Below are 52,626 nucleotides of genomic sequence, written 5' to 3'. Positions count from 1 at the left end.
ATCGGGCAAATCACCGAGAGCCTGGGGCTGGGGCGATTGCCCTTTACCTTCGCCGGGCTGGTGGTGGGCTCGGTGTTCTATTCGCTGCCCTTCGTGGTGCAGCCGTTGCAGAACGCCTTCGAGGCGATCGGCGACAAACCGCTGGAGGCCGCCGCGACGTTGCGGGCGAGCCCTCTGGATACTTTCTTCTCCGTGGTCCTGCCGCTGGCGCGGCCGGGTTTTGTCACCGCCAGCATCCTCGGCTTTGCCCATACGGTGGGTGAGTTCGGCGTGGTGCTGATGATCGGCGGCAATATTCCGGGCAAGACCCGCGTGGTGTCGGTGCAGATCTTCGATCACGTCGAGGCCATGGAGTACGCCCAGGCGCACTGGCTGGCCGGTGGCATGGTGGTGTTCTCCTTCCTGGTCCTGCTGGCGCTCCATGCGAGCCGCCGCAGTCGTGCGGCCTGGGCGTGAGGTGGGGATGAACGACAGCGTCGGTGTGCGCGCCATCGAGGCGCGATTCCAGATCGCCTATTCGGGTTTCCGCCTGGAGGTGGACCTGCAATTGCCGGGGCGCGGCGTCACCGCGCTGTTCGGCCATTCCGGCTCGGGCAAGACCACCTGCCTGCGCTGCGTGGCGGGCCTTGAGCGCGCGCCGCTCGGCCGCCTGGTGGTAAACGGGGAGGTCTGGCAGGACAGCGCCACGGGCCTGTTCCTGCCGCCGCACCAGCGCGCGCTGGGCTACGTATTCCAGGACGCCAATCTCTTCGAGCACCTGTCGGTGCGGCGCAATCTCACCTATGGCATGAAGCGTGTACCGCGCGACCAGCATCGCGTGGCGCTGGAGCAGGCCACCGAGCTGCTGGGCATCGGCCATCTGCTGGAGCGCATGCCGGCGAATCTCTCCGGCGGCGAGCGGCAGCGCGTGGGCATGGCCCGCGCGCTGCTGACCAGCCCGCGCCTGCTGCTGATGGACGAGCCGCTGGCGGCGCTGGACCTGAAGCGCAAGGCGGAAATCCTGCCGTACCTGGAGCGCCTGCACGACGAGCTGGATATTCCGATCCTCTACGTCAGCCACTCGCCGGACGAAGTGGCGCGGCTGGCCGATCACCTGGTGCTGCTCGACCAGGGCAAGGCGATTGCCAGCGGGCCGGTGGTCCAGACCCTGGCGCGGACCGATCTGCCGATCTCGCATCTGGAAGATGCTGGTGTGGTGATCGACGGGCAGGTGCTGGGGCACGACGCCGAATACGGTTTGCTGAGCGTGGCGCTGCCGCATTGCGAGCAACGCATCCGCCTGGCCCACGCGCCGATGGAAAAGGGCAGGGCGCTACGCATCAAGGTGCAGGCGCGGGACGTCAGCCTGAGCCTGGAGCCGGCGGCGCACAGCAGCATCCTAAACGTGCTGCCGGCGACGGTGGTGGAGATGGTGCCGACGGACAATCCCGCGCACCTGCTGGTGAAGCTGGACGTGGCCGGCACGCCGCTGCTGGCGCGGATCACCCGCTACTCGCACGACCAGCTCGGCCTGCGTACCGGGCAGGCGGTGTGGGCGCAGATCAAGTCGGTGGCGTTGCTGGCCTGATCGCCTTCTGCAGGAGCGTGCTCCGCTCCGAAAGGAGAAGGTAGGGTGGAGATGGCCGCCCCAGCGCAGATATTTCCCTGTAGGAGCGGGCCATGCCCGCGATCGCGCGCATGGCGCGCTCCTACAGGTTGGCGCTATGCCAGACCGGTTAACTGCCGGCTGTCCTTGACCGAGGGGATGGCCACCAGACTGAGCAGGCGATCGTCGAACAGACTGAATTGCCCGGCGATCTCCTTGCCGTGGTGCCACTCCTCCGACAGGTCGGTGAGCAACCGCAGGCGGGCATGGCCGCCGGCCGACCACTGGATCAGTTCAGCGTGCTGGAAATAGAAGCGCTGGCGCACCAGTGGGAAGAGCGCCTTGAACAGGCTCTCCTTGAGCGAAAAGGTCAGGGTGACCTGCAGCGCCACTTGTTCGGGGTCGAGCCGCGCCAGTTCGTCCGGGGTGAGGAGTTCACCGGCCAGGCGTTGGGCGCGGGCGCTGTCGAGGCGGCTTTCCACGTCCAGGCCCAGTCCGCGCCAGGCGTTGGTACGGGCGACCACGGCCGCCGCCCAGCCGTCGCCGTGGGTGATCGAGCCACAGAAGCCGTGCGGCCAGACCGGCGCGCGCTCTTCATCGGTGCCGGGCACCACGGCGTCGCCACCGCTGGCCTGCAGAGCCGCGCGGGCGCAGAGGCGGCCGGCGAGGTATTCGGCCTGACGCTTGGCGACGGCGCGCTGGACGTTCGCCGGGGCCGGCACCTGGCTGGCCTGGAAATCATCCGGCAACAGGCGCTGGCGGTCGAAATGGGTGCTGCGCAGCTGGCAGCCGGCCAGGGGGGTGGGCAGCGGCCAGTCGGCGGAGAGCGGGGTGCAAAAGGCGGGGAGGGTGGTCATGGGGAGCATTCTGCCGCGCCGGAACGTGGCCCACCAGTCACGCGGCGATTACATTCCTTTGCAAACCTTCACCAAAGGCGTACGGATTCGTCCGACAAGCTTTGTCACACTTCCGACCGCGTTTCCCAATGGGGACGCAGGTGAGGTTGTTGTTGGGGCGCCGCCAATGCGGGTTCCGACCTTTACACTTGATTGAGTGCGGGAGCCCCAAGGGGCTCCCGTTTTTTTTGTGCCGCGTTTTTGTAGGCAGAAAGTGCATCAGGACTTCTCGTCGAAGATGCGCTTGAAGAACGCCTGCAGGTCCGCCCAGGACTTCTGGTCGGCGGTCTTGTCGTAGCCGACGTCGAGGCCGTGGCCCTTGTGCATGTCGGCGTCCGGGTTGGTGAAGCTGTGCTTGGCGCCGGGCTGCACGACGAGCTTGTAGTCGGCCTTGGCGTTGTCCATTTCGCTCTTGAAGGCGGTCACGCTCTCGGCCGTCACCAGGGTGTCGGCACCGCCATGCTCGACCAGTATCTTCGCCTTGACCGCACCCGGTTGTGCCGGGGTGTCGGTGGCCAGCACGCCGTGGAAGCTCGCCACGCCGGCCAGCGGCAGGCCGGCGCGGGCCATGTTCAGCACCACGCCGCCGCCGAAGCAGTAACCGATGGCGGCGATCTTGCTCGGGTCGGTCTGCGGCTGCTGCTTCAGCAGGTCGAGGCCGGCCTGGAAGCGCGCCTTGGCGGCGTCGGCGTTCTTCGTCGCCTCGGCCATGAAGGCCTTGGCGTCGTTGGGGTGCTCGGTGTGCTTGCCGCCGCCGTACATGTCGATGGCCAGCGCGCTGTAGCCCAGCGCGGCGAGGTCGCGGGCACGGCGTTTGGCGTAGTCGTTGAGCCCCCACCATTCGTGCACCACCAACACGCCGGGGCGAATGCCGGACTTGGCGTCGTCGTAGGCGAAGTAGCCGATCATCTTGGTGCCATCGGCGGACTGGTAGGGGATTTCCTGGGTCTTGATCGCGGCGCCGGCGCTGGCGGCGAACACGAACAGCAGCAGGGCGGTGAACAGGCGCATGAGGACTCTCCGAGGCGGTGGCCAAAGGCGACCCTGAGAAGATAGCCGCTTCTGCGACATGTGCCCGCCGAGGCGGGTCCAGCCCCTCAAGCACGCGGCTATGGGTGAAATGTAAGACGGCCTCGACTACCCTTGGCGCCATTCCCCGACCCCGGAAAGCGATTGGCCGATGCTGGACCTCAGTACCTGGAACCTGACCACCCCCCAGCGCGGCCCGGCCGCGACCGTTTCCACCGCTGTGCTCAATCGCGATTACCAGAGCCCCTACTTCCAGCGCAGCGTCAACGGCGTGGAATTCTGGGTGCCGGTCAATGGCGCGCACACCAGCGGCAGCGAGTACCCGCGGACCGAGCTGCGGGAAACTGCACGCAACGGCGCGCTGTCGTTCTGGCGCTACTCGAAGGCCGACAATAACCTGCTGGTGGCCACCCTGCGGGTCGACGCGGTGCCGTCCAGCCGGCGCATGGTGATCGGGCAGATCCACAGCAATGGCAGCGGCAGCGCCGAGGCGCTTCCGCTGGTGAAGCTGGTCTACCAGCAGCGCCTGAACCTGGGGCGCGTGCAGGCGCTGGTGCGCGAGCACCCCGACGACATCTCCACGCGCACCTACACCGTGTACGAAGGGCTCGCGCTCGGCGAGGCGTTCAGCTACCGGCTGGGTATCTCGCGCAGCGGCCTGCTGAGCGTCCAGGTCAAGGACGGCCTCGTGACCCAGCAACTGGACCCGCAGTGGGCCTTCCAGGGGCTGTACTTCAAGGCCGGGCTCTATCTGCAGGACAATCGCGGACCGGCGAGCGAGGGTGGCCGGGCCACCTTCAGCAACCTGACCGTTTACCACCAATGAGGATGTTTTCCATGGCGTTGCGCAATTCCCTGGCCCTTTCCCTGCTGCTGTCGGCGGCGCTGGCGCAGGCCGCGCCGGGCGACGACTTCGGCGCCTGCCTGGATCGCCTGCAGGGCAAGGCTCAGGCCGGCGGCGTCAGCGCTACCAGCTACGCGCGCTTCACCCAGGGCCTGCAGGCGGACATGAGTGTGCTGCCGCTGCTCGATGCGCAGCCGGAGTTCACCACGCCGATCTGGGACTACCTGTCCGGCCTTGTGGACGAGCAGCGCGTGGCCGACGGCAAGGCGATGATGACCGAGCACGCCGATCTGCTGCGCAAGGTCGCCGCGCGCTACCAGGTCGACCCGGCCGCCGTGGTCGCGGTGTGGGGCGTGGAGAGCGATTACGGGCGCATCACCGGCAAGCGGCCGCTGCTGGTGTCGTTGTCCACCCTGTCGTGCTACGGGCGCCGGCAGGCGTTCTTCCAGGGCGAGTTCATCGCCACCCTCAAGCTGCTGCAGGCGGGCGATATCCGCGACAGCGGCATCACCGGTTCGTGGGCCGGCGCCTTTGGCCAGACGCAATTCATGCCGTCGACCTACGCGCGCATCGCCGAGGATTTCGACGGCGACGGCCACCGCGACCTGGTGGGCAGTACCGCCGATGCGCTGGCGTCCACCGCCAACTACTTGCGCAAGGCGGGCTGGCGCGAGGGCCAGCCCTGGGGCTACGAGGTGAAGCTGCCGGCCGGCTTCGATGCTTCGCTGGCCGGGCGCACCAAGCGCCGGGCGATTTCCGACTGGACCGCGCGCGGCGTGCAGCGCATCGATGGCAAGCCGATTCCGAACCTGGATTCGAAGGCCGCCATCCTGCTACCGGCCGGGGCGAACGGGCCGGCCTTCCTGGTGCTGCGCAACTACGATGCGATCTACTCCTACAACGCGGCGGAGAGCTATGCGCTGGCGATTTCCCTGTTGTCCGACCGCCTGCGCGGCGAGCCGGGATTGCGCACGCCGTGGCCGACCGACGATCCGGGGCTGAGCCGGGTGCAGCGCAAGGAGCTGCAGGAGCTGCTGCTGCAGCGTGGCTATGACATCGGCAAGGCCGACGGCATGATCGGCGACGTGACGCGCCGGGCGATCCAGGAAGAGCAGCGCAAGCGCGGCATCACCCCGGCGGATGGGCGGGCGGGGCAGAAGATTCTCAAGGCATTGCAGGGCGGCTAATAAGCGCCGCTGTTGCGTAGGGCGTACAACCGTTCACGGTTGTACGCCGATTCTCCAATGTCATCGCCAGCGCTGGGGTTTGGCCTGGCCGATTCTTCCTGGTCGACCCCGCACGGCGGCACGACCAAGGCCAATCGGCGTATAACGCGGAGCGCTATAAGCCCTACGGTGATGCTTTCGTAGGAGCGGACTCTGTCCGCGATCAACTCCGCTCAGGAGCCCATCGCGGACGGAGTCCGCTCCTACGAGATCAAAAGCCCCTCACCCTAACCCTCTCCCAAAGGGAGAGGGGACCGTTCGGTGCAGGATGAAACCATGGTGTCAGCCGGTACGATCTGCCCCCTCTCCCTGAGGGAGAGGGCTGGGGTGAGGGGGAGGCGCAGGCAAGGATTAACCCGGTAGGCTCCTACGAGAGCGACTCTGAGCCTCCCGACAACCTCACTCCCACCCCTTTACTCCACTCATGTCCGGCAGGTGGTGGGCGATGCCCTTGTGGCAGTCGATGCAGGTGGCCCCGCCGGAAGCCAGTGCCGTGGAGTGCATCTGCCGGGCGCGCTGGCTCTGGCGGGTGAAGTCCATGGACTCGAAGTTGTGGCAGTTGCGGCACTCCAGCGAGTCGTTGGCCTTGAGCCGCGCCCATTCGTGCTCCGCCAGCTCGCGGCGGTGGTCGAGGAATTTCTCCCGCGTGTTGATGGTGCCGAAGATCTTGCCCCAGACCTCCTTGGAGGCCTGCATCTTGCGCGCGATCTTGTCGGTCCACTTGTGCGGCACGTGGCAGTCCGGGCAGGTGGCGCGCACGCCGGAGCGGTTGCTGTAATGGATGGTGTCCTTGAGTTCGACGAAGACGTTGTCGCGCATCTCGTGGCAGGAGGTGCAGAAGGCTTCGGTGTTGGTCGCCTCCAGCGCGGTGTTGAAGCCGCCCCAGAAGATGATCCCGGCGATGAACCCGACCAGCGTCAGGAAGCCCAGGCTGTAGTGCACGCTGGGTCGGCGCAGGACGGTCCAGTACCCCGTGAGCCAGGCGAACAATGCTTTCATGGCGCCTCCTCAGGGTTTGCCGTTCGCAGCGGCGTCGCGCTGGAGGATGGTGTCGATGTCTTCGAAGGTGTTGCCCACCAGCGGCTTGGCGTCCGTCTGCGGGACGTGGCACTGCACGCAGAAGTAGCGCCGTGGCGCGACGGCGGCCAGCGGCTGGCCGTCGCGGTCCATGTAGTGGGTGATGCTGATCATCGGCGCCTGGGTGCGCGCACTGTTGGAGCGGCTGTGGCAGGACAGGCACTTGTTGCTGTTGGTGTCGATGCGGTAGCCGGTGATGGTGTGCGGGATGGTCGGCGGTTGCTCGGGGTAGTTGCGCTCGCGGCGGATGTCCTTGTTCTCCTCGTTGGCCAGCGGCGGCGCGGGGCGGTCCTGGCTGATCGTGCCGCCGGGGCGGCGACCATCGGGCGCGGGAGCGTCCAGCGGGTAGTTCACCTCGGCGGCCAGTGCGGGCAGGCCGAGTAGCAGCAGGAAAAGAGCAGGCAGTATCGATTTCATCGCGCGTTCCTCAGGCCAGGCTGACCAGTTCGATGCGCACCGCGCATTTCTTGTAGTCGGTCTGCTTGGAGATCGGGTCGGTGGCATCCAGCGTGACCTTGTTGATCAGCTTGTTGGCATCGAAGAAGGGCACGAACACCAGCCCCTGCGGTGGCTTGTTGCGCCCGCGCGTTTCGATGCGCGCGCGGATTTCGCCGCGCCGGCTGATCACCTTCACCTCGCTGCCGCGCCGTATCTTCAGGTCGCGGGCGTCGTCGGGGTGCATGTACACCACGGCGTCGGGCACGGCCTTGTACAGCTCCGGCACGCGCTGGGTCATGGAGCCCGTGTGCCAGTGTTCGAGCACGCGGCCGGTGGCGAGCCAGAACGGGTATTCCTTGTCGGGCGCTTCCGCCGGCGGCTCGTAGGGCAGGGCGAAGATGATCGCCTTCTTGTCCGGGTAGCCGTAGAACTGCAGGCCGCTGCCCTTGGCCACGTAGGGGTCGTAGCCCTCGCGGTAGCGCCAGCGGGTTTCCTTGCCGTCCACCACCGGCCAGCGCAGGCCGCGTGCTTCGTGGTAGGCGTCGAAGGGCGCGAGGTCGTGGCCGTGGCCACGGCCGAAGCTGGCGTATTCCTCGAACAGGCCCTTCTGGATGTAGAAGCCGAAGGCCTTGGCCTCGTCGTTCTCGAAGCCCTTGGCGATCTGGTCGCTGCCAAAGGCGTCCACCTGGCCGTTCTTGAAGAGCACCTCATAGAGCGTCTTGCCCTTGAGCTCCGGCGCCTTGGCCAGCAGATCGGCAGGCCATACCTCGTCGGTGGTGAAGCGCTTGGAGAATTCCACCAGTTGCCAGAGGTCGGATTTCGCCTCGCCCGGCGCCTTCACCAACTGGTGCCAGAACTGCGTGCGGCGCTCGGCGTTGCCGTAGGCGCCTTCCTTTTCCACCCACATGGCGCTGGGCAGGATGAGGTCGGCGGCCTGGGCCGAGACGGTGGGGTAGACGTCGGAGACGATCACGAAGTTTTCCGGGTTGCGCCAGCCCGGCAGGACCTCCTGCATGATGTTCGGCCCGGCGTGCATGTTGTTGCTGACCTGGGTCCAGTACACGTTGAGCACGCCGTCCTTGAGCATCCGGCTCTGCTGCACGGCGTGGAAACCGATCTTTTCCTGGATGGTGCCGGCGGGCAGCTTCCAGATTTTCTCGGCCGTCTCGCGGTGTTTCGGGTTGGTCACCACCAGGTCGGCCGGCAGGCGGTGGGCGAAGGTGCCCACCTCGCGCGCGGTGCCGCAGGCCGAGGGCTGGCCGGTGAGGGAGAAGGGGCTGTTGCCCGGCTCGCTGATCTTCCCGGTGAGCAGGTGGATGTTGTAGATCAGGTTGTTCGCCCAGACCCCGCGGGTGTGCTGGTTGAAGCCCATGGTCCAGAACGACATCACCTTGCGTTTGGGGTCGGCATACATCTCGGCCAGGGCCTTGAGGCGCTCGGCCGGCACCCCGCTTTCCTTGGCGGTGCGTTCCAGGGTGTAGGGTTTGACGAAGGCGGCGAACTCGTCGAAGCCGATGTCGCTCCAGGTATTGGCCTTGTCCGCGTTCTTCGCCTGCTTCTCCAGCGGGTTGTCCGGCCGCAGGCCGTAGCCGATGTCCTCGGCGCCGTGGGCGAAGCGGGTGTGCTTGTCGACGAAGTCGCGGTTCACCGCGCCGCTTTCGATGATGTGGTTGGCGATGTAGTTGAGGATGTAGAGGTCGGTCTGCGGCTTGAACACCATGGGAATGTCGGCCAGCTCGAAGCTGCGGTGCTCGAAGGTGGACAGCACCGCGACCTTCACCTGCGGCGCGCTCAGCCGGCGGTCGGTGACCCGCGACCAGAGCACCGGGTGCATCTCGGCCATGTTCGAGCCCCAGAGCACGAAGGTGTCGGTGGCCTCGATGTCGTCGTAGCAGCCCATGGGTTCGTCCATGCCGAAGCTGCGCATGAAGCCCATCACCGCCGAGGCCATGCAGTGCCGGGCGTTGGGGTCGATGTTGTTGCTGCGCAGGCCGGCCTTGAACAGCTTGTTGGCGGCGTAGCCTTCCCACACCGTCCACTGCCCGGAGCCGAACATGCCCACCGAGCCCGGGCCCTTGGCCTTGATCGCGGCCTTGAACTTCTCGGCCATGATGTCGAAGGCGGCATCCCAGCTGATCGGCTGGAACTCGCCCTGCTTGTCGAACTTGCCGTCCTTCATGCGCAGCAGCGGGCGGGTCAGGCGGTCGCTGCCGTACATGATCTTCGACAGGAAGTAGCCCTTCACGCAGTTGATCCCGCGGTTGACCTCGGCCTTGATGTCGCCGTGGGTGGCGACCACCTTGCCGTCGCGGGTGGCGACCATCACGCTGCAGCCGGTGCCGCAGAAGCGGCAGGGCGCCTTGTTCCAGTCCAGGCGGGTCATGTCCGCCTCGGTGACCAGGTTGCTGGCGGAGCTCAGGATCGGCAGGCCGGCGGCGGCCGCGGCGATGGCGGCGGCGTTGGCCTTGGCGAACTGGCGGCGGGTCAGGTTCATCGGGCACCTCCGGCCTGGGCGGGAACGGGTTCGGATTCGATCTGCGGGTGTTCGGGCGACTCGACGATCTCGTGGTAGATCAGCACCGCGTTGAGCACGCCGGGCAGGTTCTGGATGGCATTTAGGTTGTCGAGGATGCTCTGTTCATGCTCGGCTTCGAGCACCACCACCAGCTTGCCCTGCGGGCTTTGCTGGTGGACTTCCAGGTGCGGCAGGCGCAGCAGATTGGACTTCACCGCGTCCAGCAGTTCGGGGCGCGTGTGCACGATCAGGCTGGCGATCTGGATGCTCTCGGGCATCGTGTTCTCAGGCATGGATGGCCTCACGGTTCAGGTGAATGGCATTGCCGGGGCAGGGCGCCAGGCAGGCGCCGCAGCCAGTGCAGAGTGCGGGGTCGAGGATGGGCAGGGACGGGCCGCCGAGTTGCGGCTGGAAGCGGATGGCGCGCGGTTCGCAGGCGTCGTCGCAGCTACGGCAATGGATACCGGCCTGGGCCAGGCAGTGTTCGTCGATCCGGGCGCGCCAGGGCAGGGCTTCGCGGTTCAGATCGAATACATCGGCTTCGCAGGCACGCGCGCAGTCGCCGCACAGGCTGCAGCCGGCGTGGCTGAAGTCCAGCTGCGGATAACCGCCGTCGCCTACGCGCAGCACCTGCTCCGGGCAGGCGTCGACGCAGGCGTTGCAGCGTGTGCAGCCGTCAAGGAAATCGCTGGCGGTCCACGGCGGGCGACGTACATCCGGCGCACCACCCAGGCGCCGCAGCAGGGCGCGGCGGGCGAGCACGACGGTGCTCCTACGATGGTGGGCCGGGTGGCCCCGCCACCAGCTGGAACATCCATACGATGAACCCGTAGCCACCGACGATGGCCACCGACAGCAAGGGGAACAGGCAGATCACGAGGAACAGGAACAGCCGGGTTTCCTTGCCTTTCTCCGCATCGGCTCCGGTCTTATCGGTCATGAGGGTCAGCCTCCCGCCAACAATTGGGAGTCAGACTAGACCCTGCTTTATGTGTGGGCAAAGTCGTACAGTCGCTATTCTTTTTTCCTATAGCGATTTTCGTTCAGCAGCGGTTCAGCAGCCGGACAGGTTGCGTTCAGTGGCCCGCCCTTAACCTGCTCCCCGTCAACCAATTACTGAAGCTCTGACGGGAGAGTCCCCATGAAAACCATGAAGAAGATCGCCCTCGCCGCCGCCATCCTCGGTGCCAGTGCCGCCGTCTCCACGGCCAATGCAGCCGACACCTTCGTCGGCATGACCTGGGGCGAAACCAGCAACAACATCCAGAAGTCCGCTGCGCTGAACCGCAACCTCGACAACCCGAAGTTCGACAGCGTGATCAACAACAGCGGCACCTGGGGCATTCGCGCCGGCCAGCAGATGGAGCAGGGCCGCTACTACGTCACCTATGAAAACGTCTCCGACACTGACAGCGGCCTGAAGCTGCGCCAGCAGAACCTGCTCGGCAGCTACGACGCCTTCCTGCCGATCAATGACAGCGGTACCAAGCTGTTCGGAGGTGGCACCGCCGGCCTGGTCAAGCTGGAGCAGGACTCCAAAGGCTACAGCCGCGACAGCGACGTCGGTTATGCCATCGGCGCCCAGGCCGGTATCCTTCAGGAGATCGGCAGGAATACCTCGGTCGAAGGTGGCTACCGTTACCTGCGCACTAACGCCAGTACCGAGATGAGCCCGCATGGCGGCGGCAAGGTCGGATCGCTGGACCTGCACAGCAGCTCGCAGGTTTACCTGGGCGCCAACTACAAGTTCTGACCGATACTGCAACCGGGCCATGCGGGCCCGGTTGTCCGATTCAGGGAGCACGCGCATGAAATTGCTGGTGGTGGAAGACGAGGCGCTGTTGCGCCATCACCTGTACACCCGGCTCGGCGAGCAGGGCCATGTGGTCGACGCCGTCGCCGATGCCGAAGAGGCGCTGTACCGCGCCAGCGAATACCACCATGACCTGGCGATGATCGACCTCGGGTTGCCGGGCATGAGCGGCCTGGACCTGATCCGCGAGTTCCGCAGCCAGGGCAAGACCTTTCCGATCCTCATCCTCACCGCGCGCGGCAACTGGCAGGACAAGGTCGAAGGCCTGGCCGCCGGCGCCGACGACTACGTGGTCAAACCCTTCCAGTTCGAGGAGCTGGAGGCGCGCCTGAATGCCTTGCTGCGCCGCTCCAGCGGCTTCTCGCAGTCGACCATCGAGGCCGGCCCGCTGGTGCTGGACACCCATCGCAAGCAGGCGCTGGTCAGTGGCGAGTCGCTGCAGCTGACCGCCTTCGAGTACCGCATCCTCGAATACCTCATGCGTCATCACCAGCAGGTGGTGGCCAAGGAGCGCCTGATCGAGCAGCTCTACCCGGATGACGACGAGCGCGATCCGAACGTGATCGAAGTGCTGGTCGGGCGCCTGCGTCGCAAGCTGGAGGCGGCTTCCGGCTTCAAGCCCATCGATACGGTGCGCGGCCAGGGCTACATCTTCACCGAGTTGTGCAAATGATCCGTTCGCTGCGCCTGCGTCTGATGATCGGCGCGGCGCTTCTCGCGATCCTGTTCATGGCCGCCCTGCTGCCGGCCTTGCAGCGGGCTTTCAGCATCGCCCTGGAAGACGCCATCCAGCAGCGCCTGGCGGCCGATGTGGCGACGCTGGTGTCGGCCGCGCGGATCGAAGGCGGGCAGTTGAGCATGCCAGACCACCTGCCGGTGGAGGACTTCAACCTCCCCGAATCCAGGCTGCTGGGCTACATCTTCGACCAGAAGGGCCAGCTGGTGTGGCGCTCCACCTCGGCGCAGGACGAGAGCATCGAGTACTCGCCCAAGTACGATGGCCTGGTCGACGAGTTCACCCGCATCCGAGATCGCTCCGGCCAGGAGTTCTTCGTCTATGACGTGGAGATCGACCTGGTGGGCGGCAAGCAGGCGGCCTACAGCATCGTCACCATGCAGCCGGAAAGCGACTTCCGCGAACTGGTGCGCGGCTTCCGCGAGCAGCTCTATGTATGGCTGGGCGGCGCACTGCTGGTGTTGTTGGGGATGCTCTGGCTGGGCCTGGGCTGGGGCTTTCGCTCGATGCGCGGCCTGCGCGCCGAACTCGACCAGATCGAGGCGGGCGAGCGCGAGCGCCTGAGCGACGAGCACCCGGACGAAATGCTGCGCCTGACCGGTTCGCTGAACCGCCTGCTCGACAGCGAGCGCGCCCAGCGCGAGCGCTACCGCAATTCCCTCGGCGACCTCGCCCACAGCCTGAAGACGCCGCTGGCGGTGCTGCAGGGCGTCAGCGAAAACCTCGCCGCGCAGCCGCAGAACCGCGAGCAGGTGCAGGTGCTGCAGACCCAGATCGAACGCATGAGTCAGCAGATCGGCTACCAGCTGCAGCGCGCCAGCCTGCGCAAGAGCGGCCTGATCCGCCACCAGGCGGCCCTCGAACCTCTGCTCGACACCCTCAGCGGTGCGCTGGACAAGGTCTACCGCGACAAGCGCGTGCTGCTCGAGCGCGATATCCCGCCAGACTTCGCCTTGCCGCTGGAGCGCGGCGCGCTGTTGGAAATGCTTGGCAACCTGCTGGAGAACGCCTACCGGCTGTGCCTGACGACGGTGAAGGTCAGCGCCCGCAGGCAGGGGCGCTTCGTCGAACTCATCGTCGAGGACGACGGCCCCGGCGTACCGGCCGGCCAGCGCGAACGCATCCTCAAGCGCGGCGAACGCCTGGACACCCAGCACCCGGGCCAGGGCATCGGCACGGCGGTGGTGAAGGACATCATCGACAGCTACGACGGCGAGCTGTCGCTGGAGGATTCCGCGCTGGGCGGGGCATGTTTCAGGGTTCGGTTGCCGGGGTAGGGGTTGGCGTAGGGCGTATAACCGTTCGCGGTTATACGCCGATACACCGCGCTTATCGTCGGTGCCACGGCCAAACCCGGAGCGCCTAGCAACCCTGGTGAGGCGGCGTATAACGTCGAACGTTATACGCCCTTGTTCCTGGGGCTGCTGAACACCGTATTTGCGCCGCCCCCTCACCCCAACCCTCTCCCGAGGGAGAGGGGGCAGTCCGAGCCGACTGACACGTCGATTTCATACTGCGCCGAACGGTTCCCTCTCCCGCTTGCGGGAGAGGGTTAGGGTGAGGGGCTCTTGTAGGAGCGGACTCCGTCCGCGATAGGCGTCGCAGCGGGGCTGATCGCGGACGGAGTCCGCTCCTACGAATGCGTCGTCCGGCATTGGCGGCGGCGTTGTCTGGGTAATTGGAGGGGTGGCGTATAACCGCGAACGGTCATACGCCCTGCGTCATTCCCCCTGCTGCGCCCGGTACGCCCCCGGCGTCAGCCCGGTCCACTTCTTGAACGCCCGGTGGAAGGCCGAAGGCTCGGAGAAACCGAGCTGGTCGGCGATGTCCTGGATCGACAGCTCGTCGCGGCCCAGGTAGTAGATCGCCAGGTCGCGGCGCAACTGGTCCTTGAGTTCCTGGAAGTTCGGCCCTTCCTCGCGCAGGTGGCGGCGCAGGGTTTGCGGGCTCATGTGCAGTTGCGCGGCGACCTGCTCCAGGTCCGGCCAGTTGCGGCAGTCGCGGCCGAGCAGGCGGCGGATCTGGCTGGTCAGGCTGTCGCCGCCGTCGGGACGGGCCAGCAGGTCGGCAGGAGAATCCTTGAGGAAGTGCTTGAGCGTGCGCTCGTCCTGCAGCAGCGGCATGTCCAGGTAGCGCGCGGGCAGCAGCAGGCTGGTGCTGCCGGCGGCGAAGCGGCGTGGGCAGGGGAACAGCAGGTCGTATTCGGCCTGGTGCTCCGGCGTGGGGTAGCTGAAGGTGGCTTCCTCCAGGCGGATGCGCTGGCCGATCAGCCAACTGGCCAGGCGGTGCCAGATCAGTAGCAGGCTTTCGGTGAGGAAGTGGTCGGGGTCGCGCAGGTGGCTTTCATCCAGGGTCAGGCGCGCCCAGTCGCCCTCGCGCACCAGGCGGATCGCCGGAGCCTCGGGGAACAGGGCGTAGAACAGCGAGCCGCGGCTCAGGGCCTTTTCCAGCGTACGGCAGTGGATGATGGCGTTGCACATCATGGCGAAGGTGCCGCGCTTGCTGGGGCTGTTGCCGAAGCCCATGTACTCGTCGTCCAGCGCCTCCCACAGGCGCTGCATCAGCCGCGTGAACTGGCCGGGATCGATGCGCGCGCGGGGTTCGTCGAGCACCGCGGGGGCGATGCCGGCGTCGCGCAGCAGGGCCGCGACATCCAGTCCCTGACGTTGCGCGCCCTGTACGGCGGCGCGGACGAAATGGCTGGCGATGGTGCGTTCTCGCATGGGATGTCCTTGTTGTTCCGTCCACGCGTCATTCGTGCGCGCGGTGTATCCGGCTGCGTTGGGACGTCGGTGCCGGGGTCTACAATCTACGGTACGAGGGGCCTGGCGGATACCCGCCAGAGGGCGGGAAATCCGCCAGCCAGGAGGCGGGTTTCCGCCATTTCTGGTCGCTCACGTGCCGTGCCTTTGCGTTCAAGTTGTTGAAAATAAAGGATTTAATGGATTTATAAAGGTCTGGCACAGCACTTGCCATAAGCGTTCAAGGCCTGCCCTCGGGCATGCCCTGAAAACAAATTCTCCCATTGCAGGGAGATAACGCGTTCGGTCTTGCGTTTCCTCACGGAAGCGCGCGCCCGTGAGGACATAGCTGCCATGACCAAGCAACCCTTCTACAAGAGCCTGTACGTGCAGGTGCTGATCGCCATCGCTATCGGTATCGCGCTCGGCCACTTCTACCCCGACACCGCCAAACTGATGAAGCCGCTGGGCGATGGCTTCGTCAAACTGATCAAGATGGCCATCGCGCCGATCATCTTCTGTACCGTGGTCACCGGCATCGCCGGCATGCAGAACATGAAGGCCGTGGGCAAGACGGGCGGCATGGCGCTGCTGTACTTCGAAATCGTTTCCACCATCGCGCTGCTCATAGGCCTGTTCGTCGTCAACGTCGTACAGCCGGGTGCCGGCATGCACGCCGACGTCGCCAGCCTCACTGCGGAAATGAGCAAGAACGCCACGCTGACGGCCTACGTGGCGTCCGGCGAGAAGCAGAGCACCATCGAGTTCTTCATGAACGTGATCCCGAACACCGTGGTCGGTGCCTTCGCCAACGGCGACATCCTGCAGGTGCTGTTCTTCTCGGTGCTGTTCGGTTACGCGCTGCACCGCCTGGGCGACTACGGCAAGCCGCTGTTCGAGTTCATCGAGCGCATCACCCACGTGATGTTCAACATCATCAACGTGATCATGAAGGTCGCCCCCATCGGTGCCTTCGGCGCCATGGCCTTCACCATCGGCGCCTACGGCCTGGGTTCGCTGGTGCAGCTCGGCCAACTGATGCTGTGCTTCTACATCACCTGCATCCTCTTCGTGCTGATCGTGCTCGGCGGCATCGCCCGTTATCACGGCTTCAGCATCCTGCGCTTCATCTCCTACATCCGTGAGGAACTGCTGATCGTGCTGGGCACTTCGTCCTCCGAGTCGGCGCTGCCGCGCATGATCGCCAAGATGGAGAAGCTGGGCGCCGACAAGAGCGTGGTTGGTCTGGTGATTCCCACCGGCTACTCGTTCAACCTGGACGGCACCTCGATCTACCTGACCATGGCCGCCGTGTTCATTGCCCAGGCTACTGACACGCCGATGGACATCAGCCATCAGATCACCCTGCTGGTGGTGCTGCTGATCGCCTCCAAGGGCGCTGCCGGCGTCACCGGTTCGGGCTTCATCGTACTGGCCGCGACCCTGTCCGCCGTGGGCCACCTGCCGGTTGCTGGCTTGGCGCTGATCCTGGGTATCGACCGCTTCATGTCCGAAGCCCGCGCCCTGACCAACCTGGTGGGCAACGGCGTGGCCACTATTGTGGTCGCCAAGTGGTGCAAGCAGCTCAACGAGAAGACCCTGCACGACGAACTGGCCGCCGGCCCGGGCAACTCGGCGGAAGTGCAGCCTTCCCACTGAGTTCGCTTGTGAAAGATTCGGCCCGGTGAACGTGAAGCATCGGAGCCTTTCCAGCCCGCTCTCTTGAGCGGGCTTTTTTATGGGTGGATGGTTGGGGGCGTTGCAGGAGCGAGCTTGCTCGCGAACGGATTTCCCGGATGCATCGGTGTTGGGTGGTTCGCTACAGGTTCTGGCGTCATGCCGAGGTGTTTTTCCGGTGGGCGCACATTCCGCCGCGATAGATTTCGCGAACAAGGGCTAGGCGCCCCCGTCTCTCCTACGGGGAATGCCGTGCCGTGCGGTTCGCGAGCAAGCTCGCTCCTACGAAGAGCCCATATCTCCGGCTTTGGGTTTTGCTCTGAAGACTTCCAGAGAAATCTCCGCGCGCGCCGGAGCGCCCCTTCAGGAGGCCGAGCGGAATCGTTGTGGAAGGGGTTGAGCGACATGGATGTCGCGAGAGCCGCGATGGGCCAGGGATGGCCCTTCGCGGCGGGCCCCTGGAGCAATGATGCAGGGAGGGAACCCCGGCGAAGCCGGGGCCGGATGATGGGGCAGAGACTTTTGCCTACTTTGCGTCGTTTGGCAAAGTAGGTCGCCCGAGGGGGCGAAACAAAATCTCTCACCCCACGCCGAAGCGGCGCAGAAATGCCTAAACCCAGAAACGGCGGATAACGCTTGAGGCGTTATGCGCCCTACGAAAAGAAAGAGCATCGCGGACGGAGTCCGCTCCTACGGGTGTGAGAGTGCGGGCTTACAAGGATCAGAGAATGATCTTGTCCTTGAGCTTCTCGGCAGCCTGCTGCAACGCCTCGATGACCCGCTCCTTGTCGTAGTTCTGCACGTTGTTGGTGTCCAGGTACATGGAGAACCCCGGCACTTCGTGCTCGATGAAGCTGGGGTTGGAGCCCAGGTCGCGGCGGAAGTCGACCACCTGGTAGATCTGCACCGGCTTGCTGAAGCCCTTCACCGTGATCTGGCCCTTGTCGCGGCACATCAGGATGTCCTTCACCAGCGAGTAGGTCTCGTGGCTGATGAGGATTTCGCCGGCTTCGGCGGCGTTTTCCAGGCGGCTGGCGAGGTTCACTTCGCGGCCGATGATGGTGTAGTCCATGCGCGTGTCGGCGCCGAAGTTACCCACGGTGCAGTAGCCGGTGTTCAGGCCCATGCGCACTTCCAGCGGCTTGGTGATGCCCTGGGCGCGCCACTGCTGGCGCATGACCTTCATGTGCTTGCGCATGGCCACCGCCATGGATACCGCGGCGGCGGCGTCCTTGCGTGCGCCCTGGGTGGAGGGGTCGCCGAAGAACACCATCACGCAGTCGCCGACGAACTTGTCGATGGTGCCGCCGTACTTGAGGGCGATCTTCGACATTTCGTTGAGGTAGTTGTTGAGCATGTCGGTGAGGGCTTCGGCTTCCAGTTCCTCGGACAGCTCGGTGAAGCCCTTGATGTCGGAGAAGAACACGGTGAGCTTCTTGCGCTGGGTTTCCAGGCGCACGCTCTTCTTGCCGCTGAAGATCGACTCCCACACCTGTGGCGACAGGTACTTGGCCAGGTTGCTGGCCAGCCGCGCGGCCTTCTCCTGTTCCCGGGTGATTTCCGCGCGGGCCACGGCCAGGCGCAGGCCCTGCTGGTGAACGAAGAAGGCGGTGATGCAGATGTACAGCGTGGAGAACAGCACGCTGACCAGCGCCACGAGGGTCGGGGTGGCGCCCTTGTAGGCCGGGGTGAGCAGCGCCGCGGTGAATACCGAGGCGCTGAGCATGACCAGCAGGCCAAGGCCCAGGGAACGCAGGCCGCCGATGATCAGCGAGGAGAAGGCCAGCACCAGTACCAGCATGAGGCTCGGCACTTCCGAGAAGCCCATCAGCGCGGTGGCGGAGCCGGCATGCAGGGCATCGATGAACATCAGCACCAGGCGTGTGCGCTGCGGGTGGTCGTGCTTGAAGCGCCGGCTCAGCTGCTGGGCGAGATGCGGGTAGAGCAGGGCATAGGGGACCATCCAGAGGATGTCGTAGCCGAAGTACTGGCTGAAGGTGCCGGCGGTGATGGTCGCTGCCGTCGCGACATAGGCCAGCACGCGGGAATGGTATTCGCGCAGGGGGGCGGCGGTGAGCGGCCCGGCGGGGCGCTCGGTGACGATAGGCTTCATGCGCAGGAAAAGTCCCTGGTTAGTGTCGGCGCAATCCACATTGACGCCTTCCGCGCGATTGCGGTTGTAGGAATCTTATTCCATGCGCTACCTGCTGGGCCAGCGGCGGCGCGCGACGGCGCGTCGCGGGCCTCCGGGCCGTCTAACTCAGGCCATGCTGCCGTCAGGCCGCTGGTAGATCGAGCGGCGCGGCTGGGCGAAGACCCGGCGCAACATCGGCTCGAAGAATTCCAGCGGCAGGGTTTCCGCCTCCGGATCGAAGGCGGCGGCATCGTAGCGGGCGCAGAACTCGATGGTCCGGGCGTACTGCGGGTGATCCTTGAACTGCTCGCGCAGGTGCCGGTCTAGGCCCAGGTGGTGGAAGAAGTAGTAACCCTGGAAGATCGCGTGTTTCTCCACCATCCACAGATTCTCCTCGCTGACGAAGGGCTTGAGGATGGCCGCGGCGATGTCGGCGTGGTTGAACGAGCCTAGGGTGTCGCCGATGTCGTGGAGCAGGGCGCAGACCACGTATTCCTCGTCGCGACCGTCGCGGTGGGCCAGGGTGGCGGTCTGCAGCGAGTGGGTCAGGCGGTCCACCGGGAAGCCGCCGAAGTCGCCGTCGAGCAGGCGCAGGTGGGTGAGGATGCGGTCGGGCAGCAGGGCGGCGTACTGGACGAAGTCCTTGGCGATGATCGCCCAGTCCTCGGCGCTGCCGTCTTCCATGTGGGTGAAGTGGGCGCGTGCGTTCATCGGGCTGTCCTCTTGTGATTGTTGGAGGGGGACCGCTCCAGTCTAGAAGCGCACGGCGTGGGCGGTAGTGTCCGTGCAGCGCCAGCGGGGTGTCCCGCCGGGCGCGAATGGCGCGGCATCAGTCGCGCCGATGGCGGCTGCTCCGGCCTGAAGAGATGCTCAGGGGTTCTCCGGGTCATGCCCCAGCGACTGCAGGAACAGCGAGAACAGCTCCGGCTGCGAGGAGATGTCGAGCTTGTTGTACAGGTGGCGGCGGTGGACCTTGATGGTCTCCGGGGAGATCGCCAGGCGCTCGGCCATGGCCTTGGAGGAGTAACCCCGCAGGATCAGCCGGGCGATTTCCAGCTCGCGCTCGGAGAGCACTCCGGCGCCGAAGTGGCTCAGGGCGTCGCGCACCTGCACCGCCACGCCATCGCTGGCGCCTGGCAGCAGGCGCTGGCTGCGCTGTTGCCAGTGCTGCTGCATTAGCGCCAGTACCCAGGGGCAGAGCATCGCCAGCAGGCCGGTCTGCTGGGCGTCGAACAGCCGGCGCATGCCCAGTGACAGCGACAGTGCGCCCTGGCCGGGCAGCTGCAGGATGAACTGCACCTCGTCTTCCAGCACGTTGTCGTGGAAGTAGCTCAGGAAGTACTCGCTCTGGCGGAACTGGTCGGGGGAGATTTCCTCCAGCCGGTACAACCCGCTGGGCACGCCCTCGCGGCAGGCCTGGTAGAACGGGTCGAGCTGGTACAGGCCGTCGAGGTAGATGGCCATCGCCGCCGGCCCGGCATTGGGCTCGGCGTCGTATTCCTCCAGCGCCACCGGCGTTGCATTGGCGGGGTAGTACATCGCCAGGGCGTTATCGAACGGCAGCCACTGGTGCAGCAGCAGGATCAGTTGCTTCCAGAAACGTGGCTGGCCGATCTGCTCGATGGCGCGGCCGAGGTTGGCGTGCATGCCGACCTCGCGGAACAGGTTGTGCATCCGTTGGCTCCCCGTGGATTCGGCCCACGGTTTCCTCCTTTTACCGGCCCGCCGTCAAGGGGCGTAACCCCAAATGGTGATTGGCCGCCACTCGCGCCATGCCCAGACTGCACACCACCCAGCGCCCCACACAGAGGGCGCGACAAGGTCTTCGTTCCTGCCTCAGCCACCAATAACAACACGAGGAAACAACGATATGAGCGCTTCCCCTGCGCCAGAAAGCGCGCTCAAGCCCAGCCTGGGCGTGCTCGATGTGGTCGCCATCACCGTTTCGGCGGTCACCCCCGCCAGCTCCGTCTTCGTCATCGCGCCCTTTGCCATCCAGCAGGCCGGCAGTGGCGCCTTCATGGCCTTCGTCATCGCCGGCTTCCTGGCCCTGATGTTCGCCTGGTGCTACGCCGAACTCGGCCGCGCCCACAGCTCCGCCGGTGGCGAGTATGTCTATGCCAAGCGCGTGTTCGGCGGCCTAGCCGGTTACGCCACCTTCCTTACCGTGCTGGTCTCGCTGCTGTTCATTCCGCCGGTCCTGGCTACCGGTGCGGCGACCTATCTCAACAGCGCCCTGGGCACGAACTTCGATACCCAGACGGTCGCGCTGGTGATAGTCGCCGCCAGCTACGTGCTGGGTATCCTCAATATCCGGGTGAACGCCTGGATCACCGGCGTCTTCCTGCTCTGCGAAGTGGCGGCGCTGCTGGTGATAGTCGTGCTCGGCTTCGGCCACGTCAGCCAGCCGATGAGCGTGCTGGTACAGCCGCAGCACATCGACGGCGGGGTACTGGCCGCCGCGCCCTGGGCGCTGGTGATCGGCGCTGTGGGCACTGCACTGTTCTCCTACAACGGCTTCGGCGGCGCCGTGCTGCTGGCCGAGGACATGAAGTGCGGCGGGCGCAACGTGCACCGCGCGGTGATCTGGTCGCTGGCGCTGGTGGTGGCGATCGAGATCGTCCCGCTGACCGCTCTGCTGCTGGGCGCGCCCTCGTTGCAGGACATGATCGCCAGCCCCGACCCGGTCGGCTACCTGCTTACCGCCCACGGCAACGAGACGCTGTCGCGGCTGGTCAGCGCCGGTATCTTCCTCTCGGTGTTCAACGCCATCGTCGCCATCGTCATCCAGGTCGGTCGGGTGATCTTCAGCAGCGGCCGCGACGAGCTGTGGACGCCGCTGATGAACCGCGCCTTCACCCGCATCCACCCGCGCTGGGAGTCGCCCTGGATCGCCACACTGTTCCTCGGCATCCCCTCGGCGGCGCTCAGCTTCAGCTCGAACCTGGAGGAGCTGACTTCCTTCACCGTGTTGCTGCTGGTCATGGTCTACCTGGTGGTGGCGCTCTGCGCGCTGTTCAGCCGCGTGCTGCGCCGCGACCGCGAACACCCCTACCGCATGCCGCTGTGGCCGCTGCCGGCGATGCTGGCGGTGATCGGTGCCGGCTACCTGTTGCTCAATCTGCTACTGGACGCCTCCTCGCGGGACGTCATGATTATTGTCGGAATACTGGCCGTGTCGGTGATTCTCTACAGCACCTACGGCAAGTTGAGCCCGGCCTTCCAGAAGTTATAAAACGAAGGAGACAGCATGCGCGCTCGTCAACTCGGCATCACCCTTGGCCTGGGCACGCCCGGCCCGTTCAACGCCATCACCGACGTTCCCGGCATCCGGGTCGGCCACAGCACCCTCATCGAGCAGCGCGACGGCCGTGCCGTGCGCACCGGGGTCACCATCGTCCAGCCGCGCGCTGGCGCAGCGCGGCAGCAGCCCTGTTTCGCCGGCTGCCACGTGCTCAACGGCAACGGCGATGCCACCGGCCTGGAGTGGATTCGCGAGGCGGGATTGCTGACCACGCCGATTGCCATCACCAACACCCACAGCGTCGGCGTGGTGCGCGACGCGCTGATCGCCGCCGAGCACGCCGAGCTGGCGGAGCCGGCCATCTACTGGTGCATGCCGGTGGTAATGGAGACTTTCGACGGCCTGCTCAACGACATCTGGGGCCAGCACGTTGGCGCCGAGCAGGTGCGGGAAGCGCTGGCCGCTGCCGAATCCGGCCCGGTGCGGGAAGGCCCGGTGGGCGGCGGTACGGGGATGATCTGCCATGAGTTCAAGGGTGGCATCGGCACCGCCTCGCGCCGGCTGCCGGCGGAGCAGGGCGGCTGGACGGTGGGCGCGCTGGTGCAGGCCAACCACGGCCAGCGTCGCGAGCTGCGGGTGGATGGCTATCCGGTGGGACGCCTGCTGGGCGAGATTCCGTCGCCTTTCGCGGATCGCGGCGAGCCGGGCATGGGCTCCATCGTGGTGATCCTCGCCACCGATGCGCCGCTGCTGCCGCACCAGTGCCAGCGCCTGGCGCAGCGTGCTTCGGTGGGTATCGCCCGCACGGGGGGCGGTACCGAGGACTCTAGCGGGGATATCTTCCTCGCCTTCGCCACCGGCAACCGCGACTTGCCGCCCGCGGACTACGGACGCAAGGGCCTGCCGTTCTCCACGCCGTTGGAAATGGTCAACAACGATCACATCTCGCCGCTGTTCGCGGCGGCGGCGGAGGCGGTGGAAGAGGCCATCGTCAATGTGCTGCTGGCTGGCAAGGACATGCGCACCGATGACGGCGTGCTGGTGCCGGCGTTGACCGGAGAACGCCTGCTGGCGGCATTGCGCGAGGTGGGCTGGAAGGGGGAGCGCTAACCGGGGGCGCTCGATGGGGGGATGTCCCCTGTAGGAGCGAGCTTGCTCGCGAACGGATTTCCCGGCGGCTCCGAAACTGGGCGGGTTCGCGAGCAAGCTCGCTCCTACGAAAAGCGGCTGGCGACGGCGTACCCCTGCAGGAGCGGGCCATGCCCGCGATCGCGCGCATGGCGCGCTCCTACAAAGGAATGCCGTGCCATGAAAAAAGCCGGAGCTGCCCAGCAGCTCCGGCTTCATCGTTTGTGTAGGAGCGGACTCTGTCCGCGATAGGTCGGCATCGCGCCGGAAACCATCGCGGACGGAGTCCGCTCCTACGCCGTACCTTGGAATCAGTTCGGGGTATAGATCTGATCGAACACGCCACCGTCGGCGAAGTGGGTCTTCTGTACGGTGCGCCAGTCGCCGAAGGTCTTCTCCACCGAGAAGAAGTCCACTTTCGGGAAGCGGTCGGAGAACTTGGCGAGGATTTCCGGGTTGCGCGGACGCAGGTAGTTGTTCGCCGCGATGGTCTGGCCTTCGTCGGACCACAGGTACTTCAGGTAGGCCTCGGCCTCGGCGCGGGTGCCTTTCTTGTCGACGACCTTGTCCACCACGGCCACCGGCGGCTCGGCTTCGGCAGAGACGCTCGGGTAGACCACTTCGAAGCCGCCACGGCCGAACTCGCGGGCGATCATCTCGGCTTCGTTCTCGAAGGTGACCAGTACGTCGCCGATCTGGTTCTGCATGAAGGTGGTGGTCGCTGCGCGGCCACCGGTGTCCAGCACCGGTACGTGCTTGAACAGCTGGCCGACGAATTCCTTGGCCTTGGTTTCATCCGCGCCGTGCTTCTGCGCGTAACCCCAGGCGGAGAGGTAGGTGTAGCGGCCGTTGCCGGAGGTCTTGGGGTTCGGCACCACCACCTGTACGCCATCCTTGAGCAGGTCCGGCCAGTCCTTCAGGCCCTTGGGGTTGCCCTTGCGCACGATGAACACGGTGGCAGAAGTGAAAGGTGCGCTGTTGTTGGGCAGGCGCGCGGCCCAGTCCTTGGGCACCAGGCCGCCGTTGTCGGCCAGGGCATTGATGTCGGTGGCCTGGTTCATGGTGATGACGTCGGCCGGCAGGCCGTCGATTACCGCGCGGGCCTGTTTGCTGGAGCCGCCGTGGGACATCTGAATGACGATGTTCTGGCCTTTCTCGGCCTGCCAGTGCTTCTGGAAGGCAGCGTTGTAGTCCTTGTAGAAGTCACGCATCACGTCGTAGGAGACGTTGAGCAGGGGCTGGGCGGCCTGGGCTGCGGAGGCCAGGGCGAGGCCGGCGGCGAGCAGCGAGGCGCTGAACAGTCGTTTCACAATCCGATCCTTTTGGCAGTGTTGAATCCCGTGGATTATGCCTTCGGGTTATATAGCCTTTAAATACTTAAAGGCTATTTACTTATTCATCCGTGCACGCGGGTAGCTGCGGGATCGAGCTGCGGCAGGAGGAAAGGAAGGGAAAGGGACGGCGGAGCCAGGCCGCCGTCCCGGCCGAGGTCAGGCGCGTTCGCCGGCCTCGGCGCTGTCACCGTCGTCTTCGGCCAGGCAGGCCGCGGCGGTGAACAGCACGTCGGTGGAGGAGTTCAGCGCGGTCTCGGCCGAATCCTGGAGGATGCCGATGATGAAGCCGACCGCCACCACCTGCATCGCCACTTCGCTGGAGATGCCGAACAGGCCGCAGGCCAGCGGGATCAGCAGCAGCGAGCCGCCGGCCACGCCGGAAGCGCCGCAGGCGCAGATCGAGGCGACCACGCTGAGCAGGATGGCAGTGGGCAGGTCCACGGCGATACCCAGGGTATGCACCGCCGCCAGGGTCAGCACGCTGATGGTGATGGCGGCGCCGGCCATGTTGATGGTGGCGCCCAGCGGGATGGACACCGAGTAGGTGTCCTCGTGCAGGCCCAGGCGCTCGCACAGCTGCAGGTTGACCGGGATGTTGGCCGCCGAGCTGCGGGTGAAGAAGGCGGTGATGCCGCTCTCGCGCAGGCAGGTGAAGACCAGCGGGTAGGGGTTGCGGCGAATCTTGCTGAAGACGATCAGCGGGTTCACCACCAGCGCCACGAACAGCATGCAGCCCAGCAATACGGCCAGCAGGTGCAGGTAGCCCAGCAGCGCGTCGAAGCCGGATTCGGCGAGCGTATTGGCCACCAGGCCGAAGATGCCCAGCGGGGCGAAGGCGATCACCACGCGGACGATCAGGGTCACACCGTTGGCGACGTCATCGAGCAGGTCGCGGGTGGTCTGCCGCGCGTGGCGCAGGGCGATGCCAAGGCCGATGGCCCAGGCCAGGATGGCGATGAAATCCGCCTCCAGCAGGGCTTTCACCGGGTTGGTGGTGACACTGAACAGCAGCGAGCGCAGGACTTCGCCGATGCCGCCGGGCGGCGTCAGCTCGCTGGTGGGCGCGTGCAGGACCAGGGTGGACGGGAAGGCGAAGCTGGCCATCACCGCGACCACGGCTGCCGAGAAGGTACCGATCAGGTACAGCAGCAGGATCGGCCGGATGTGCGTGCGCTGGCCCTGCTTGTGGTTGGCGATGGAGGACATCACCAGTACCAGCACGAGTACCGGGGCGACGGCCTTCAGGGCCGAGATGAAGAGTTTGCCGAGCAGGCCGACGGCCAGCGCGCCTTGCGGCCAGAGCAGGGCAAGGGCGATGCCGCAGAGCATGCCGATGAAGATCCGCAGGACCAGGCTGGTGCCCTTGAGTCGCTGCAGGAGGGTGGGAGTTGGAAGCGTCATGACATCGTTCGCTGCGTTAATGAGGGAACGCACCGGCGGACCGGATGCGCGAGGGCGCGGATTATGCCGTCTGATGCCGGGAAATGCGCGGTTACCTGTCGATTGAACGGTCAGGTTCCGCTTCGGCGGGCATCCGGTGGCAGTCTGGACGGGCGCGCGTGGGCCGGCATTGATCCATGCCGGTCGCGACGGAATTAGCGGCAGGGCTCAGCCGAGATCGGCGAAGGCTTCCGGATCGAGATCGATGGCGGCGACCCGCTGCACGGCGCCGCGCATGGTCACCTGGAAGTCGTGCCCGACATGGATGTTCAGCAGGCCACCGGCCAGGTGCAGGTCGATGCGCTCTTCGCACATCCCCAGCCGGCGTGCCACGGCGGCGGCCGCGCAACTGCTGGTGCCGGAGGAGAGGGTGTAGCCGGCGCCGCGCTCCCAGATTTCCACGCGCAGGGCATTGCAGCCCAGCCACTCCACGAACTGCACGTTGGTGCGCCGCGGGAACAGCGGGTGGCGCTCCAGCAGCGGGCCGAGCCGGCAGGCCAGTTCGCGGCTGGTCCGCTCGACGAACACCACGCAATGCGGGTTGCCCATGGAGACGGCATTGATCTTCAACGATTCGCCATCGATTTCCAGCGGGTAGCCCAGGGCCTCCGGCGCGTCGATGAGCACCGGGATGGCCGCGCAGGCGAACTCGGCGCGGCCCATGGCGACCTCGACGCTGTGGCCTTCGTCGAACACCTGGCTGGTGACGGTGCCGCCGGCGGTGACGATGTCGAACGGCTGCCCGGCGACCAGCCCGCTGTCCCACAGGTAGCGGGAGAAGATGCGCAGGCCGTTGCCGCTCTTCTCCGCCTCGGAACCGTCCGGGTTGAGGATGCGCAGGCCGAAGGCGCTGTCCGTGTGCTGCGCCAGGAGGATGCCGTCGGAGCCGATGCCGTAGTGACGGTCACAGACGCAGCCGATCTGCGCCGGCGTCAGCGCGAACGGCTCGGGGCCGGCATGGACCAGATAGTCGTTACCCAGGGCCTGGTATTTCACGAAGTGCATGCTGCGATCCGTCGCTGATGAAGGTACCGACTGACTATAGACGCGGTCAGGCCTTTTCCGCGTGCAGGTTGCGCAGCAGCACCGACAGCAGGCGCTGGCCCAGGATCACTAGCCAGCAGGCGAAGATGAAGGGCGCGGTGAAGGCCGGCAGGCCGACCAGCGCGAAGCAGGGTTGCAGCAGCACGGCGAGCAGGATGCCACAGAGCGGCGCCAGCGCAGTGCGGTAGCGCAGCGACAGGGCGATGCCGGCCAGCGCGCCGTTCAGGCCGAGCAGGCCGGCCTGTGCCGAGGCGGCCGGCAGACTGAACAACGGGGCGATGGCCAGCGCGCCGGCGGCTCCGGCCAGGGCCCAGAAGGCGGCGCGGCGGTCGGCCAGCAGCAGGCCGAGGGCGATGGTCAGGCCGGCCAGCGGCTCGCCGAGGAAGATCACTTCGCCGAAGCCAAGTGCCGTCGAGTCCAGCGACGGATTGGCGACGCCACAGGAGAGGCAGACCAGATCGCTCGCTGGTGCGAAGCCGAGCGCCTTGCCAAGCGCCACGCAGACCCAGCCCAGCAGCACGAAAGCCGCGGTGTAGGCCGGCAGGCCGAAGCGCCGGCGCGACTGGCGCAGCAGCACGGCCTGCACCGCGACGCTGGTGAGGATGGCCGCAACGGTCAGCATGACCAGCCCCAGCGACCACTGGAACTGGAAGGGCAGCAGCAGGCCGATGAGGATCGGGTTGTAGTCGTGCAGGCCGGCGTCGATGTCCGCCTGCGGCTCGCGCACGAAGCGTGCGGTGAGTGGGCCGAGCAGGGCGCCTAGGAGGGCGCCGGGCAGCAGTTGCGGCGCGGACCAGACGATGGTCAGCAGCAGGATCAGGCCGAAGCGGGCATCGGCCTGCAGGTAGATCTGGCCGAAGCCGATCAGCCGGTTGGAGAGGAACTTTGTCAGGGGCATTTGCGGTCTGGGCAGTTGAAAGTGGCTCCGCAGCGCCTCGTTGGGTGTGGGGCGTCGAGGCCCCATCGGCGGGCGCTGCGTGAGAACCTGTGACGCCGCCATACGGAGCCGCGCCACGGGGTTGGAAAAAGAAAAGAGGCTGTCGGCGGGATCACCGCCAACAACCTCGAAATTCCATGGCCAGCATGGGAGTTGCTCGTGAGGGGCCATGGACCGACAAGCATTCGGTCAAGGTCAAACCCGGACGGACGGGGACGCGGCCCCGTATTCCCGGCCCCGTCCGTCCGGGAGTGACTCGGTGCGGAGGCACGCGCGCGGGCGTGGCTCCTGAACTCGATTGCCTTCTCCCCGGCCCGCTCCCTTCAGGGCAAGGGCGGGGAGAGGGACTTGGTCTTAGCCTTCCAGCGCCGGCGCCACCGTCTCGATGCGCAGCATGTTGGTGCTGCCCGGCTGGCCGAAGGGCACGCCAGCGGTGATCACCACGGTGTCGCCACGGCGCGCCATGCGCTGGGCCAGGGCGATGTCCAGGGCGGTGGAGCAGATCTCGTCGACATGGGCGAGCTGCGCATTGACCACCGAATGGACGCCCCAGGCCACGGTCAGGCGGCGGGCGGATTTCAGTTGCGGCGTCAGGCTCAGGATCGGTGCCTTGGGACGCTCGCGGGAAGCCCGCAGGGTCGAAGCGCCGGACTCGGTGTAGTTCACCAGCACCGCCACCGGCAGGATGCGGCTGATCCGGCGGATCGCGCAGCTGATGGCATCGGAGACGGTGGCGTCCGGTTCCGGGCGGTTGAGTTCGAGCTGGCCCTGGTAGTCCGGCTCGGCCTCCACCTGGCGGATGATCTTCGCCATCATTTCCACCGCTTCACGCGGGTACTGGCCCGAAGCGCTCTCGGCACTGAGCATCACGCAGTCGGCGCCTTCGCTCACGGCGTTGGCCACGTCGGTCACCTCGGCGCGGGTCGGCGCCGGGGAGAAACGCATGGATTCGAGCATCTGGGTCGCCACCACCACCGGGCGGCCGAGCTGACGGCAGACCTGGATGATGCGCTTCTGGATGCCCGGCACGCTCTCGGCCGGCATTTCCACGCCCAGGTCGCCACGGGCGACCATGATGGCGTCGGCCAGGCGGGCGATGGCTTCGATGGACTGCACCGCCGAAGGCTTCTCGATCTTGGCCATGAGGAAGGCCTTGTCGCCGATCAGCGCGCGGGCTTCCTCGATGTCTTCCGGACGCTGCACGAAGGACAGCGCGACCCAGTCCACGCCCAGTTCCAGACCGAAGTCCAGGTCACGGCGGTCCTTGGCGGTCAGCGGGCTGAGCTTGAGCACGGCTTCGGGCACGTTGACGCCCTTGCGGTCGGACAGCTCGCCGCTGTTCATCACGCGGGTCTCGATGGCGTCGGCGTGGGCGTTGACCACCTGCAGGCGGATCTTGCCGTCGTCCAGCAGCAGGCTCATGCCCGGCTCCAGCGCCTGGATGATTTCCGGGTGGGGCAGGTTGACGCGTTTTTCGTCGCCCGGCACGTCGCTGAGGTCCAGGGTGAAGCTCTGGCCCTTCTCAAGCTGCACCGCGCCGTTGGCGAAGCGGCCGACGCGCAGTTTCGGGCCTTGCAGGTCCATGAGGATGCCGATGGGGTAGTCCAGCTCGGCTTCCACTTCACGGACCCAGGCAAAGCGCTGGGCGTGGTCGCTGTATTCGCCGTGGCTGAAGTTCAGGCGGAACAGGTTGGCGCCTGCCTCGACCAGCGCACGGATGTCGTCACGGCTTTTGATTGCCGGGCCCAGGGTGGCGAGAATTTTTACTTTCTTGTCGGGGGTCATTTTTCGCTCTCAAGGACCAGGATGGCGCGGAAATCGTTGACGTTGGTACGGGTCGGCTTGGTGATCACCAGGTCGCCCAGTTCGGCGAAGAAGCCGTAGCCGTTGTTGTTATCGAGCTCGTGCAGCGGGTTTAGGCCGGCCTTGAGGGCGCGGTTGTAGCTGCACGGCGTCATCAGGGCACCGGCGTTGTTTTCCATACCGTCGATGCCGTCGGTGTCCCCCGCCAGGGCCCAGATGTTCGGTTCACCCTTGAGGTCGGCGGTGAGGCTGAGGAGAAACTCGGCGTTGCGTCCGCCACGGCCGGTGCCGCGTACGGTGACGGTGGTCTCGCCACCGGAGAGGATCAGGCAGGGTGCCTTGAGCGGCTGGCCGTGCTTGCGGACCTGCCGGGCGATACCGGCGTGGACCTTGGCCACCTCGCGGGATTCGCCTTCCAGGTCACCCAGGATCAGCGTCGGGATGCCGGCGGCTTCCGCCTTGGCAGCGACCGCGTCGAGGGCGTGCTGGGGGGTGGCGATCAGTTTGAAGTGGCTACGCGACAGGCACTCGTCACCGGGTTTGACGGTTTCCGAGCGCGGGTCTTCCAGCCAGGCGCGAACGTTCGTCGGGACTTCGATGCCGTAGCGCTTGAGGATGGCCAGGGCGTCGGCGGAGGTGGTCGGGTCGCCCACGGTGGGGCCGGAGGCAATGACCGTGGCCTCGTCGCCGGGCACGTCGGAAATCGCGTAGGTGTACACGCTGGCCGGCCAGCAGGCGCGGGCCAGGCGGCCGCCCTTGATGGCGGAGAGGTGCTTGCGCACGCAGTTCATTTCGCTGATGGCGGCGCCGGATTTGAGCAGTGCCTTGTTCACGCTGCGCTTGTCGTCGAGGCTGATGCCTTCGGCCGGCAGGGCGAGCAGGGCGGAGCCGCCACCGGAGAGCAGGAAGATCACCCGGTCGTTCTCGGTCAGCCCGCTGATCAGCTCCAGCACGCGGCGCGCGACGCGCTCGCCGGCGTCGTCCGGCACCGGGTGCGAGGCTTCCACCACTTCGATGCTGCGGCAGTCGGCGCCGTAGCCGTAGGGCGCCACGACCAGGCCCTGGACCTGGCCGTTCCAGTGCTTCTCGGCGACTTCAGCCATGGCACCGGCGGCCTTGCCGGCGCCGATGACGATGGTGCGGCCGCCCTTGTCGGTGGGCAGGTGCTGCGCCAGTACCTGGGCCGGGTGCGCGGCGGCAATGGCGGTGTCGAACAACTCGCGCAGGAAGGTGCGTGGGTCCAGGCTCATGACAGGCTCCGGTGATTCTTGTTGTGGTGTTCCATGGCTCAGGCTTCTGTCTCAAGAAGACTCAGCGATGGAATCGAACGCCCCGGCCGGCGAGGCCGTGATTCCCTACGGCCGGGTGTTCGAGTCGCTTTGCAGCGTGACGGGCGAGGTCACTCCCATAACTTCGCACGTCACTTTGCTCTGTCTGGCGGATAACGCCGTTGGCGTTATGCGCCCTACGCCTTGCTCTTCGTAGGATGGGTGGAGCTTGCGATACCCATCACCAGGCGGTGCAGGGATCGATGGGTATCGCTGCGCTCCACGCCATCCTACGAAGGGGCTTCTCAGTCCTTGCGGATCGAGAAGTTGGCCATGTGCTCCAGGCCCTTGATCAGGCCGGAGTGGTCCCAGTTGCTGCCGCCGATGGCCGCGCAGGTGCTGAACACTTGCTGGGCGTTGGCGGTGTTGGGCAGGTTCAGGCCCAGTTCGCGAGCGCCGGCCAGGGCCAGGTTCAGGTCCTTCTGGTGCAGGCTGATGCGGAAGCCCGGATCGAAGGTGCCCTTGACCATGCGATCGCCGTGCACTTCGAGGATGCGCGAGGAGGCGAAGCCGCCCATCAGCGCTTCACGTACCTTGGCCGGGTCGGCGCCGTTCTTGGCGGCGAACAGCAGGGCTTCGGCGACGGCCTGGATGTTCAGGGCGACGATGATCTGGTTGGCGACCTTGGCGGTCTGGCCGTCGCCATTGCCGCCGACGCGGGTGATGTTCTTGCCCATGGCCTGGAACAGCGGCAGGGCGCGTTCGAAGGTGTTCGGGCAGCCGCCGACCATGATGCTCAGAGTCGCGGCCTTGGCACCGACTTCACCGCCGGAAACCGGGGCGTCCAGGTACTGCGCGCCGGTGGCCTTGATCTTCTCGGCGAAGGTCTTGGTGGCGGTGGGGGAGATCGAGCTCATGTCGATCACGACCTTGTTCGGGCCCACGCCTTCGGCGATGCCGTCCTTGCGGAACAGTACGTCCTCGACCTGCGGGGTGTCCGGCACCATGACGATGATGAACTCGGCTTCCTGGGCAACTTCCTTGGGAGTGGCCAGGGCGATGGCGCCGGCTTCTACCAGGGCAGCCGGGGCTGCGTCGTGGTGGGTGGAGACGAAGAGCTGGTGGCCGGCTTTCTGCAGGTTCTGCGCCATGGGCAGGCCCATGATACCGGTGCCGATGAATCCGATTTTGGCCATGAGGTGTTCTCCTGGTTTTCTTGTTGGTTTATCGGGCCCCGCGCTGGCGGGAACCCGGCAAAAAGCATCAGATGACGTTGTGGCTCTTCAGCCAGCCCAGACCGGCTTCGGTGGTGGTCTTGGGCTTGTATTCGCAACCGATCCAGCCGCGGTAGCCGATGCGGTCCAGGTGCTCGAACAGGAAGCGGTAGTTGATCTCGCCGGTACCCGGTTCGTTGCGGCCGGGGTTGTCGGCCAGCTGGATGTGGTTGATGGCCGGGAGGTTCTTCTCCATGGTCCGGGCCAGGTCACCTTCCATGATCTGCATGTGGTAGATGTCGTACTGCAGGAACAGGTTGGCGCTGCCGACCTTCTCGCGAAGTTCCAGGGCCTGCTGGGTGTTCTTCAGGTAGAAGCCGGGAATGTCGATCGTGTTGATCATTTCCATGACCAGCTTGATGCCCGCGGCTTCGAGCTTGTCCGCCGCGTACTCCAGGTTGTTCAGGAAGGTGTTCTCGATGGTGGCGCAGTCGTAGCCCTGCGGACGGATGCCGGCCAGGCAGTTGACCTGCTTGTTGCCCAGTACCTTGGCGTAGGCGATGGCCTTGTCCACGCCGGCGCGGAATTCCTCGACGCGATCCGGATGGCAGGCGATGCCGCGCTCGCCCTTGGCCCAGTCGCCGGCGGGCAGGTTGAACAGCACTTGTTCCAGCTTGTTGGCGTCCAGGCGGGCCTTGATCACCTCGGCCTCGACGTCATAGGGGAAGAGGTACTCGACACCGCTGAAGCCGGCCTTGGCGGCGGCATCGAAACGGTCGAGGAAGTCCACTTCGGTGAACAGCATGGACAGGTTGGCGCAGAAACGGGGCATTGTGTGACTCCTTGATGGCGTGTTGCTCGAACAGCCCCCTCTCGGTGAGGAGAGGGTCAGGGGAGAGGCCTTGCGGCGCCTCTCCCGCAGATGGATCAATCCAACAGAGAGATGGCGGTCGGGGCGTCGGCACCCTTGAGCGCCAGTTCCTCGAACTCGTTCACCGCATTGATCTCGGTACCCATGGAGATGTTGGTGACACGCTCCAGGATGACCTCGACCACGACCGGTACGCGGTGCTTCTGCATCAGCTCGCGAGCCTGGACGAAGGCGGCGCCGATCTGCTCCGGGTCGAAGACGCGGATGGCCTTGCAGCCCAGGCCTTCGACCACGGCAACGTGGTCAACGCCGTAGCCGTTGAGTTCCGGTGCGTTGACGTTGTCGAACGCCAGCTGCACGCAGTAGTCGATCTCGAAGCCGCGCTGCGCCTGACGGATCAGACCCAGGTAGGAGTTGTTCACCAGCACGTGGATGTACGGCAGGTTGAACTGCGCACCGGCCGCCAGTTCTTCGATCATGAACTGGAAGTCGTAGTCGCCCGACAGCGCGACGACCTGACGGCTCGGGTCGGCCTTGACCACGCCCAGGGCAGCGGGAATGGTCCAGCCCAGCGGGCCGGCCTGGCCGCAGTTGATCCAGTGGCGCGGCTTGTACACGTGCAGGAACTGGGCGCCGGCGATCTGCGACAGACCGATGGTGCTGACGTAGCAGGTGTCCTTGCCGAAGAACTCGTTCATCTCTTCGTAGACGCGCTGCGGCTTGACCGGCACGTTGTCGAAGTGGGTCTTGCGCTGCATGGTGCGCTTGCGCTCGCGGCAGGATTCCACCCAGGCGCTGCGGTCCTTGAGCTTGCCGGCGGCTTTCCACTCGCGGGCTACTTCCAGGAACACTTCCAGGGCGGAACCGGCGTCGGAAACGATGCCCAGGTCCGGGGTGAAGACGCGGCCGATCTGGGTCGGTTCGATGTCCACGTGGACGAACTTGCGGCCCGCGGTATAGACGTCGACCGAACCGGTGTGGCGGTTGGCCCAGCGGTTGCCGATACCGAACACCATGTCCGATTCCAGGACGGTGGCGTTGCCGTAGCGGTGCGAGGTCTGCAGACCGCACATGCCGGCCATCAGCGGGTGGTCGTCGGGGATGGTGCCCCAGCCCATCAGGGTCGGGACCACCGGTACGCCGGTCAGCTCGGCGAACTCGACCAGCTTGTCGGAGGCGTCGGCGTTGATGATGCCGCCGCCGGCGCAGATCAGCGGACGCTCGGCGTCGTTGAGCAGGGCCAGGGCTTTCTCGGCCTGGGCGCGGGAGGCTTTCGGCTTCTGTACCGGCAGCGGCTCGTAGGCGTCGATGTCGAATTCGATTTCGGCCATCTGCACGTCGAACGGCAGGTCGATCAGCACGGGGCCCGGACGGCCGCTGCGCATTTCAAAGAAGGCCTTCTGGAAGGCGTAGGGCACCTGGCCCGGCTCCAGAACGGTGGTAGCCCACTTGGTCACCGGCTTGACGATGCTGGTGATGTCCACGGCCTGGAAGTCTTCCTTGTGCATGCGCGCACGGGGAGCCTGGCCGGTGATGCAGAGGATCGGGATGGAGTCGGCGGAGGCCGAGTACAGGCCGGTGACCATGTCGGTGCCGGCAGGGCCGGAGGTGCCGATGCACACGCCGATGTTGCCGGCGGTGGTGCGGGTGTAACCCTCGGCCATGTGCGACGCGCCTTCTACGTGGCGAGCCAGGACGTGATCGATGCCGCCGAGTTTCTTCATGGCCGCATACATGGGGTTGATGGCAGCGCCCGGCACGCCGAAGGCGGTATCGACACCTTCGCGACGCATTACCAGTACGGCAGCCTCGATTGCTCTCATTCTGGCCATATTTTGTTCCTCGGTTCTTATACTGATTGTGTACAAAAGTTGAGGCGATTCTATGCAGGCTTCGGTGATAAGGTCAAGGCAGGTTGTATACGCGGTACTGGGCGGTCATTTTTTGTAAAATCCAATACAGATCAGTGGTTTGGGCTTAAAGCTGATCCATTGGTCAAACTGTCGTTTGAAAAAATGTATACAAAAATAGGTGCTCATTGTCCTTTTGTGTTGCTTTGGCTGGGGCGTTCGGCTACTAGATTGCGTACAGATTTCTGATGCGGATGTGTGCAGGCGAATCGCCAGTGCTGTCCGTGCCCCTGACTTACCCAACCTTGAAGAGGAAAACCTCATGAGCACCATCAGTCTGGAAACCGCGCTGGACATCACCCGCCAGGCCTTGGCCGTCAGTCGCGAGCTGTCCACCGCGCCGCTGACCATCGCCGTACTGGATGCTGGCGGGCACCTGGTGACCCTGCAGCGCGAAGACGGCGCGAGCATGCTTCGCCCGCAGATCGCCATCGGCAAGGCGTGGGGCGCGGTGGCGCTGGGCAAGTCGTCGCGCTTGCTGGCGGCGGACGCACAGCAGCGCCCGTCCTTCATCGCGGCGGTGAACACTCTGGCGCAGGGCAATGTGGTGCCCGCACCGGGCGGCGTGCTGATCCGCAACTCGGCCAATGAAGTGATCGGCGCCATCGGTATCAGCGGCGACGCCTCGGACATCGACGAGCAGTGCGCGATCCGTGGCGTGCAGGCGCTGGGCCTGGTGGCCGACGCGGGCTGATCGAAAAGAGGGAAGGGCGCGCAAGTCATTGCGCGCCTGGTTTTACCTGTAGGAGCGGGCCATGCCCGCGATCGCGCGCATGGCGCGCTCCTGCAATTGAGCTTTCAGCTCAGATCGACAACGGCCGCAGACGTCCCTGGGGCTTGGGCTCGGCGCCATTGTCCGGCGCGGTGCCGCGCAGCACCAGGCGGGTGATGGTGTCGGTGGCGGCCTCGAAGTCGGCCTCGCTGAGGCTGGTCTTGCCGGTGACCATGGAGATCTGCCAGTCGAAATCGGCGTAGGTCTGGGTTGCCGCCCAGATGGTGAACAGCAGGTGATGCGGGTCCACCGGGGCCAGCAGGCCACGGTCGATCCAGCTCTGCAGGCAGGCGATGTTGCGCTGGGCCTGGGCGTTCAGTTCGTCCAGGTACTCCTTGGGCAGGTGCGGTGCGCCGTGCATCAGTTCGCTGGCGAACACCTTGGAGGCGTGCGGCAGTTCCTGGGAAATTCGCACCTTGGAGCGGATATAGGCCTTGAGCGCCTCGCCGGGCTCGTCGTCCTCGCGGAACGGCGCGGAGGCTTGCAGCAGGGGCTCGACGACACTTTCCAGAACGCAGCGGTAGAGATTTTCCTTGGTCTGGAAGTAGTAGTAGACGTTGGGCTTGGGCAGGCCGGCGCGAGCGGCGATGTCGCTGGTCTTGGTCGCCGCGAATCCCTTTTCGGCAAATTCCTCACTGGCTGCGCGCAGGATGAGGCGCCGGTTACGCTCGCGAATGCTGGTCATGATGCTGGTCTTCTTGTGCTGCTGTTGTTGCCCAACGTAGCCGGGCATGGTAGCACTCGCCTCACAGCCCCCTCAAGGCAACGGCTTGCAGGCGATTTCCTGACTTGTGGGTCGAATTCGTGTATACATCGGCCAGCAACTCATGTATTCCTAGCGGACTTTCGTCTGGCCAGCCTGCCAACCGGAACCCTGACTGCCCATGCCTGACTCCCAACTGGTCGACCCCTTCGGTCGACGCATCACCTACCTGCGCCTGTCGGTCACCGATCGTTGCGACTTCCGTTGCACCTATTGCATGAGTGAAGACATGCAGTTCCTGCCGCGCGACCAGGTCCTGAGTCTGGAAGAGCTGGAGGCAGTGGCGGACGCCTTCATCGGCCTGGGCGTGCGCCGTATCCGCATCACCGGCGGCGAACCGCTGGTGCGCAAGGGGCTGGCCGGCCTGCTGGCGAAGCTGGGCGCGCGTCCGGAACTGGACGACCTGGCCATCACCACCAACGGCTCGCAACTGCGCGAGCGTGCCGCCGAGTTGCGTGCCGCGGGCGTGCGCCGCCTGAATGTCAGCCTCGACTCCCTGCGCCGCGAACGCTTCGCCGCCTTCACCCGCGCGGACAAGCTGGAGCAGGTGCTCGACGGCATCGATGCCGCGCGCGAGGCGGGTTTCGAGCGGATCAAGCTGAACACCGTGGTACAGAAGGGGCGCAATGACGATGAAGTCTGCGACCTGGTCGAGTTCGCCCTGAGCAAGGGCATCGACATCAGCTTCATCGAGGAGATGCCCCTGGGCAGCGTCAGCAGCCACGAACGCAAGCTCACCCTGTGCAGCAGCGACGAGGTGCGCGCGCACCTGGCCGAGCGCTGGCAGCTGCTGCCGACGCCCGAGCGCAGTGGCGGGCCTTCGCGCTATTACCGCATCGATGGCTACGACAGCCGCATCGGCTTCATCTCCCCTCACAGCAACAACTTCTGTGGCGACTGCAACCGCGTGCGGGTGACCGCCGAAGGCAAGCTGGTGCTGTGCCTGGGCCATGAAGGCGCGCTGGACCTGCGCCGCCTGTTGCGCGAGCACCCCGGCGATGTGGCGCGCCTGCGCGCTGCGCTGATGGAGGCGCTGCGCCTGAAGCCCGAGCGCCACCACTTCGAAGCCGACCAGCAGGTGCAGGTGCTGCGGTTCATGAGCATGACTGGCGGCTGAGTCCGCCACGGCGGGCTGCCCGGCCCGCCCGACAGAACAACAACAATGTCACCAGGAGGGTACTTTGAAGCTCAAGGCTTTCTGCTGGGCGCTCGCCAGCATCTTTTCCACCGGGGCCGTGGCGCAGACCTATGTGGTCGGCGTCGAGAACCTGCCGTTCGCACCGCACTACGTGACGGACGAGCAGGGGCGCTACCAGGGATTCTCCCGCGACCTGCTTGACCTCTTCGCCACCTCCAGTGGCATCACCCTGGAATACCGCCCGATGCCCGTGGACGCGCTGCTGCCGGCGCTGCTCAAGGGCGAGGTCGATCTCAAGTACCCGGACAATCCCAATTGGGCGCCGGAGCAGAAGGCCGGCAAATCGCTGCGGTACAGCCAGCCGGTGGCCCAGTACGTCGACGGTGTGCTGGTGGCGCCGGATCGAGTCGGGCAGGGCGTTGGCGCGCTGAAGCGCCTCGCGCTGGTGGAAGGATGGACTCCGCGCGGTTACGAGCAGCAGGTGCAGTCCGGGCAGGTCAGCATCGCGCCCAGCGCCGACCTGCGCCAGATGATCCACACCGCGCTGAAGAAGCAGGCAGATGGCGCCTACTTCAACGTGGTGGTCGCCACCTACTACCTGGACAACATCCGTGCGCGCCCCGGTGCGTTGGTCTTCGATCCGTCGCTGCCGCACACGCGCAGCACCTTCCAGCTCTCCACGGTGAAGCACGGCGAGCTGATCGATCGCTTCGATCGCTTCCTCGTCGAGCACGCCAAGGAAGTCGCCGCACTCAAGGCCAAATATGGCGTCGAGGCGAATCTGGACTCCGAGCATCTGGGTGTCGAGCAGTGGAAGGTGGACTTCCTCGAACGGCAGAAAGCAAAACAGAAGGCGCCGGCCTCGCCCTGAGCCGTCATCTTCCCTAGAATCGCCGCTGCCGTTCGCGCGCCAGCCGTAGGGAGGATGAAGTGCGCCGCGCTTTGTTCATCTGCAGCCGCAATCGCCTGCGCAGCCTCGCCGCTGAAACCGTCTTTGCCAACGGACCGGAGGGGGGGCGCCTGCCTCAACACAGGATCGGTCCCTTCCTGCAGCGGGAGGAGGCATGAGCGAGATTCGCATTCCGCTGCGCGAGGGCATGCTGATCTGTCCCGGTTTCCGTATCCAGGCGCAGCCCGAACCTTCCCTGGCAATCGACGGCGACCTGCTCTGGGCGCTGGAGCAGCCACTGTGGTGCGGCCTGGCTGTGGAACTTGAAGAGCGCGACGGCGCCTGGTGGGTCACACCGCTGCCGCTGGAGCGGCAGGCCGGCTTCGATCCGCAGCGCGTGATCGGCTGGCGCGACGAGCCGGTGCGCGTCGAGCAACCCGAAGGCATCGAGGATGCCGAGGGCGCGATCCACTGGTGGCGCGGCGGCGTTGCCGATGTGCGCGGGCGTATCAGTCATCATCCCTGGGGGCGGCTGCTGCGTGTGGAAGGCGGAGGCTTCGGGGCGGAGCATATTCTCTTTCCCCGCGATCACGCTTGCGTCTACCTGGGGCATCTAAACGCCGACTGGCGCACATTACGCTTCGAACTCTTTTCCTGACCTAGCATCTTAATAGTTAGCGGCCCAGCGGTTGGCGCCGACATGGCGAGAGCGTTGCGGCTTGCCGGCTTTTGCGCCGGGCAGCAGCACCTCGTGCCTTACGTGCAAGTAGTCAGAGATGAGGAAACCCAGAATGACCATAACAAAGCGGGTGAAGAGCCTGGCAGCCATGCTGGTGCTGGCGCAGTTGGGCGTGGTGGCGGAGGTGCCACTGGCGCAGGCGAGCATGGTCGCCACCGGTGAGGTGCTGCAGGCTCAGCAACAACAGGTCGACCGTGAACAATTGCTGAAGATGCTCGATGACCAGGGCGTGCAGAAAAAACTGCAGTCCATGGGCGTTGAGCGCAGCAAGGTCGAGCAACGCATCAAAAGCCTCTCCAATGAGGAGTTGGCGCAATTCAACCAGCAGCTGGACCAGGCCCCCGCCGGCGGCATCATCGGCATCATCCTGCTGTTCCTGCTGATCTTCGTTATCACTGACATGCTCTGCATTACCCACATCTTCACCTTCGTCAGGTGCCAGCGTTGAGTCGCTGGGCCATGGCTGCCGCGTTGGCGGTGGCCGTGGCGCTGGGTGGCTGCGCGCAGGCACCGAAATTGCCGTCCTCCGTCGAGACGCTCCCCGAGCTGGTGGAATTGCGCGACGTGCAGTTCTTCCCGCAGCAGGAGTTCCAGTGCGGCCCCGCCGCACTGGCGACCATGCTCAACCAGCGCGGTGTGCGGGTTACGCCGCGGCAGCTGAAGGATCGTGTGTTCCTCCCGGAGCGCCAGGGCAGCTTGCAGGTGGAGCTGGTCGCGGCGGCGCGGGAGAAGGGCATGCTGGTGTATCCGCTGCGGCCGCGTCTTGAAGATGTGCTGAGCGAAGTGGCGGCGGGCAATCCGGTGCTGATCCTGCAGAACCAGGGCCTGGACTGGTTGCCGGTGTGGCATTTCGCAGTGGTGGTCGGTTTCGACCGGCAGCGCCACGAACTGATCCTGCGTTCGGGGATCACCGAACGGATGGTGATCGACTTCACCGCCTTCGATGTCACCTGGGCTCGCAGCAAGCGTTGGGCGGTGCTGACCTTGCCGGCGGATCGCCTGCCGGCCACGGCGCAGCCCACTGCCTGGCTGCGCGCTGCGCATGATCTGGAGGAGACCGGCCAGCCGGCCCTGGCAGAGCAGGCGTATCGCAAGGCCACGCAAGCCTGGCCGCAGGATGCGCTGGGCTGGTTCGCCCTGGCCAATGCGCAGTACGCGGGTGGTCACCTGGCCGAGGCGGAGTCGGCCTTGCGGCAGAGCGTGGGCGCACGCCCCGATTTCGCCGCGGGCTGGTACAACCTGGGCAACGTGATGGGCGAGCGCGGCTGTCCGCAGCAGGCGCGGGAGGCGGGTAGCTGTGCGGCCCGTCTGGCGCCGGCGGATTCGCGTTTTTCGGTGGCGCCTGCTGGGACGGCAAATCCCTCGGCGCGCTGCGAGTCGCTTCCGGCGTGTCCGGGGAGCTGATTCGTTCTCCCGAAAAAGAAAACGGCGCCGTAAGGCGCCGTTTTTCTTTAAGCGGAGCGTCAGACGCCCAGCTTGTCGCGCATGGTGTAGTACCAGGCACCGATCGCGGAGAACGGAACCTGGAACATGCGGCCGCCCGGGAAGGGATAGTGCGGCAGGGTGGCGAAGGCGTCGAAACGCTCGGCCTGGCCACGCAGGACCTCGGCCAGCACCTTGCCCGCCAGGTGGGTGTAGGTGACGCCGTGGCCGGAGCAGCCCTGGGAGTAGTAGATGTTGTCGCCGATACGGCCAACCTGCGGCAGACGCGACAGGGTCAGCAGGAAGTTGCCGGTCCAGGCGAAGTCGATCTTCACGTTCTTCAGCTGCGGGAACACTTTCAGCATCTTCGGACGGATGATCGCCTCGATGTTCGACGGATCGCGCGCACCGTAGACCACGCCACCGCCGAAGATCAGGCGGTTGTCGCTGGTGAGGCGGTAGTAGTCGAGCAGGTAGTTGCAGTCCTCGACGCAGTAGTCCTGGGGCAGCAGGGACTTGGCCAGGTCGGCGCTCAGCGGCTCGGTGGTGATCACCTGGGTGCCGCAGGGCATGGACTTGGAAGCCAGTTCCGGTACCAGGCCGCCGAGGTAGGCGTTGCCGGCAACCACCACGAACTTGGCCTTCACGCGGCCTTTCGGGGTGTGCACGACCGGGTTGGCGCCACGGTCGATCTTCACGGCAGGGGACTGCTCGTGAATCACGCCGCCCAAGGATTCCACGGCCGCGGCTTCGCCCAGGGCGAGGTTCAGCGGGTGGATGTGGCCGCCGCTCATGTCGAGCATGCCGCCAACGTAGCTGTCGGTGCCCACGACTTCACGGATGCGCTTGGCGTCCATCAGTTCCAGCTGGGTGTGGCCGAAGCGCTCCCACAGCTTCTTCTGGGACTCCAGGTGGCCCATCTGCTTGGCGCTGAGGGCCGCGAACACGCCGCCGTCCTTCAGGTCGCACTGGATGTTGTACTTGGCGATGCGTTCGCGAATGATGCGGCCGCCTTCGAAGGCCATCTGGCCCAGCAGTTGAGCCTGCTTGGCGCCGACGCTGCGTTCGATGACGTCGATGTCGCGGCTGTAGCTGTTGACGATCTGGCCGCCGTTACGGCCCGATGCGCCGAAGCCGACCTTGGCGGCCTCCAGTACGGTGACCTTGAAGCCGTTTTCCAGCAGGAACAGCGCGGTGGACAGGCCGGTGTAGCCTGCACCGATTACGCAGACATCGGTTTCCACCTCGCCCTGCAGTTCAGGACGGGCCGGGACCGGGTTGGCCGAGGCTGCGTAATAGGAAGAGGGATAGGGAGTGTGCGGCATAATGCACCTGTGTTTGTTATTTTTTACGAGATGTGCGGATGCTACCTGAGTCGAATCGGGCCGGCTAGTGCCCGTGCAAAATAATTTACGGACGGTCGAACATAAAAAAATTCACTTTTTCAGTAAGTTAGCGAAAAAAGTGCTTGACGCTCCAAAACGATCGCGTAGAATGCGCCCCACACGACAGGCACATAGCTCAGTTGGTTAGAGCACCACCTTGACATGGTGGGGGTCGTTGGTTCGAGTCCAATTGTGCCTACCAAATCGAAGCCGTCTACGACGGTACTTAAAGGGCGATCCGAAAGGGTCGCCCTTTTTGTTTTGGGCAAATTTTGGGAATACTTTGGGAAAACGCCCACCGGCCTACAGCTTCAGGTCGGCTCCCACCCTCTGGTATAGCACCTCGGTCTTCCCGTGCCCGGCCTGGTAGTGCTCAGTCATCTTCACGTCGGCGTGGCCCATCAGCGCCTGGATGTACTCCTGCGGATAGTCCTGCTGTTCATATAGCCAGGAGCCGAGCGCGCGGAGCTCATGGAAGGTCGGCCGTTCCGCCTTCGGAATCGAGTCATAGGCCTTCGAGTCGTCCCTGGCCTTGCTGAAGGCCTTCGTCAGGTAGCCCTCGGTCACCGCGTTCCAATGCCGCTTTGCATCCAGTTGCTCGCGCTTCCGCGCGCGGGGCTGGTAGTGAATAAGGAAGGGGCACACCACGGGCGAAGCCAGACACTCTCTCACCACGCTTCGCAGTGCCTCGCCCATCACGATCTCCAGGTGAACGGGGGTGTCGTAGTTCTGCGTCTTCCCCGGCGACACCCTGATCGTGTTCTTCTCCAGGTCGACCGCCGCCTTCTCCCACTGCACGATGTCCTCCCGCCGCTGCAGGCTGACCAGCGCCAGGCGAATTGCCCGGCGCAGCCAGTCCGGCGTCCCCTCGAACGCCAGGATGGCCTCGACCCCTTCCTTTGTATGCCGCTGGCGCTTCTTCTCCTCTTCCTGCTTTACCAGGGTCAGCTCGGCGCAGTTGCGCTCGGCCAGGCCCTTGGCCACCGCGAACGCGAATATCTGCACCCACAGGCCCCGGTGCTTCGTGTAGGCGTTGTTGCTGAACTGGTCGAGGTAGCCGGCGACCTCCAGCACGTCGAGCTGTCCGAACATGCGCGCGCCAAGATCGGTCCGGTACTTCGCCAGCTTGAAGCGGATCTCCTCGAGAGTCCGGGGTGAATACGCCCTGGTCGTCAGCCACTCCTCCTCAAATCGATCGAGCACGCTGGTGACGGTCGGCGCCTGCTCGCCCGTCAATAGAGAAAGCAGCCTCCCATCGTCGGCCATCAGCGGTGCCAGCTTCGCGTTCGCGGCCTTGGCCAGCCTGATCGCGTCGGCCAGCGGCTTGTTGATGCTGGTCTTCTTGCCTGTGATCGGGTTGCGGTACTGCCAGTATTTCCCGTTCGGGTACAGGTTTTCCGGCAGCCCGCGGTTCTTGCTGTCGCGCTTACGCGGCGGTGCCATCAGCAGAGCTCCATCATCTTGGCCAGCAGCGGGTCATCCGAACCGGTGAGGGCTGCCTGCAGGTCCACGAAGTACATCCCTCCTTTAATCTCGCCCACCACTTCCCCTTCCTCAATCCATCTTTTTAACTGCTGCAGGCTCGGCTTCCCGCCGGCGTACCGCATCTTTCTATATTCGCCGGCCTCCATCAGGCGCGGCATGTTCACGGTTAGCTGTGAAATCACCTTGGCCATGGTCAATCCTCGCGCCGGCTGGCGCCGGCGTGTTCAGTGTTGGTGTGTAGTCATGCCTTCGCGGCGCGCCACGTTTTCTATTCGTTCGATTTCGTGGCGCGCATACTTTCCAGCTGCGCCACGTCGGGGTGCCGGTAGTTGAGCAGCCATGGCGGAGTCTTGATGAAGCGGTTCGCGCGCTTGATCTGGATGTGGGCGCTGATGTCCGGCTGATTCGGCCAAGCCTCGTTCCACTCATCCAGCAGGGCCGCCATCCGGCCCTGCCAGTCGTCCGGCATGGCATGCATCATCACTCGCGGCAGCACGGCGTAGGCCGAGTGAGTGAGCCCAAACCAGAGCCAAAGCCGGTCGTAGCCGCTGGCACCTGGATTTTCCTGGGCTTCGGCGTGTTGGCTGCGCACCTGCCCATCCAGCCGCTGCCAATCGTCCAGCAGTTCCAGCAAGTCGCGGCGGGGGATGAATACTGTATCGCGCTTGAATTCCGGAGCTGGGTTGCTCAAGTTCTCGCGAAGCCGACGCAGCGTGTCAGCAAAGGCCATTACTCACCTCCCTGCGCTGACAGCGCTTCAAGGCGCCGCTGGCGCTTCGCGCGGACGATCTCCGCCGTCTGGCGCCCTTCGATTTCGATTGCGCCAGCAGCAACCGCAAGAGAGCGCTTGCTCAGGCAGATGTCGAAATGGCTCTTGTCGGCGCCGGGGTACTGATGCCAGCGCCTGGCCACGCCGATCTTGTCGGCCATGGCCAGCAGCTCTTCCTCGGTGTCCGCCACCATGTGGCACATGATCAGGCGCCCATACGGCGCCCGCATGTCGTCTACGTAGACGGGCATCACTCACCTCCCTGTGCCGGCGCGGCGGCACGGTCAAAGCGCTCCAGCGCGGCCACGCCCAAGGCAAGGCCTCGTTCCAGATCCCGCCGCTCGTCCGTCGGCTTGAAACCGCTGATCCACGGCCAGAGCCTGGCGGCGTAGGTGCGATCGAACGCTTCGCGCGGGAACGCATGCAGGAGGTAAGCGACAGCAGCCTGAGCCAGCTCGCTCGGCTTGTGCTGGTCGTCGTGCTCCAGCGTCCAGCCTTCGGCCTCGATCTGCCGGAGGCGCTCGGCCTGCACGTCGAGCCAGGCCTGTGGCACCTGCCCAGCCTGCACGATATCCTTCGGCGGCATCGCCGCATCGCAGTCCGGGCACATGCCAGAGCCTTCGATGAAGCCCGCGCCATAGCTGTCCTTGGCATATACGGAGCCACAGCGGTGCGGGCACTCCACCGGCGGCTCGGGCGGCAAGGGCTCACCCCATCCCTGCACCGGAATTTCAAAACGGTTACCGGCCACGTCAACACTGGCCTGCAGTGCTGGCGCCGGGGAGGGTTGCGCCAGGGCGGCGCGGGCTGCCATCAACTGCGGGTAGAGGTGGCGCCATGCCTGGAAGGCGAAGGTGCGCTCGTAGTCGCCACCGCCAGAACGGCAGTACTGGCCGTGCTCTTCCCACCAGGTCATGAACTCGGCTTCGAACACCGCATCAGGGACATGCTCGCCATCTGCTTTGTTCCAATTGCACTGGGCAGCAGTGTGCCCTCCCGCACCGCAGAGGGTGCAGGCTTGTTGTTCGGTCATGGTTCAGCCCTCTACGGGGTATTGGATGGTGCCGGTGGCGCCCTGGCGGTTATCGATTGCAGCCTGGATCAGCTGGCGACCCAGCGCGTGGGCCTGCTCGGGATCGAGTTCGGCGCCGAGTCGGGGCAGGCCGTCGATCAACAGGTATGGCTTCCCGTCGCGGCCCTGGCGGTGCTCGACGGTCAGTTGGATGTCTTGCATGGTGCTGGCTCCTGAAGGGCAGGCCTGCAGCGCAGGCAGTCGCATTTGTCGGAGGTGCGGCCGGTGCCGCGGCAGAAGGTGGGGCGGGTCATGCTGCTGCCTTCCTGCGCGGCGCACCTCGGTACTCCGGCTCCACCTGGTGCTTGGCTGGTCGAATCACCGACGCCGTGAGACGGCTCCAGGTGGCCGCGTTGTTCGGCAGGCAGATGCCGAACTCCTTGGTGTCGTACTCGACGCGAGTGACCAGCCGCTCGACCAGGGCAAGCGGGACGGCGATGTCGGAGTTGCCGCTGTTGTAGTAGCCAAGGTGCTCGAGCACTCGCTGCTCTTCGTAGCGGCCGGCTCGCTCCAGAGTCCAGCAGTACCCGCGATCATCGGGGCGCCACAGGGTGATCGCCTTGTGCCGGCGCTTCGTGTGCTTGACGCTGATCACGATGAACTCGGTCATGCTGCGCTCCTCGCAAGGGCGCCCTGCCATTTCAGTCGGCGCTCCTCTTCCTTCCGCTTCTGTTCGGCGGCGTGTCGCTCGATTGCCCTGATCAGGGCCGGTGTACTGCGAGGGAGCTTCGGCGGCGTGCCTCCCTTCCACTGTGGCCAGCTGTCCTTCACTTCATCGAAGCCGTCCCAATCGAGGTGGGAGTCTTTGATCTCCTCCAGCGTCTGCATCTCGGCGGCAGCCCATGCGACGGCGCTGTAGTAGTCATCCCCGTCAAATCCGCCATTCCCCCAGGTCACCCAGTAGGTGCCCTTGAGGGTGTAGATATCGCCCATGGGTAGGTGGTCTTTCCGATCCTTGCGCCAATACTCGAGCTCACGGTGGCTCAGCTTCTTGCTGGCGCCGCGCGTGCGGTACTCGGAGTCCTCTCGGCCGTAGCCCTGTACATCCAGGCTGTGGCGATCGAATAACCCCAGAAGAACAACGCGCTTGCTCAGCTTCTTCAGGATGCGGGGATTCATGCTGCACTCCTTGCCGGTTCGGTGATCTGGCTGGCGGTACGCACCTGCATGCCCAGCTCGGTGGCGACGTGGTACTCCAGGCGGGCGCCCTTGGACTTATCCCAGCCCGGCAGCAGGGCGATTGCTTCGCAGGTGATCAGCTTCTGCAGGTCCAGGCGCAGGTAGTCGGCCCACTCGAAGCCGTCGATCACGCCGTGGTCGGCCGGGTTCTCGACGTGGTAGCCGAGCTGGCGCAGGCGTGTGGCCTCGGCGTGGAAGGCCGGGTAGTTGAACTCCGGCAGGCCGGTCATGGGGCCGGCGAGGTAGATGCGCTTCATGCCGGAACTCCAGGCGCTGCGGGCAGCGGCATCCAGTGCGTCACCTCGTCGCCTTCGACGGCGATCAGTGGCGAGTACCAGCCGTCGTACTCGGAGTGCTCCTTCACGTCGTGCCAGCCGGTGGAGATCAGGCAGCCGTTCTCGTCGGCATCAGGGTGTCCCTCGGTGTAGAGGGCAAACTGATTCAGGTATCGAGCGGAGAAGACGTAGGACTGGCCGTTGTGCGCCCGGCGGACGCAGACAATCACCTCCTGCTCATCGCCTTCCTTCACTTCAGGCAGGCGCTCGCTGGCGCTGATCCAGACAGGGCCGTCCTGCCGGCCCCGGGCACGGCCCATTGCGTAGGCCTCATCCTGGAGGGCGATCAGGCGATCGCTGATGTTTTCGGCCAGGCGACTGTGCAGAGCTTCGATTGCCGTCTGGTCGGCGGGATGGTTGTTTGCGGGCATGACGAATCCTTGCGCTTGCTGGCGCGGAAAAGAGTTTCTGGAAAAGGGCAATTTGTTGCGTTGGCTCGAAATGACACAGGGACTGGCGCCGTATGCGCTTCCTTTGAGATAGCCAAAGGCCTAGCGTCTCCACGGTTATTGAGGAGAGCCTCATGGATGAAAGAGAAAGACAGGAGGACGTCGTTCCGACTTGCCCGCGATGTGGTGGACACGACTTCGTTTCAGCGGAGGTCCGTCGCGATCCGGTTACCTTCGAGATAGTCCACCAGTTGCTCTGCGTGAATAAGGAATGCCAGGCGGTGCTTGGCGTGATGACGCTGGACTCGCTCCGCAGGCATGAGCCGTAGTGGCGCAATGGCATGGAGTGGGGTAGGTTCGGATGGCCCGGCATGGGGCCGGATCAAGGAGTTTTGAAAATGGAAAGCGATAACGATTTCTACAAGCGGAAGCTGGGCGTCCCGGCACAAAACAAGCTTGTCGAAACCGACTCTAAGCGGGAGCAACGTAAGGGGCAGGACGCCGACATCTACTGGTTCGATGAGATCGACCCAGAAGGCAACGTGGTTAAGCAGCACGTTTTACGAGACAGCATGTCGGTCTATCCGCCGCACACTCGTACCATCACCATAGAGTGATGATTGGCGGGGCTATGGCGAGCCCCGCGCTTCCATATACGCGGCTATGAACTGCGTTGCCGCTTCAACATTGATGGCGTTTCCATAGGCGCGCAGGCGTCCCACTCGGGCGGTAGCCCCATGAGCCAGCGGGGATGTTCCGGGCTCAACTGGCCTCCACCGTCCATCCCGGCAGAAGAGCCAGTCAGCATCTGCCCACATGCCGTTAACCGGGCCGGCTGCGGGTGCTCCCGCAGTAGCGAGACAATCTCGCTCAGTCCAATGGCACCCGGTCGTGGTGTGACATTCCCCTGCTTGACGCCATCGGTTGCCACGGGTGTTGGCCAGCCCGCCAAGTACGCCTGTCGTGGGAGCTGGTCGAGCCTCTCCGCTCCATCCCTGGTCGCCACCATGCCCGGGGTGTCCTTGTAATCGCGCGTCGTGGGTGTGACCCAGCCCGCCAAGCAGCACGCGGCCGCCAGATCCGGGCCGTGGCTGCGCATCGCTTCCACCAGCCCCCCCTCGAATGTCCTTACGCCCTTTTCTGCTAGCGCTGCCGTTGGCGTGGGCCACCCAGTATGTGCGGTCTCGGATGTGCGGCGCACCGATGCCCGCAGACGGGAACGCGACAGCCCCGAAGGCATACGCCATTCTTTCCAGGTCAGCTTGTACAAGGTCGAGCCAAGGCTCTGCGTCCTTGCTTGCAACCTGCTCACCAAGGACTTCTCCAGGGCGGCGCTGGCCGATGAGCCAACCGAAGTGGGGCCAGAGGTGGCGAGGGTCATCAAACCCAGATCCAGTGCCTGCCGAGGAGTAAGGTTGGCACGGACAGGAACCGGTCCAAACAGGTCGATCATCTGGCCAGCTGGCGCGGCGAAGGGCGAGAGACCAGCCACCGAGGCCGGCGAAGAAATGACATTGGGTGTAAGGGCGGAGGTCATCGGGGTGCACGTCCTCTATGGATCGTTCGTCGACATCGCCCGGCGCAATGTGGCCGGCGGCGATCAGGTTTCGCAGCCACTGAGCCGCGTAGGCATCGTGCTCGTTGTAGTAGGCGGCCATGGTCACGCCGCGCTACGGTTCGGCTGCGCACCGTAGGGCTCCCAGCCCATCTTCGGCGCCTTGGTCTTCTTGTCGATCAGCGGCTCTCCCTTCTCGTTGGTGAGGGTGACGCGGGCCTTGATGTGCATGTCTCGGCAATCGAGAGTCCGGCGCGCCAGGGCGATGAAGTCGTTGGCGAACTGCGGGCTATCAAACATGGGGCTGAGCTGCTTTGTCTTCACGCCCTCCATGATCTCGTCTGCGCGCTTCTCGACCGCTTCCACCCATTCGGCCATCGACATAGGGACGCTCACCTTGCGGCCGCGCTGGTCGGTGACAGTTCGGCTCGTCGAGGTCTTCTTCTTGGCGTCCGCCAGAGCGACGTCGCGGGTCATCCCGAATACGGCAAAGGTGCTCACAAGGCCTCCTCGATCACCTTGGTGATCTCGTCCATGCGTTTGTTGATGAAGGCCTGCAGATCGCGCAGCCTTGCCAGTTCTTGGTTCACGCGCCGCTTGGTTGCGTGGCGCTCATCCTCCAGATCGCTCACCTCGGACTCGGCCTGGCGGAGCTGGCCCTGCAGGTCTTCGATTTCCGAGTCGAAGTCGGTCTGCCCGGCGGCGATGCGTCGGGCAAGCTCTGCGGCTGCTTCCGGGCATACGCCGGCGTAGCCTTCCAGCTCCTGGTCGGAGCAGGCTCGAACGGGGAGTGTCATGGCTTTCTCCAGGTAGAGCGCCGCCGCGCCGCGAGTGCAGCGGATGGCATGGTGATGGGTTACGCCGCCCCCTGTTGATCCCAGGCGCCTACGGCGTCAAACACGCGCGCGGCCTGGTCTTCGTCGAGCGAGACGGCGGAGGGATGTGGCGTCAACGGTGGAATGGATTTGCGGCCAGCATTGGGCTATTGCTGATATCCAGGTTCGCGGCAAGCGAGGGCACTGACATGCACCTGATCACGGACAGGCCTGGCCCGATCAACTACGTTCACCCGAACGGCACGCAGGCGATCATTGTGTTTGAGTGGGGCGCAGTAGCGGACTCAGTGCCAGAGGAGGTGCTAATTAAGGTTTCTGGCCAGATCGTTTGCGCTGATAGCGGGCCGTGGAAAAACTTTGCCGAGGCGCGCCACCAAGCCATCGCGATGGCGACACGCTGGTGTGAGCGTCATCCCATCTGAGGAAAGCGATATGCCCCAGGATCGAGCTACCGAAGAACTGCGAGTGACCCTTACCGAGTTGGCCTTCCGGAACGAGACGTCTGCTGTCGTGCTGGAGCAGGCCGTATTGGAACTGCCTTCGGGTCTGTCTGCTGGCGTCCAGCAGGTTGTCGAACTGTTGCGGGCTGATGCCGCGAAGTTGCGCACGCTGGCGGAGCGCACTCAGGCTGGCGGGATTGCGGTGCTGCAGTGAACAGTGCGGAGAAGCAACTGCTCATGGCTCTTCGCACCACGTCCTTCAACAACGCTGGTACAGCTGATCGACTTAGCCTTCTCGCCAGAAGGTTTCCGGCGCTGACCCGCGAGCTTCGCGAGATGGCAGGCCAACTGGAGCAGGACGCCGACACCCTGGAAGTCTTCGTGAAGGAGATTCACGAGGGCCGCATTGTGCGATCTCCCTGAATCCGCGAGTGCAGCGGATGGCGTGGTGAAGGGTTATCGCTGGCGCAGGCCCTGGCGCTCGGCCTGCTGAATGCGAACACGCAGGTAGTGCACGCTGATGCCGACGCCGCTGGCGATGTGTCGCCAGAGGTATCCGCTCATGTGCAGTTCGTAGGCGAGGGCAAGCTCGGCGTTGCCGAGTCGGCCGTGGGGATCGCGGCTCATGCTTCGCTCCGGTCGAGGCGTTCGGCCTCGCGCTGGCCTTGCTCTCGAAGCTGACGCGCCACGTTTTCGGATGGTTGGAATTCGTGGCGCGGAACAGCGAGGAGGGCGGCGGAGCCTTCCGGGCCCAGGTCGTGGGCATTCATGATCAGGAGCTGCACCGCCTCGGATATCTCCTCGATGCCGTGCCAGCGCATGAGGTTGTCGAGCATGGCTCGCGTGCCGGGCCTGACCCGGTGGCGCAGTTCCACTTCCTGCAGGCGCTGGCGCTTCTCCGCGGTGGCCTTGCTGCGCTCTTTCTGGGACTTGGCCATCAGCCTTCCGCCCCTATGTCGTCCCGCTTGCGGATGGTCAGCAGCTCAGCGCGGCTCAGTGCCTGCTGATAGTCGCGGCGGAAGCTGGCGACCTTGCCGGTGGCGGTATCGATGATGTGGAAGAAGCCGCGACCGGTCGGGCGCACCTGGTAGGCCGGCTTCTCCACCACCACGGTGCGGCGCTCTTCGAAGGCGGCGCGGGCGGCGGCGGACTGGGTGAGCAGCTGGGCCAGCTGCGGTCGGGTGATCAGCTGTTGCATGGTGCGGTCCTCTGGTGTGGCTTCCTTTCGGCAGCACTCGAGCGCGCGGCTGCGCGCCGATGGGCGCCGCGGTGAGTGCTGTCGAAAGGGAGTCAGGGAAGTAGGGCGTTGGCGCTACACTGAGGGATGGATGAAGCGCGGGAGGCGAACATGGAATGTCGAGGCGACGCGAGGAAGCGGGGGCTGTCTCGGTCCATATTTGCGAGCATCAAGGTCGGCGTGTTGTTCGCTTTGATTGGCCCGTTCATAGGCAGCTGCCTGTTTGTTTGGAGCGTCGTGTTCGCTAGCGAACTTGTTCCTGGAGGCCGCGTTAACCTATCCGTTACGGGACTTCTTATAGGTCCGTTGGTCGCTGCTCCAATGGCTTACTACATTGGTGGACCATCGACGTTCGTGACCGGGCTTCTGTACTCGATTTGCCTTCGATGGTATTACCAGGACGATCCGCCGCCTCTGGCATATCGATTCTTGATAGGGGCTCTGTTAGGGCTTATCGCAACTGTTGGTGTCTTGGCGCTGCGTATGACCCCGTCAGTGAGCATCGCTGTGATTGGATCGCTCGCTGGCGGAGTTACCGCCGTATTGTTGCGGGGCCTTTCAGCTGAATAGTGCTTAGTGAAAGGCCCGCCCCGGCAGGCCTTTCTTGCTCACAACGGTACCGCCGTATGTGAGCGTTTCGCGGCTCGCCCAGCATGTGGCTGGGCTACCAAGGGCTGTCGGTTACATGGCTGCATCCTCCCTCAGTGTTAAAGTTCCCGGTCGAGTGGGGTGAAGGTGAACAGCTGCTGAGAGCAGGGTTGTATTGATTACTGCCAGTTGAACCTGCGGCTTAGGCTTGCTACAAAGCCCGCCCTATCTCGCTACATGGAACGTAGAGTTATGCTGAACAAGTCTTGGGTATTGATCGCCGCTTTTGTTGCCCTGGTTGGATGCAAGGCAGATGCTGAAGAAGGGGATAAGTACACCGTCTCAGACGAGCACTGCACTCCCGACTACTGGAAGACCCTGCCGGACGACAAGGCCCGTGAGAGCCTGGTAGAGAAGTGCATGACTCGCGGTTCTTATAAGCAGTCCGAGCCGAAGACCTGGTAAGCGGCGCGGTTTGCCTTTGGCCTACCTGATCGGGAAGGCCACCTCTCACTCCAGACCATCCATTCTCCAAGGCGCTCCAGCGCTGCTCATCCCAAAGCGCCCTCTGGGGAAGGCGCTTCAGTGATGCTTTACGTCGGCGCCACGACTGGCGGCGCCGACCATCACACCTGCATGCCCGGGTCATTCACGCGGTTCGGCTTTCGCCTCGCCCCACCCTGCAGCTCCTCAGTTCGCTTACGGATGGGTGCGCCGGTCGCCGGTAGC

Annotated in this window: 60 protein-coding genes and 1 tRNA gene (1 of these 61 only partly in view); 22 read left to right on the top strand and 39 right to left on the bottom strand. The window is 65.1% G+C overall.

Annotation, left to right across the window (positions count from 1 at the left end):
- Both modB and modC read left to right on the top strand, forming a co-directional pair.
- On the top strand, positions 1-456 hold the 3' portion of the coding sequence (modB, locus tag ACQ5BL_RS07590) for a molybdate ABC transporter permease subunit (protein ID WP_243808437.1). Its footprint begins 225 nt before the window's first position; 456 of the gene's 681 nt are visible here — the last part of the coding sequence; the start codon falls outside the window, past its left edge; it ends in the stop codon at positions 454-456.
- Positions 457-463: 7 nt separating this feature from the next.
- Complete coding sequence (gene modC / locus ACQ5BL_RS07585; RefSeq protein ID WP_243808438.1) at positions 464-1,567, top strand: molybdenum ABC transporter ATP-binding protein; 1,104 nt, start codon at positions 464-466, stop codon at positions 1,565-1,567.
- A gap of 134 nt (positions 1,568-1,701) precedes the next feature.
- On the opposite strand, the gene ACQ5BL_RS07580 is transcribed toward modC, so the two are convergent.
- Together ACQ5BL_RS07580 and ACQ5BL_RS07575 are read right to left on the bottom strand one after the other, a co-directional pair.
- Positions 1,702-2,442: a 4'-phosphopantetheinyl transferase family protein gene (locus ACQ5BL_RS07580; protein WP_243808439.1), complete on the bottom strand. Its 741-nt coding sequence runs from the start codon at positions 2,440-2,442 to the stop codon at positions 1,702-1,704.
- Between the two features lie 258 nt (positions 2,443-2,700).
- Complete coding sequence (locus ACQ5BL_RS07575) at positions 2,701-3,492, bottom strand: dienelactone hydrolase family protein (RefSeq protein ID WP_243808440.1); 792 nt, start codon at positions 3,490-3,492, stop codon at positions 2,701-2,703.
- Positions 3,493-3,661: 169 nt separating this feature from the next.
- Here ACQ5BL_RS07575 and ACQ5BL_RS07570 point away from each other — a divergent pair, with 169 nt between their 5' ends.
- Complete coding sequence (locus ACQ5BL_RS07570) at positions 3,662-4,336, top strand: polysaccharide lyase family 7 protein (RefSeq protein WP_243808441.1); 675 nt, start codon at positions 3,662-3,664, stop codon at positions 4,334-4,336.
- Positions 4,337-4,347: 11 nt separating this feature from the next.
- Positions 4,348-5,541: a lytic murein transglycosylase gene (locus ACQ5BL_RS07565; protein WP_430293056.1), complete on the top strand. Its 1,194-nt coding sequence runs from the start codon at positions 4,348-4,350 to the stop codon at positions 5,539-5,541.
- Between the two features lie 438 nt (positions 5,542-5,979).
- Here ACQ5BL_RS07565 and ACQ5BL_RS07560 read toward each other — a convergent pair whose 3' ends face one another.
- The 6 genes from ACQ5BL_RS07560 to napE are packed head-to-tail and all read right to left on the bottom strand — an operon-like array spanning position 5,980 to position 10,550.
- On the bottom strand, positions 5,980-6,579 hold the full coding sequence (locus ACQ5BL_RS07560; RefSeq protein ID WP_243808442.1) for a cytochrome c3 family protein: 600 nt from the start codon (positions 6,577-6,579) through the stop codon (positions 5,980-5,982).
- Positions 6,580-6,588: 9 nt separating this feature from the next.
- Positions 6,589-7,074: a nitrate reductase cytochrome c-type subunit gene (locus ACQ5BL_RS07555; RefSeq protein WP_207887000.1), complete on the bottom strand. Its 486-nt coding sequence runs from the start codon at positions 7,072-7,074 to the stop codon at positions 6,589-6,591.
- Between the two features lie 10 nt (positions 7,075-7,084).
- Positions 7,085-9,589 (bottom strand): nitrate reductase catalytic subunit NapA, encoded by a 2,505-nt coding sequence (napA, locus tag ACQ5BL_RS07550; RefSeq protein WP_243808443.1) that lies wholly within the window; start codon positions 9,587-9,589, stop codon positions 7,085-7,087.
- Positions 9,586-9,888 (bottom strand): chaperone NapD, encoded by a 303-nt coding sequence (locus tag ACQ5BL_RS07545; RefSeq protein ID WP_207887010.1) that lies wholly within the window; start codon positions 9,886-9,888, stop codon positions 9,586-9,588. The genes napA and ACQ5BL_RS07545 overlap by 4 nt, the downstream gene beginning before the upstream one ends.
- A 7-nt stretch (positions 9,889-9,895) precedes the next feature.
- The gene (napF, locus tag ACQ5BL_RS07540) at positions 9,896-10,372 is read right to left on the bottom strand and encodes a ferredoxin-type protein NapF (protein WP_243808444.1); all 477 of its coding nucleotides are present in this window, start codon (positions 10,370-10,372) and stop codon (positions 9,896-9,898) included.
- A 10-nt stretch (positions 10,373-10,382) separates the two neighbouring features.
- On the bottom strand, positions 10,383-10,550 hold the full coding sequence (gene napE / locus ACQ5BL_RS07535; RefSeq protein WP_243808445.1) for a periplasmic nitrate reductase, NapE protein: 168 nt from the start codon (positions 10,548-10,550) through the stop codon (positions 10,383-10,385).
- A gap of 201 nt (positions 10,551-10,751) precedes the next feature.
- Between napE and ACQ5BL_RS07530 the strand changes: the two genes are divergently transcribed.
- From ACQ5BL_RS07530 to ACQ5BL_RS07520, 3 genes are read left to right on the top strand one after another with little or no spacing between them, the layout of a single operon-like run.
- Complete coding sequence (locus ACQ5BL_RS07530; protein WP_243808446.1) at positions 10,752-11,363, top strand: hypothetical protein; 612 nt, start codon at positions 10,752-10,754, stop codon at positions 11,361-11,363.
- Between the two features lie 55 nt (positions 11,364-11,418).
- On the top strand, positions 11,419-12,096 hold the full coding sequence (locus ACQ5BL_RS07525) for a response regulator (protein WP_207886995.1): 678 nt from the start codon (positions 11,419-11,421) through the stop codon (positions 12,094-12,096).
- Entirely contained in the window at positions 12,093-13,436 is a 1,344-nt protein-coding gene (locus ACQ5BL_RS07520; protein ID WP_243808447.1) for an ATP-binding protein, read from the top strand. Before ACQ5BL_RS07525 ends, ACQ5BL_RS07520 begins: the two co-directional genes overlap by 4 nt.
- Before the next feature lie 444 nt (positions 13,437-13,880).
- On the opposite strand, the gene ACQ5BL_RS07515 is transcribed toward ACQ5BL_RS07520, so the two are convergent.
- Positions 13,881-14,882: an AraC family transcriptional regulator gene (locus ACQ5BL_RS07515; protein WP_243808448.1), complete on the bottom strand. Its 1,002-nt coding sequence runs from the start codon at positions 14,880-14,882 to the stop codon at positions 13,881-13,883.
- A 372-nt stretch (positions 14,883-15,254) separates the two neighbouring features.
- Here ACQ5BL_RS07515 and ACQ5BL_RS07510 point away from each other — a divergent pair, with 372 nt between their 5' ends.
- The gene (locus tag ACQ5BL_RS07510; RefSeq protein ID WP_243808449.1) at positions 15,255-16,559 is read left to right on the top strand and encodes a dicarboxylate/amino acid:cation symporter; all 1,305 of its coding nucleotides are present in this window, start codon (positions 15,255-15,257) and stop codon (positions 16,557-16,559) included.
- A 739-nt stretch (positions 16,560-17,298) separates the two neighbouring features.
- Here the strand turns inward: ACQ5BL_RS07510 and ACQ5BL_RS07505 are convergent.
- The 3 genes from ACQ5BL_RS07505 to ACQ5BL_RS07495 form a co-directional block, all read right to left on the bottom strand.
- The gene (locus ACQ5BL_RS07505) at positions 17,299-18,690 is read right to left on the bottom strand and encodes an adenylate/guanylate cyclase domain-containing protein (protein WP_243808450.1); all 1,392 of its coding nucleotides are present in this window, start codon (positions 18,688-18,690) and stop codon (positions 17,299-17,301) included.
- Positions 18,691-18,837: 147 nt separating this feature from the next.
- Positions 18,838-19,422 (bottom strand): HD domain-containing protein, encoded by a 585-nt coding sequence (locus tag ACQ5BL_RS07500; RefSeq protein ID WP_243808451.1) that lies wholly within the window; start codon positions 19,420-19,422, stop codon positions 18,838-18,840.
- 159 nt (positions 19,423-19,581) lie between these two features.
- Positions 19,582-20,385, bottom strand: a complete 804-nt coding sequence (locus ACQ5BL_RS07495; RefSeq protein ID WP_243808452.1) for a helix-turn-helix transcriptional regulator — start codon at positions 20,383-20,385, stop codon at positions 19,582-19,584.
- A 196-nt stretch (positions 20,386-20,581) separates the two neighbouring features.
- Between ACQ5BL_RS07495 and ACQ5BL_RS07490 the strand changes: the two genes are divergently transcribed.
- Both ACQ5BL_RS07490 and ACQ5BL_RS07485 read left to right on the top strand, forming a co-directional pair.
- Positions 20,582-21,946 carry an APC family permease gene (locus ACQ5BL_RS07490; protein ID WP_243808453.1) on the top strand — a complete coding sequence of 455 codons (1,365 nt, stop codon included), beginning with the start codon at positions 20,582-20,584 and terminating at the stop codon, positions 21,944-21,946.
- Positions 21,947-21,961: 15 nt separating this feature from the next.
- Complete coding sequence (locus ACQ5BL_RS07485; protein WP_243808454.1) at positions 21,962-23,065, top strand: P1 family peptidase; 1,104 nt, start codon at positions 21,962-21,964, stop codon at positions 23,063-23,065.
- 329 nt (positions 23,066-23,394) lie between these two features.
- On the opposite strand, the gene ACQ5BL_RS07480 is transcribed toward ACQ5BL_RS07485, so the two are convergent.
- The 9 genes from ACQ5BL_RS07480 to gcl all read right to left on the bottom strand — a co-directional run bounded on the left by ACQ5BL_RS07480 (position 23,395) and on the right by gcl (position 34,826).
- Entirely contained in the window at positions 23,395-24,393 is a 999-nt protein-coding gene (locus tag ACQ5BL_RS07480; protein WP_243808455.1) for a sulfate ABC transporter substrate-binding protein, read from the bottom strand.
- A 180-nt stretch (positions 24,394-24,573) separates the two neighbouring features.
- Positions 24,574-25,818, bottom strand: a complete 1,245-nt coding sequence (gene sstT, locus ACQ5BL_RS07475) for a serine/threonine transporter SstT (RefSeq protein ID WP_243808456.1) — start codon at positions 25,816-25,818, stop codon at positions 24,574-24,576.
- Positions 25,819-26,025: 207 nt separating this feature from the next.
- Positions 26,026-26,862, bottom strand: coding sequence for a diaminopimelate epimerase (gene dapF, locus ACQ5BL_RS07470; RefSeq protein ID WP_243808457.1), 837 nt, complete (start codon positions 26,860-26,862; stop codon positions 26,026-26,028).
- A 46-nt stretch (positions 26,863-26,908) separates the two neighbouring features.
- Positions 26,909-27,799 (bottom strand): urea transporter, encoded by an 891-nt coding sequence (locus ACQ5BL_RS07465; protein ID WP_243808458.1) that lies wholly within the window; start codon positions 27,797-27,799, stop codon positions 26,909-26,911.
- A 393-nt stretch (positions 27,800-28,192) separates the two neighbouring features.
- Complete coding sequence (gene pyk / locus ACQ5BL_RS07460) at positions 28,193-29,623, bottom strand: pyruvate kinase (RefSeq protein WP_243808459.1); 1,431 nt, start codon at positions 29,621-29,623, stop codon at positions 28,193-28,195.
- Entirely contained in the window at positions 29,620-30,891 is a 1,272-nt protein-coding gene (locus ACQ5BL_RS07455) for a glycerate kinase type-2 family protein (RefSeq protein ID WP_243808460.1), read from the bottom strand. Before ACQ5BL_RS07455 ends, pyk begins: the two co-directional genes overlap by 4 nt.
- A 323-nt stretch (positions 30,892-31,214) precedes the next feature.
- A complete protein-coding gene (locus ACQ5BL_RS07450) occupies positions 31,215-32,105 on the bottom strand; it encodes a 2-hydroxy-3-oxopropionate reductase (protein WP_243808461.1) in 891 nt (296 codons plus the stop codon).
- A gap of 67 nt (positions 32,106-32,172) precedes the next feature.
- Entirely contained in the window at positions 32,173-32,955 is a 783-nt protein-coding gene (gene hyi, locus ACQ5BL_RS07445; protein WP_243808462.1) for a hydroxypyruvate isomerase, read from the bottom strand.
- 95 nt (positions 32,956-33,050) lie between these two features.
- A complete protein-coding gene (gcl, locus tag ACQ5BL_RS07440; RefSeq protein ID WP_243808463.1) occupies positions 33,051-34,826 on the bottom strand; it encodes a glyoxylate carboligase in 1,776 nt (591 codons plus the stop codon).
- 340 nt (positions 34,827-35,166) lie between these two features.
- On the opposite strand from gcl, the gene ACQ5BL_RS07435 reads away from it, so the two are divergent.
- A complete protein-coding gene (locus ACQ5BL_RS07435) occupies positions 35,167-35,598 on the top strand; it encodes a GlcG/HbpS family heme-binding protein (RefSeq protein WP_243808464.1) in 432 nt (143 codons plus the stop codon).
- Between the two features lie 109 nt (positions 35,599-35,707).
- On the opposite strand, the gene ACQ5BL_RS07430 is transcribed toward ACQ5BL_RS07435, so the two are convergent.
- Positions 35,708-36,361, bottom strand: coding sequence for a TetR/AcrR family transcriptional regulator (locus tag ACQ5BL_RS07430; protein ID WP_207887009.1), 654 nt, complete (start codon positions 36,359-36,361; stop codon positions 35,708-35,710).
- Between the two features lie 199 nt (positions 36,362-36,560).
- Here ACQ5BL_RS07430 and moaA point away from each other — a divergent pair, with 199 nt between their 5' ends.
- The 5 genes from moaA (at position 36,561) to ACQ5BL_RS07405 (ending at position 40,609) form a co-directional block, all read left to right on the top strand.
- Positions 36,561-37,556: a GTP 3',8-cyclase MoaA gene (gene moaA, locus ACQ5BL_RS07425; protein WP_243808465.1), complete on the top strand. Its 996-nt coding sequence runs from the start codon at positions 36,561-36,563 to the stop codon at positions 37,554-37,556.
- 64 nt (positions 37,557-37,620) lie between these two features.
- Positions 37,621-38,448: a substrate-binding periplasmic protein gene (locus ACQ5BL_RS07420; RefSeq protein ID WP_243808466.1), complete on the top strand. Its 828-nt coding sequence runs from the start codon at positions 37,621-37,623 to the stop codon at positions 38,446-38,448.
- 193 nt (positions 38,449-38,641) lie between these two features.
- Positions 38,642-39,124, top strand: coding sequence for a hypothetical protein (locus tag ACQ5BL_RS07415; RefSeq protein WP_243808467.1), 483 nt, complete (start codon positions 38,642-38,644; stop codon positions 39,122-39,124).
- A 169-nt stretch (positions 39,125-39,293) separates the two neighbouring features.
- On the top strand, positions 39,294-39,653 hold the full coding sequence (locus ACQ5BL_RS07410; protein WP_370601658.1) for a PA2779 family protein: 360 nt from the start codon (positions 39,294-39,296) through the stop codon (positions 39,651-39,653).
- Between the two features lie 11 nt (positions 39,654-39,664).
- Complete coding sequence (locus ACQ5BL_RS07405) at positions 39,665-40,609, top strand: PA2778 family cysteine peptidase (RefSeq protein WP_243808585.1); 945 nt, start codon at positions 39,665-39,667, stop codon at positions 40,607-40,609.
- Positions 40,610-40,668: 59 nt separating this feature from the next.
- Here the strand turns inward: ACQ5BL_RS07405 and ACQ5BL_RS07400 are convergent, their stop codons facing one another.
- Positions 40,669-41,952 (bottom strand): NAD(P)/FAD-dependent oxidoreductase, encoded by a 1,284-nt coding sequence (locus ACQ5BL_RS07400; protein ID WP_243808468.1) that lies wholly within the window; start codon positions 41,950-41,952, stop codon positions 40,669-40,671.
- Between the two features lie 185 nt (positions 41,953-42,137).
- On the opposite strand from ACQ5BL_RS07400, the gene ACQ5BL_RS07395 reads away from it, so the two are divergent.
- A tRNA-Val gene (locus ACQ5BL_RS07395) sits at positions 42,138-42,214 on the top strand.
- A gap of 101 nt (positions 42,215-42,315) precedes the next feature.
- On the opposite strand, the gene ACQ5BL_RS07390 is transcribed toward ACQ5BL_RS07395, so the two are convergent.
- The 10 genes from ACQ5BL_RS07390 to ACQ5BL_RS07345 form a co-directional block, all read right to left on the bottom strand.
- Entirely contained in the window at positions 42,316-43,455 is a 1,140-nt protein-coding gene (locus ACQ5BL_RS07390) for a tyrosine-type recombinase/integrase (protein ID WP_430293051.1), read from the bottom strand.
- A complete protein-coding gene (locus ACQ5BL_RS07385) occupies positions 43,455-43,688 on the bottom strand; it encodes a hypothetical protein (RefSeq protein WP_430293049.1) in 234 nt (77 codons plus the stop codon). The genes ACQ5BL_RS07390 and ACQ5BL_RS07385 overlap by 1 nt, the downstream gene beginning before the upstream one ends.
- Before the next feature lie 77 nt (positions 43,689-43,765).
- A complete protein-coding gene (locus ACQ5BL_RS07380) occupies positions 43,766-44,227 on the bottom strand; it encodes a hypothetical protein (RefSeq protein WP_430293048.1) in 462 nt (153 codons plus the stop codon).
- Positions 44,227-44,517 carry a DUF4031 domain-containing protein gene (locus ACQ5BL_RS07375; RefSeq protein WP_430293046.1) on the bottom strand — a complete coding sequence of 97 codons (291 nt, stop codon included), beginning with the start codon at positions 44,515-44,517 and terminating at the stop codon, positions 44,227-44,229. Before ACQ5BL_RS07375 ends, ACQ5BL_RS07380 begins: the two co-directional genes overlap by 1 nt.
- Positions 44,517-45,299 carry a hypothetical protein gene (locus ACQ5BL_RS07370; RefSeq protein WP_430293044.1) on the bottom strand — a complete coding sequence of 261 codons (783 nt, stop codon included), beginning with the start codon at positions 45,297-45,299 and terminating at the stop codon, positions 44,517-44,519. Before ACQ5BL_RS07370 ends, ACQ5BL_RS07375 begins: the two co-directional genes overlap by 1 nt.
- A gap of 3 nt (positions 45,300-45,302) precedes the next feature.
- Positions 45,303-45,500 carry a hypothetical protein gene (locus ACQ5BL_RS07365; protein WP_430293043.1) on the bottom strand — a complete coding sequence of 66 codons (198 nt, stop codon included), beginning with the start codon at positions 45,498-45,500 and terminating at the stop codon, positions 45,303-45,305.
- Positions 45,501-45,588: 88 nt separating this feature from the next.
- A complete protein-coding gene (locus ACQ5BL_RS07360; RefSeq protein ID WP_430293041.1) occupies positions 45,589-45,948 on the bottom strand; it encodes a hypothetical protein in 360 nt (119 codons plus the stop codon).
- The gene (locus ACQ5BL_RS07355) at positions 45,945-46,457 is read right to left on the bottom strand and encodes a hypothetical protein (protein WP_430293039.1); all 513 of its coding nucleotides are present in this window, start codon (positions 46,455-46,457) and stop codon (positions 45,945-45,947) included. Before ACQ5BL_RS07355 ends, ACQ5BL_RS07360 begins: the two co-directional genes overlap by 4 nt.
- A complete protein-coding gene (locus tag ACQ5BL_RS07350) occupies positions 46,454-46,774 on the bottom strand; it encodes a DUF4406 domain-containing protein (RefSeq protein WP_430293037.1) in 321 nt (106 codons plus the stop codon). Before ACQ5BL_RS07350 ends, ACQ5BL_RS07355 begins: the two co-directional genes overlap by 4 nt.
- Complete coding sequence (locus tag ACQ5BL_RS07345; protein WP_430293036.1) at positions 46,771-47,223, bottom strand: DUF551 domain-containing protein; 453 nt, start codon at positions 47,221-47,223, stop codon at positions 46,771-46,773. The genes ACQ5BL_RS07350 and ACQ5BL_RS07345 overlap by 4 nt, the downstream gene beginning before the upstream one ends.
- Positions 47,224-47,639: 416 nt before the next feature.
- Between ACQ5BL_RS07345 and ACQ5BL_RS07340 the strand changes: the two genes are divergently transcribed.
- Entirely contained in the window at positions 47,640-47,858 is a 219-nt protein-coding gene (locus tag ACQ5BL_RS07340; protein ID WP_430293034.1) for a hypothetical protein, read from the top strand.
- A 12-nt stretch (positions 47,859-47,870) separates the two neighbouring features.
- Here ACQ5BL_RS07340 and ACQ5BL_RS07335 read toward each other — a convergent pair whose 3' ends face one another.
- From ACQ5BL_RS07335 to ACQ5BL_RS07325, 3 genes are read right to left on the bottom strand one after another with little or no spacing between them, the layout of a single operon-like run.
- Positions 47,871-48,899, bottom strand: a complete 1,029-nt coding sequence (locus tag ACQ5BL_RS07335; protein WP_430293033.1) for a DNA cytosine methyltransferase — start codon at positions 48,897-48,899, stop codon at positions 47,871-47,873.
- 2 nt (positions 48,900-48,901) lie between these two features.
- Entirely contained in the window at positions 48,902-49,297 is a 396-nt protein-coding gene (locus tag ACQ5BL_RS07330) for a hypothetical protein (protein ID WP_430293031.1), read from the bottom strand.
- Entirely contained in the window at positions 49,294-49,593 is a 300-nt protein-coding gene (locus ACQ5BL_RS07325; RefSeq protein ID WP_430293029.1) for a hypothetical protein, read from the bottom strand. Before ACQ5BL_RS07325 ends, ACQ5BL_RS07330 begins: the two co-directional genes overlap by 4 nt.
- A 227-nt stretch (positions 49,594-49,820) precedes the next feature.
- Here ACQ5BL_RS07325 and ACQ5BL_RS07320 point away from each other — a divergent pair, with 227 nt between their 5' ends.
- From ACQ5BL_RS07320 to ACQ5BL_RS07310, 3 genes are read left to right on the top strand one after another with little or no spacing between them, the layout of a single operon-like run.
- A complete protein-coding gene (locus ACQ5BL_RS07320) occupies positions 49,821-50,054 on the top strand; it encodes a hypothetical protein (protein ID WP_430293027.1) in 234 nt (77 codons plus the stop codon).
- Positions 50,055-50,064: 10 nt separating this feature from the next.
- Positions 50,065-50,286, top strand: a complete 222-nt coding sequence (locus tag ACQ5BL_RS07315) for a hypothetical protein (RefSeq protein ID WP_430293025.1) — start codon at positions 50,065-50,067, stop codon at positions 50,284-50,286.
- A gap of 23 nt (positions 50,287-50,309) precedes the next feature.
- Complete coding sequence (locus tag ACQ5BL_RS07310) at positions 50,310-50,495, top strand: hypothetical protein (RefSeq protein ID WP_430293023.1); 186 nt, start codon at positions 50,310-50,312, stop codon at positions 50,493-50,495.
- A 33-nt stretch (positions 50,496-50,528) separates the two neighbouring features.
- Here the strand turns inward: ACQ5BL_RS07310 and ACQ5BL_RS07305 are convergent, their stop codons facing one another.
- The 3 genes from ACQ5BL_RS07305 to ACQ5BL_RS07295 are packed head-to-tail and all read right to left on the bottom strand — an operon-like array spanning position 50,529 to position 51,270.
- Positions 50,529-50,699, bottom strand: a complete 171-nt coding sequence (locus tag ACQ5BL_RS07305) for a hypothetical protein (protein WP_430293022.1) — start codon at positions 50,697-50,699, stop codon at positions 50,529-50,531.
- On the bottom strand, positions 50,696-51,010 hold the full coding sequence (locus tag ACQ5BL_RS07300; protein WP_430293021.1) for a hypothetical protein: 315 nt from the start codon (positions 51,008-51,010) through the stop codon (positions 50,696-50,698). Before ACQ5BL_RS07300 ends, ACQ5BL_RS07305 begins: the two co-directional genes overlap by 4 nt.
- Complete coding sequence (locus tag ACQ5BL_RS07295) at positions 51,010-51,270, bottom strand: hypothetical protein (RefSeq protein ID WP_430293019.1); 261 nt, start codon at positions 51,268-51,270, stop codon at positions 51,010-51,012. Before ACQ5BL_RS07295 ends, ACQ5BL_RS07300 begins: the two co-directional genes overlap by 1 nt.
- A gap of 879 nt (positions 51,271-52,149) precedes the next feature.
- Here ACQ5BL_RS07295 and trbK point away from each other — a divergent pair.
- Positions 52,150-52,362, top strand: coding sequence for an entry exclusion lipoprotein TrbK (gene trbK, locus ACQ5BL_RS07290; RefSeq protein ID WP_430293017.1), 213 nt, complete (start codon positions 52,150-52,152; stop codon positions 52,360-52,362).
- Positions 52,363-52,626: the final 264 nt, after the last annotated feature.

The organism is Pseudomonas sp. B1-22, from assembly GCF_050474425.1.
In the GTDB taxonomy this organism is placed as follows: Bacteria; Pseudomonadota; Gammaproteobacteria; order Pseudomonadales; family Pseudomonadaceae; genus Pseudomonas.
The sequence above is the reverse complement of the archived record's forward strand: the minus strand, read 5'-3'. Positions and strand labels throughout refer to the sequence as shown.

Bases quoted from the DNA above. Each gene is read 5' to 3' on its own strand.
- ACQ5BL_RS07500 (WP_243808451.1), bottom strand. From the start codon at position 19,422: ATGAACGCACGCGCCCACTTCACCCACATGGAAGACGGCAGCGCCGAG.
- ACQ5BL_RS07545 (WP_207887010.1), bottom strand. From the start codon at position 9,888: ATGCCCGAGAGCATCCAGATCGCCAGCCTGATCGTGCACACGCGCCCC.
- ACQ5BL_RS07300 (WP_430293021.1), bottom strand. From the start codon at position 51,010: ATGGCCAAGTCCCAGAAAGAGCGCAGCAAGGCCACCGCGGAGAAGCGC.
- dapF (WP_243808457.1), bottom strand. From the start codon at position 26,862: ATGCACTTCGTGAAATACCAGGCCCTGGGTAACGACTATCTGGTCCAT.
- ACQ5BL_RS07325 (WP_430293029.1), bottom strand. From the start codon at position 49,593: ATGACACTCCCCGTTCGAGCCTGCTCCGACCAGGAGCTGGAAGGCTAC.
- ACQ5BL_RS07430 (WP_207887009.1), bottom strand. From the start codon at position 36,361: ATGACCAGCATTCGCGAGCGTAACCGGCGCCTCATCCTGCGCGCAGCC.
- ACQ5BL_RS07350 (WP_430293037.1), bottom strand. From the start codon at position 46,774: ATGAAGCGCATCTACCTCGCCGGCCCCATGACCGGCCTGCCGGAGTTC.
- ACQ5BL_RS07570 (WP_243808441.1), top strand. From the start codon at position 3,662: ATGCTGGACCTCAGTACCTGGAACCTGACCACCCCCCAGCGCGGCCCG.
- napE (WP_243808445.1), bottom strand. From the start codon at position 10,550: ATGACCGATAAGACCGGAGCCGATGCGGAGAAAGGCAAGGAAACCCGG.
- napA (WP_243808443.1), bottom strand. From the start codon at position 9,589: ATGAACCTGACCCGCCGCCAGTTCGCCAAGGCCAACGCCGCCGCCATC.
- ACQ5BL_RS07355 (WP_430293039.1), bottom strand. From the start codon at position 46,457: ATGAATCCCCGCATCCTGAAGAAGCTGAGCAAGCGCGTTGTTCTTCTG.
- ACQ5BL_RS07315 (WP_430293025.1), top strand. From the start codon at position 50,065: ATGCCCCAGGATCGAGCTACCGAAGAACTGCGAGTGACCCTTACCGAG.
- pyk (WP_243808459.1), bottom strand. From the start codon at position 29,623: ATGACCCCCGACAAGAAAGTAAAAATTCTCGCCACCCTGGGCCCGGCA.
- hyi (WP_243808462.1), bottom strand. From the start codon at position 32,955: ATGCCCCGTTTCTGCGCCAACCTGTCCATGCTGTTCACCGAAGTGGAC.
- ACQ5BL_RS07405 (WP_243808585.1), top strand. From the start codon at position 39,665: ATGGCTGCCGCGTTGGCGGTGGCCGTGGCGCTGGGTGGCTGCGCGCAG.
- ACQ5BL_RS07450 (WP_243808461.1), bottom strand. From the start codon at position 32,105: ATGGCCAAAATCGGATTCATCGGCACCGGTATCATGGGCCTGCCCATG.
- ACQ5BL_RS07455 (WP_243808460.1), bottom strand. From the start codon at position 30,891: ATGAGCCTGGACCCACGCACCTTCCTGCGCGAGTTGTTCGACACCGCC.
- ACQ5BL_RS07340 (WP_430293034.1), top strand. From the start codon at position 47,640: ATGGAAAGCGATAACGATTTCTACAAGCGGAAGCTGGGCGTCCCGGCA.
- ACQ5BL_RS07305 (WP_430293022.1), bottom strand. From the start codon at position 50,699: ATGAGCCGCGATCCCCACGGCCGACTCGGCAACGCCGAGCTTGCCCTC.
- ACQ5BL_RS07400 (WP_243808468.1), bottom strand. From the start codon at position 41,952: ATGCCGCACACTCCCTATCCCTCTTCCTATTACGCAGCCTCGGCCAAC.
- ACQ5BL_RS07385 (WP_430293049.1), bottom strand. From the start codon at position 43,688: ATGGCCAAGGTGATTTCACAGCTAACCGTGAACATGCCGCGCCTGATG.
- ACQ5BL_RS07390 (WP_430293051.1), bottom strand. From the start codon at position 43,455: ATGGCACCGCCGCGTAAGCGCGACAGCAAGAACCGCGGGCTGCCGGAA.
- ACQ5BL_RS07530 (WP_243808446.1), top strand. From the start codon at position 10,752: ATGAAAACCATGAAGAAGATCGCCCTCGCCGCCGCCATCCTCGGTGCC.
- ACQ5BL_RS07505 (WP_243808450.1), bottom strand. From the start codon at position 18,690: ATGAAGCCTATCGTCACCGAGCGCCCCGCCGGGCCGCTCACCGCCGCC.
- ACQ5BL_RS07575 (WP_243808440.1), bottom strand. From the start codon at position 3,492: ATGCGCCTGTTCACCGCCCTGCTGCTGTTCGTGTTCGCCGCCAGCGCC.
- trbK (WP_430293017.1), top strand. From the start codon at position 52,150: ATGCTGAACAAGTCTTGGGTATTGATCGCCGCTTTTGTTGCCCTGGTT.
- modC (WP_243808438.1), top strand. From the start codon at position 464: ATGAACGACAGCGTCGGTGTGCGCGCCATCGAGGCGCGATTCCAGATC.
- ACQ5BL_RS07490 (WP_243808453.1), top strand. From the start codon at position 20,582: ATGAGCGCTTCCCCTGCGCCAGAAAGCGCGCTCAAGCCCAGCCTGGGC.
- ACQ5BL_RS07295 (WP_430293019.1), bottom strand. From the start codon at position 51,270: ATGCAACAGCTGATCACCCGACCGCAGCTGGCCCAGCTGCTCACCCAG.
- ACQ5BL_RS07410 (WP_370601658.1), top strand. From the start codon at position 39,294: ATGCTGGTGCTGGCGCAGTTGGGCGTGGTGGCGGAGGTGCCACTGGCG.
- ACQ5BL_RS07380 (WP_430293048.1), bottom strand. From the start codon at position 44,227: ATGGCCTTTGCTGACACGCTGCGTCGGCTTCGCGAGAACTTGAGCAAC.
- ACQ5BL_RS07580 (WP_243808439.1), bottom strand. From the start codon at position 2,442: ATGACCACCCTCCCCGCCTTTTGCACCCCGCTCTCCGCCGACTGGCCG.
- ACQ5BL_RS07520 (WP_243808447.1), top strand. From the start codon at position 12,093: ATGATCCGTTCGCTGCGCCTGCGTCTGATGATCGGCGCGGCGCTTCTC.
- ACQ5BL_RS07465 (WP_243808458.1), bottom strand. From the start codon at position 27,799: ATGCCCCTGACAAAGTTCCTCTCCAACCGGCTGATCGGCTTCGGCCAG.
- gcl (WP_243808463.1), bottom strand. From the start codon at position 34,826: ATGGCCAGAATGAGAGCAATCGAGGCTGCCGTACTGGTAATGCGTCGC.
- ACQ5BL_RS07370 (WP_430293044.1), bottom strand. From the start codon at position 45,299: ATGACCGAACAACAAGCCTGCACCCTCTGCGGTGCGGGAGGGCACACT.
- sstT (WP_243808456.1), bottom strand. From the start codon at position 25,818: ATGACGCTTCCAACTCCCACCCTCCTGCAGCGACTCAAGGGCACCAGC.
- ACQ5BL_RS07310 (WP_430293023.1), top strand. From the start codon at position 50,310: ATGGCTCTTCGCACCACGTCCTTCAACAACGCTGGTACAGCTGATCGA.
- ACQ5BL_RS07345 (WP_430293036.1), bottom strand. From the start codon at position 47,223: ATGCCCGCAAACAACCATCCCGCCGACCAGACGGCAATCGAAGCTCTG.
- ACQ5BL_RS07510 (WP_243808449.1), top strand. From the start codon at position 15,255: ATGACCAAGCAACCCTTCTACAAGAGCCTGTACGTGCAGGTGCTGATC.
- moaA (WP_243808465.1), top strand. From the start codon at position 36,561: ATGCCTGACTCCCAACTGGTCGACCCCTTCGGTCGACGCATCACCTAC.
- ACQ5BL_RS07360 (WP_430293041.1), bottom strand. From the start codon at position 45,948: ATGACCGAGTTCATCGTGATCAGCGTCAAGCACACGAAGCGCCGGCAC.
- ACQ5BL_RS07415 (WP_243808467.1), top strand. From the start codon at position 38,642: ATGAGCGAGATTCGCATTCCGCTGCGCGAGGGCATGCTGATCTGTCCC.
- ACQ5BL_RS07555 (WP_207887000.1), bottom strand. From the start codon at position 7,074: ATGAAATCGATACTGCCTGCTCTTTTCCTGCTGCTACTCGGCCTGCCC.
- ACQ5BL_RS07375 (WP_430293046.1), bottom strand. From the start codon at position 44,517: ATGCCCGTCTACGTAGACGACATGCGGGCGCCGTATGGGCGCCTGATC.
- ACQ5BL_RS07525 (WP_207886995.1), top strand. From the start codon at position 11,419: ATGAAATTGCTGGTGGTGGAAGACGAGGCGCTGTTGCGCCATCACCTG.
- ACQ5BL_RS07560 (WP_243808442.1), bottom strand. From the start codon at position 6,579: ATGAAAGCATTGTTCGCCTGGCTCACGGGGTACTGGACCGTCCTGCGC.
- ACQ5BL_RS07335 (WP_430293033.1), bottom strand. From the start codon at position 48,899: ATGGCCGCCTACTACAACGAGCACGATGCCTACGCGGCTCAGTGGCTG.
- ACQ5BL_RS07495 (WP_243808452.1), bottom strand. From the start codon at position 20,385: ATGCACAACCTGTTCCGCGAGGTCGGCATGCACGCCAACCTCGGCCGC.
- ACQ5BL_RS07565 (WP_430293056.1), top strand. From the start codon at position 4,348: ATGGCGTTGCGCAATTCCCTGGCCCTTTCCCTGCTGCTGTCGGCGGCG.
- ACQ5BL_RS07515 (WP_243808448.1), bottom strand. From the start codon at position 14,882: ATGCGAGAACGCACCATCGCCAGCCATTTCGTCCGCGCCGCCGTACAG.
- ACQ5BL_RS07365 (WP_430293043.1), bottom strand. From the start codon at position 45,500: ATGCAAGACATCCAACTGACCGTCGAGCACCGCCAGGGCCGCGACGGG.
- ACQ5BL_RS07320 (WP_430293027.1), top strand. From the start codon at position 49,821: ATGCACCTGATCACGGACAGGCCTGGCCCGATCAACTACGTTCACCCG.
- ACQ5BL_RS07435 (WP_243808464.1), top strand. From the start codon at position 35,167: ATGAGCACCATCAGTCTGGAAACCGCGCTGGACATCACCCGCCAGGCC.
- ACQ5BL_RS07485 (WP_243808454.1), top strand. From the start codon at position 21,962: ATGCGCGCTCGTCAACTCGGCATCACCCTTGGCCTGGGCACGCCCGGC.